Origin of the sequence: Rhodococcus sp. IEGM 1306 (genome assembly GCF_036541985.1) — a bacterium.
Lineage (GTDB): Bacteria > Actinomycetota > Actinomycetes > Mycobacteriales > Mycobacteriaceae > Rhodococcus_F > Rhodococcus_F qingshengii.
This window is the reverse complement of record NZ_JAZHFF010000010.1, coordinates 56,460-114,130: the sequence shown is the minus strand read 5'-3', so window position 1 is coordinate 114,130 and position 57,671 is coordinate 56,460. Positions and strand designations below refer to the sequence as shown.

General features: G+C 62.2%; 52 protein-coding genes, 1 tRNA gene and 1 pseudogene (2 of these 54 cut by a window edge). 33 read left to right on the top strand and 21 right to left on the bottom strand.

Going from position 1 to position 57,671, the window contains the following annotated elements; genetic code table 11:
• The 8 genes and pseudogenes from V3587_RS24820 to V3587_RS24785 all read left to right on the top strand — a co-directional run.
• Positions 1 to 1,100: the 3' portion of a lipid-transfer protein gene (locus V3587_RS24820; protein ID WP_042447777.1), read on the top strand. 82 nt of this gene lie to the left of the window's left edge; 1,100 of the gene's 1,182 nt are visible here — the last part of the coding sequence; the start codon falls outside the window, past its left edge; its stop codon occupies positions 1,098 to 1,100.
• Positions 1,101 to 1,132: 32 nt separating this feature from the next.
• Positions 1,133 to 2,340, top strand: a pseudogene (locus tag V3587_RS24815) (DegT/DnrJ/EryC1/StrS family aminotransferase).
• Position 2,341: 1 nt separating this feature from the next.
• The gene (locus V3587_RS24810; protein ID WP_007731524.1) at positions 2,342 to 3,196 is read left to right on the top strand and encodes an SDR family NAD(P)-dependent oxidoreductase; all 855 of its coding nucleotides are present in this window, start codon (positions 2,342 to 2,344) and stop codon (positions 3,194 to 3,196) included.
• Complete coding sequence (locus tag V3587_RS24805; RefSeq protein ID WP_007731522.1) at positions 3,193 to 4,323, top strand: steroid 3-ketoacyl-CoA thiolase; 1,131 nt, start codon at positions 3,193 to 3,195, stop codon at positions 4,321 to 4,323. Before V3587_RS24810 ends, V3587_RS24805 begins: the two co-directional genes overlap by 4 nt.
• 27 nt (positions 4,324 to 4,350) lie before the next feature.
• A complete protein-coding gene (locus V3587_RS24800) occupies positions 4,351 to 6,561 on the top strand; it encodes an acyl-CoA dehydrogenase (protein WP_283377304.1) in 2,211 nt (736 codons plus the stop codon).
• Between the two features lie 17 nt (positions 6,562 to 6,578).
• Positions 6,579 to 7,784 (top strand): acyl-CoA dehydrogenase family protein, encoded by a 1,206-nt coding sequence (locus tag V3587_RS24795; protein ID WP_047271591.1) that lies wholly within the window; start codon positions 6,579 to 6,581, stop codon positions 7,782 to 7,784.
• Position 7,785: 1 nt separating this feature from the next.
• Positions 7,786 to 8,913 carry an acyl-CoA dehydrogenase family protein gene (locus tag V3587_RS24790; protein ID WP_058227094.1) on the top strand — a complete coding sequence of 376 codons (1,128 nt, stop codon included), beginning with the start codon at positions 7,786 to 7,788 and terminating at the stop codon, positions 8,911 to 8,913.
• Between the two features lie 66 nt (positions 8,914 to 8,979).
• Positions 8,980 to 10,143 (top strand): low temperature requirement protein A, encoded by a 1,164-nt coding sequence (locus tag V3587_RS24785; protein ID WP_047271595.1) that lies wholly within the window; start codon positions 8,980 to 8,982, stop codon positions 10,141 to 10,143.
• Positions 10,144 to 10,149: 6 nt separating this feature from the next.
• Here V3587_RS24785 and V3587_RS24780 read toward each other — a convergent pair whose 3' ends face one another.
• From V3587_RS24780 to V3587_RS24770, 3 genes are read right to left on the bottom strand one after another with little or no spacing between them, the layout of a single operon-like run.
• Positions 10,150 to 10,863, bottom strand: a complete 714-nt coding sequence (locus V3587_RS24780; RefSeq protein WP_007731510.1) for a type 1 glutamine amidotransferase — start codon at positions 10,861 to 10,863, stop codon at positions 10,150 to 10,152.
• Positions 10,856 to 12,109 carry a Mur ligase family protein gene (locus V3587_RS24775; RefSeq protein ID WP_003943457.1) on the bottom strand — a complete coding sequence of 418 codons (1,254 nt, stop codon included), beginning with the start codon at positions 12,107 to 12,109 and terminating at the stop codon, positions 10,856 to 10,858. The genes V3587_RS24780 and V3587_RS24775 overlap by 8 nt, the downstream gene beginning before the upstream one ends.
• Positions 12,110 to 12,134: 25 nt before the next feature.
• The gene (locus V3587_RS24770) at positions 12,135 to 13,076 is read right to left on the bottom strand and encodes an EamA family transporter (RefSeq protein WP_283377303.1); all 942 of its coding nucleotides are present in this window, start codon (positions 13,074 to 13,076) and stop codon (positions 12,135 to 12,137) included.
• Positions 13,077 to 13,165: 89 nt separating this feature from the next.
• Between V3587_RS24770 and V3587_RS24765 the strand changes: the two genes are divergently transcribed.
• Positions 13,166 to 14,059: a LysR family transcriptional regulator gene (locus tag V3587_RS24765; RefSeq protein WP_003943476.1), complete on the top strand. Its 894-nt coding sequence runs from the start codon at positions 13,166 to 13,168 to the stop codon at positions 14,057 to 14,059.
• 162 nt (positions 14,060 to 14,221) lie between these two features.
• Here V3587_RS24765 and V3587_RS24760 read toward each other — a convergent pair whose 3' ends face one another.
• On the bottom strand, positions 14,222 to 14,599 hold the full coding sequence (locus tag V3587_RS24760; protein ID WP_003943489.1) for an SHOCT domain-containing protein: 378 nt from the start codon (positions 14,597 to 14,599) through the stop codon (positions 14,222 to 14,224).
• Between the two features lie 240 nt (positions 14,600 to 14,839).
• On the bottom strand, positions 14,840 to 16,648 hold the full coding sequence (gene leuA / locus V3587_RS24755) for a 2-isopropylmalate synthase (RefSeq protein ID WP_003943488.1): 1,809 nt from the start codon (positions 16,646 to 16,648) through the stop codon (positions 14,840 to 14,842).
• A 270-nt stretch (positions 16,649 to 16,918) separates the two neighbouring features.
• Here leuA and V3587_RS24750 point away from each other — a divergent pair, with 270 nt between their 5' ends.
• From V3587_RS24750 to V3587_RS24735, 4 genes are read left to right on the top strand one after another with little or no spacing between them, the layout of a single operon-like run.
• The gene (locus V3587_RS24750; RefSeq protein ID WP_003943492.1) at positions 16,919 to 17,284 is read left to right on the top strand and encodes a hypothetical protein; all 366 of its coding nucleotides are present in this window, start codon (positions 16,919 to 16,921) and stop codon (positions 17,282 to 17,284) included.
• Positions 17,284 to 18,237 (top strand): hypothetical protein, encoded by a 954-nt coding sequence (locus tag V3587_RS24745; protein WP_283377302.1) that lies wholly within the window; start codon positions 17,284 to 17,286, stop codon positions 18,235 to 18,237. Before V3587_RS24750 ends, V3587_RS24745 begins: the two co-directional genes overlap by 1 nt.
• A 49-nt stretch (positions 18,238 to 18,286) precedes the next feature.
• Positions 18,287 to 19,552: an aspartate kinase gene (locus tag V3587_RS24740; RefSeq protein WP_283377301.1), complete on the top strand. Its 1,266-nt coding sequence runs from the start codon at positions 18,287 to 18,289 to the stop codon at positions 19,550 to 19,552.
• A 6-nt stretch (positions 19,553 to 19,558) separates the two neighbouring features.
• Positions 19,559 to 20,593: an aspartate-semialdehyde dehydrogenase gene (locus V3587_RS24735; protein WP_042447794.1), complete on the top strand. Its 1,035-nt coding sequence runs from the start codon at positions 19,559 to 19,561 to the stop codon at positions 20,591 to 20,593.
• A gap of 62 nt (positions 20,594 to 20,655) precedes the next feature.
• On the opposite strand, the gene V3587_RS24730 is transcribed toward V3587_RS24735, so the two are convergent.
• Positions 20,656 to 20,997 (bottom strand): Imm51 family immunity protein, encoded by a 342-nt coding sequence (locus tag V3587_RS24730; protein ID WP_283377300.1) that lies wholly within the window; start codon positions 20,995 to 20,997, stop codon positions 20,656 to 20,658.
• Positions 20,998 to 21,040: 43 nt separating this feature from the next.
• A complete protein-coding gene (locus tag V3587_RS24725; protein WP_283377321.1) occupies positions 21,041 to 21,691 on the bottom strand; it encodes a TetR/AcrR family transcriptional regulator in 651 nt (216 codons plus the stop codon).
• A gap of 149 nt (positions 21,692 to 21,840) precedes the next feature.
• Between V3587_RS24725 and V3587_RS24720 the strand changes: the two genes are divergently transcribed.
• Entirely contained in the window at positions 21,841 to 23,622 is a 1,782-nt protein-coding gene (locus tag V3587_RS24720; protein WP_283377299.1) for an acyl-CoA dehydrogenase, read from the top strand.
• A gap of 1 nt (position 23,623) precedes the next feature.
• The gene (locus V3587_RS24715) at positions 23,624 to 24,556 is read left to right on the top strand and encodes an oxygenase MpaB family protein (protein WP_080961232.1); all 933 of its coding nucleotides are present in this window, start codon (positions 23,624 to 23,626) and stop codon (positions 24,554 to 24,556) included.
• An 88-nt stretch (positions 24,557 to 24,644) separates the two neighbouring features.
• Here V3587_RS24715 and V3587_RS24710 read toward each other — a convergent pair whose 3' ends face one another.
• A complete protein-coding gene (locus V3587_RS24710) occupies positions 24,645 to 25,940 on the bottom strand; it encodes an HNH endonuclease signature motif containing protein (RefSeq protein ID WP_283377298.1) in 1,296 nt (431 codons plus the stop codon).
• Positions 25,941 to 26,212: 272 nt separating this feature from the next.
• Here V3587_RS24710 and V3587_RS24705 point away from each other — a divergent pair, with 272 nt between their 5' ends.
• From V3587_RS24705 to V3587_RS24695, 3 genes are read left to right on the top strand one after another with little or no spacing between them, the layout of a single operon-like run.
• Entirely contained in the window at positions 26,213 to 27,979 is a 1,767-nt protein-coding gene (locus V3587_RS24705; RefSeq protein ID WP_283377297.1) for a multicopper oxidase family protein, read from the top strand.
• Positions 27,980 to 28,015: 36 nt separating this feature from the next.
• Positions 28,016 to 29,230: a CaiB/BaiF CoA transferase family protein gene (locus V3587_RS24700; protein WP_007732303.1), complete on the top strand. Its 1,215-nt coding sequence runs from the start codon at positions 28,016 to 28,018 to the stop codon at positions 29,228 to 29,230.
• Positions 29,231 to 29,246: 16 nt separating this feature from the next.
• Positions 29,247 to 30,143: a hydroxymethylglutaryl-CoA lyase gene (locus V3587_RS24695; RefSeq protein WP_370852725.1), complete on the top strand. Its 897-nt coding sequence runs from the start codon at positions 29,247 to 29,249 to the stop codon at positions 30,141 to 30,143.
• A 6-nt stretch (positions 30,144 to 30,149) separates the two neighbouring features.
• On the opposite strand, the gene V3587_RS24690 is transcribed toward V3587_RS24695, so the two are convergent.
• From V3587_RS24690 to V3587_RS24670, 5 genes are all read right to left on the bottom strand, one after another.
• A complete protein-coding gene (locus V3587_RS24690) occupies positions 30,150 to 30,455 on the bottom strand; it encodes a hypothetical protein (RefSeq protein ID WP_283377296.1) in 306 nt (101 codons plus the stop codon).
• Positions 30,456 to 31,601 (bottom strand): hypothetical protein, encoded by a 1,146-nt coding sequence (locus V3587_RS24685; RefSeq protein ID WP_260457148.1) that lies wholly within the window; start codon positions 31,599 to 31,601, stop codon positions 30,456 to 30,458.
• Entirely contained in the window at positions 31,598 to 32,659 is a 1,062-nt protein-coding gene (locus V3587_RS24680) for a sensor histidine kinase (protein WP_283377295.1), read from the bottom strand. Before V3587_RS24680 ends, V3587_RS24685 begins: the two co-directional genes overlap by 4 nt.
• 131 nt (positions 32,660 to 32,790) lie before the next feature.
• Positions 32,791 to 33,033: a LuxR C-terminal-related transcriptional regulator gene (locus V3587_RS24675; protein ID WP_003943509.1), complete on the bottom strand. Its 243-nt coding sequence runs from the start codon at positions 33,031 to 33,033 to the stop codon at positions 32,791 to 32,793.
• 167 nt (positions 33,034 to 33,200) lie between these two features.
• Positions 33,201 to 33,911 (bottom strand): response regulator transcription factor, encoded by a 711-nt coding sequence (locus tag V3587_RS24670; protein WP_050656944.1) that lies wholly within the window; start codon positions 33,909 to 33,911, stop codon positions 33,201 to 33,203.
• Positions 33,912 to 34,094: 183 nt separating this feature from the next.
• On the opposite strand from V3587_RS24670, the gene V3587_RS24665 reads away from it, so the two are divergent.
• The 8 genes from V3587_RS24665 to V3587_RS24630 all read left to right on the top strand — a co-directional run bounded on the left by V3587_RS24665 (position 34,095) and on the right by V3587_RS24630 (position 42,718).
• Positions 34,095 to 34,619 carry a TetR/AcrR family transcriptional regulator gene (locus V3587_RS24665; protein ID WP_283377320.1) on the top strand — a complete coding sequence of 175 codons (525 nt, stop codon included), beginning with the start codon at positions 34,095 to 34,097 and terminating at the stop codon, positions 34,617 to 34,619.
• Complete coding sequence (locus V3587_RS24660; protein WP_007732326.1) at positions 34,616 to 36,100, top strand: flavin-containing monooxygenase; 1,485 nt, start codon at positions 34,616 to 34,618, stop codon at positions 36,098 to 36,100. The genes V3587_RS24665 and V3587_RS24660 overlap by 4 nt, the downstream gene beginning before the upstream one ends.
• The gene (locus tag V3587_RS24655) at positions 36,097 to 37,812 is read left to right on the top strand and encodes a GMC oxidoreductase (protein ID WP_283377294.1); all 1,716 of its coding nucleotides are present in this window, start codon (positions 36,097 to 36,099) and stop codon (positions 37,810 to 37,812) included. Before V3587_RS24660 ends, V3587_RS24655 begins: the two co-directional genes overlap by 4 nt.
• Positions 37,796 to 38,443, top strand: coding sequence for a hypothetical protein (locus tag V3587_RS24650; RefSeq protein WP_283377293.1), 648 nt, complete (start codon positions 37,796 to 37,798; stop codon positions 38,441 to 38,443). Before V3587_RS24655 ends, V3587_RS24650 begins: the two co-directional genes overlap by 17 nt.
• Positions 38,444 to 38,728: 285 nt before the next feature.
• Positions 38,729 to 39,283: a Fur family transcriptional regulator gene (locus V3587_RS24645; RefSeq protein ID WP_283377292.1), complete on the top strand. Its 555-nt coding sequence runs from the start codon at positions 38,729 to 38,731 to the stop codon at positions 39,281 to 39,283.
• A 31-nt stretch (positions 39,284 to 39,314) separates the two neighbouring features.
• Positions 39,315 to 40,766, top strand: a complete 1,452-nt coding sequence (locus V3587_RS24640) for a catalase (RefSeq protein WP_003943483.1) — start codon at positions 39,315 to 39,317, stop codon at positions 40,764 to 40,766.
• Positions 40,767 to 41,035: 269 nt separating this feature from the next.
• A complete protein-coding gene (locus V3587_RS24635) occupies positions 41,036 to 41,722 on the top strand; it encodes an HAD family hydrolase (protein WP_283377291.1) in 687 nt (228 codons plus the stop codon).
• A 6-nt stretch (positions 41,723 to 41,728) separates the two neighbouring features.
• Positions 41,729 to 42,718 (top strand): LLM class F420-dependent oxidoreductase, encoded by a 990-nt coding sequence (locus V3587_RS24630; protein ID WP_007732341.1) that lies wholly within the window; start codon positions 41,729 to 41,731, stop codon positions 42,716 to 42,718.
• Here V3587_RS24630 and V3587_RS24625 read toward each other — a convergent pair.
• Together V3587_RS24625 and V3587_RS24620 are read right to left on the bottom strand one after the other, a co-directional pair.
• Entirely contained in the window at positions 42,615 to 43,994 is a 1,380-nt protein-coding gene (locus tag V3587_RS24625; protein WP_042446646.1) for a sensor histidine kinase, read from the bottom strand. The genes V3587_RS24630 and V3587_RS24625 overlap by 104 nt on opposite strands.
• Positions 43,991 to 44,695, bottom strand: a complete 705-nt coding sequence (locus V3587_RS24620; RefSeq protein ID WP_003943475.1) for a response regulator transcription factor — start codon at positions 44,693 to 44,695, stop codon at positions 43,991 to 43,993. Before V3587_RS24620 ends, V3587_RS24625 begins: the two co-directional genes overlap by 4 nt.
• 167 nt (positions 44,696 to 44,862) lie before the next feature.
• Here V3587_RS24620 and V3587_RS24615 point away from each other — a divergent pair, with 167 nt between their 5' ends.
• The 3 genes from V3587_RS24615 to V3587_RS24605 all read left to right on the top strand — a co-directional run bounded on the left by V3587_RS24615 (position 44,863) and on the right by V3587_RS24605 (position 48,215).
• Positions 44,863 to 45,327, top strand: a complete 465-nt coding sequence (locus tag V3587_RS24615) for a hypothetical protein (protein ID WP_003943487.1) — start codon at positions 44,863 to 44,865, stop codon at positions 45,325 to 45,327.
• Positions 45,328 to 45,547: 220 nt separating this feature from the next.
• Complete coding sequence (locus tag V3587_RS24610) at positions 45,548 to 46,351, top strand: metal-dependent hydrolase (protein ID WP_007732353.1); 804 nt, start codon at positions 45,548 to 45,550, stop codon at positions 46,349 to 46,351.
• Between the two features lie 118 nt (positions 46,352 to 46,469).
• Positions 46,470 to 48,215, top strand: a complete 1,746-nt coding sequence (locus tag V3587_RS24605; protein WP_042446738.1) for a cholesterol oxidase substrate-binding domain-containing protein — start codon at positions 46,470 to 46,472, stop codon at positions 48,213 to 48,215.
• Between the two features lie 5 nt (positions 48,216 to 48,220).
• On the opposite strand, the gene V3587_RS24600 is transcribed toward V3587_RS24605, so the two are convergent.
• Positions 48,221 to 48,889: a DUF6891 domain-containing protein gene (locus V3587_RS24600; RefSeq protein ID WP_042446741.1), complete on the bottom strand. Its 669-nt coding sequence runs from the start codon at positions 48,887 to 48,889 to the stop codon at positions 48,221 to 48,223.
• Positions 48,890 to 48,993: 104 nt separating this feature from the next.
• On the bottom strand, positions 48,994 to 50,610 hold the full coding sequence (locus V3587_RS24595; RefSeq protein ID WP_058227113.1) for a DHA2 family efflux MFS transporter permease subunit: 1,617 nt from the start codon (positions 50,608 to 50,610) through the stop codon (positions 48,994 to 48,996).
• A 120-nt stretch (positions 50,611 to 50,730) separates the two neighbouring features.
• Between V3587_RS24595 and V3587_RS24590 the strand changes: the two genes are divergently transcribed.
• A complete protein-coding gene (locus tag V3587_RS24590; RefSeq protein ID WP_283377290.1) occupies positions 50,731 to 51,207 on the top strand; it encodes a MarR family winged helix-turn-helix transcriptional regulator in 477 nt (158 codons plus the stop codon).
• 57 nt (positions 51,208 to 51,264) lie between these two features.
• Here V3587_RS24590 and V3587_RS24585 read toward each other — a convergent pair whose 3' ends face one another.
• The gene (locus V3587_RS24585) at positions 51,265 to 52,296 is read right to left on the bottom strand and encodes an ABC transporter substrate-binding protein (RefSeq protein ID WP_283377289.1); all 1,032 of its coding nucleotides are present in this window, start codon (positions 52,294 to 52,296) and stop codon (positions 51,265 to 51,267) included.
• A 189-nt stretch (positions 52,297 to 52,485) separates the two neighbouring features.
• Between V3587_RS24585 and V3587_RS24580 the strand changes: the two genes are divergently transcribed.
• Both V3587_RS24580 and V3587_RS24575 read left to right on the top strand, forming a co-directional pair.
• Positions 52,486 to 54,042, top strand: a complete 1,557-nt coding sequence (locus V3587_RS24580; protein WP_212633864.1) for an acyl-CoA synthetase — start codon at positions 52,486 to 52,488, stop codon at positions 54,040 to 54,042.
• Between the two features lie 47 nt (positions 54,043 to 54,089).
• A complete protein-coding gene (locus tag V3587_RS24575; RefSeq protein ID WP_212633865.1) occupies positions 54,090 to 55,658 on the top strand; it encodes an SIR2 family protein in 1,569 nt (522 codons plus the stop codon).
• 33 nt (positions 55,659 to 55,691) lie between these two features.
• Here V3587_RS24575 and V3587_RS24570 read toward each other — a convergent pair whose 3' ends face one another.
• From V3587_RS24570 to V3587_RS24560, 3 genes are all read right to left on the bottom strand, one after another.
• Positions 55,692 to 56,015, bottom strand: a complete 324-nt coding sequence (locus tag V3587_RS24570; RefSeq protein ID WP_003943496.1) for a hypothetical protein — start codon at positions 56,013 to 56,015, stop codon at positions 55,692 to 55,694.
• 75 nt (positions 56,016 to 56,090) lie between these two features.
• A tRNA-Pro gene (locus tag V3587_RS24565) sits at positions 56,091 to 56,164 on the bottom strand.
• A gap of 54 nt (positions 56,165 to 56,218) precedes the next feature.
• On the bottom strand, positions 56,219 to 57,187 hold the full coding sequence (locus V3587_RS24560; protein WP_003943461.1) for a metallophosphoesterase: 969 nt from the start codon (positions 57,185 to 57,187) through the stop codon (positions 56,219 to 56,221).
• Positions 57,188 to 57,319: 132 nt separating this feature from the next.
• Between V3587_RS24560 and V3587_RS24555 the strand changes: the two genes are divergently transcribed.
• Positions 57,320 to 57,671: the 5' portion of a GatB/YqeY domain-containing protein gene (locus V3587_RS24555; protein ID WP_003943491.1), read on the top strand. It continues 125 nt past the right edge of the window; the window shows 352 of its 477 coding nt (coding positions 1–352); the start codon lies at positions 57,320 to 57,322; the stop codon falls past the right edge of the window.

The window sequence follows — 57,671 nt, the reverse complement described above, 5'->3', positions numbered from 1 at the left end:
GGCAGTTGGCGTGCGAATCCGTGATCGCCGCACTCGACGACGCTCACATCGAGGCAGAAGAGGTGAACGGATTTGCGCTGTTCACCATGGAGAACAATCCTGAGATTGCGGTCGCACGCGCCCTCGGGATCCCGGAATTGACGTTCTTCAGTCGAATTCCACACGGCGGCGGCGGTGCCTGCGCACCGGTTCAACAAGCAGCGCTTGCCGTCTCCAGCGGAGTTGCCGACGTTGTGGTCGTCTACCGTGCCTTCAACGAAAGATCAGGTCACCGATTCGGCGCCGGCCCGCCACCTTTTGCGTACAACGCGTCGACGGACCAGGAGTATCGGAACTGGATCAACCCGTACGGGCTTCTGACCCCGGCGCAGCAGGAAGCCTTCCTCGCCAAGCTGTACATGCACAAGTACGGGGCAACAAGCGCCGACTTCGGCCAGATCTCGGTCCTCTCACGCAAGCATGCGGCGAACAACCCCAAGGCCTGGTTCTACGAACGCCCGATCACTATCGAGGACCATCAGAACTCACGCATGATCGCCGATCCCATCCGCCTGCTCGACTGCTGCCAGGAAAGTGACGGCGGACAGGCGCTGGTGATCGTCAGTGCGGAGCGCGCCCGCGACCTGCCGCACAAACCTGCGGTCATCAGTGGCGCTGCGCAAGGTGTAGGTCCGCAACAGATTTCGATGAGCAGCTACTACCGAGACGACATCGACAGCATGCCGGAAGTCGAACTCGTGGCGCGCCAACTGTGGGACCAGGCCGGTATCGGGCCGGACGACATCGATGCCGCAATTCTCTACGACGCTTTCACCCCGATGGTTCTGCTTCAACTCGAGGAGTACGGATTCTGCGGTCGGGGCGAGGCAAAAGACTTCATCTCCGACGGCAATCTCGAGCTGGATGGTCGCCTGCCGATCAACACCCACGGCGGTCAACTCGGTGAGGGATACATCCACGGCGTCAACGGTATTGCCGAAGGTGTTCGCCTGATCCGCGGCACCTCCACCAATCAACCGACCAAAACTCTGGACAACGTGCTCGTGACCGGCGGCTCTCCCGTCCCGCACAGTGCGCTCGTCCTCTCGGCAGATCGCTGAATCTGCCGCCTATTCGAGAAAGCAGGAACAAGATGAGCGAGCGGATCACCTACGCCAGGGCCACCCACGGCGAGGAAGAAATACAGGCTGTTGTCGACGTCTTGCGCAGCGGGCATCAAGGATTGCGCATCGGCAAGAACGTCTTCGAGATGGAAGAACGTATCGCGGCCTTGGCCGGCAAGAAGTTCGGCGTCATGTGCAACTCGGGATCCTCGGGTTTGTACTTGGCAGTCGAGCTGCTCGGACTGCCTGCCGGCAGTGAGATCATCACGTCGCCGTTGACGTTCTCCACCGACATCGCACCGATCGTGCGTGCCGGTCTGGTGCCGGTGTTCGTGGACGTGGAACCCAACACGTTCAACGTCGACGTCACCAAGATCGAGGCGATGGTCACCGAGAAGACCGGTGCCATCCTGATGCCGAACCTCGCCGGCAACTGCCCGGACTGGGACGTCATTCGTGATATCGCTGATCGCCATGGACTCAAAGTGATCGAGGATTCGTGTGACGCGATCGGCGCCACGCTCCGCGGTACTCCCACCGGGTCTCGGGCGGACATCGTCGTCACCAGTTTCTCGATGGCACACATCATCACGTGCGCGGGAACCGGTGGAATGGTGTGCGTCGACGACGAAGCCAGCCGTGACAAGGCTTTGCTGCTTCGCCGCTGGGGCCGTCGTAGCGAGCCGAACCTGTTCGGCAGTACCAAGTCCGGCCGAGTCTTCCGTGAAGAACTCGACGGCGTCGACTACGACAACGACTTCATCTTCGAGCTCATGTCGTGGAACTTCGAGCCCTCCGAACTCGGCGCAGCTTACGGCGTCGTGCAGCTCGACAGCTGGAACAGAACTACAAGACGCGTAAGGCAACATTTGCGGCCTTCTCGGCGGCATACGGCGCCCATCCTGAATTCTTCACGACGCCGGTAGAACTCGACGGTCTCGACACGGCGTGGCTGTGTTACCCGGTGATGATCAACGAGAACGCCCCCTTCACGCGCAGCGACCTGCAGGAAGCCATCGAGGCCGACGGCATCGACACCCGAACCGTGTGGAGCGGCAACGTCACTCGTCACCCCATGATGAACAACATCGAATTTCGCCAGCCGGCCGAAGGTTTGCCGGAAGCGGACGCAGTTTTTGCCCGCGGCATGACACTCGGCATGAGCCACGGTTTGCGTGACGACGAAGTTGCTCGGATTGCGGAGAGCATCAATCGCTTCGCCGCGAAGTGGAAGTAGCATGACCGATCGCTTCGAAGGACGCCGAGCGCTTGTCACCGGTTCCAGCCGCGGAATCGGTGCAGGCGTCGCAGAGAGGCTGGCAGCGGAAGGCGCTGACGTCGCTCTCGTGGCCCGGACGCTCGGTGCACACGCAACCCTGCCGGGCAGTCTCGAAGAGACTGCGGCTCGAATTGCCAAGTACGGAAACAAAGTCGAGATAGTTGTCGCAGATCTGACGGACGAGCAGCAGCGCGACACCGTTGTGCCGCTGGCGATCGAGAAGCTTGGCGGGACGATCGACATCCTGGTGAACAACGCGGCAGCGGCGATCTATCAGCCGCTCTCGGATTACCCACTGCGGCGGCGACGGTTGATGTTCGAGGCAAATGTCCATGCACCGCTCGATCTGATGCAAGCCGTGGTGCCGGGGATGGTGGCAAACGGATACGGCTGGATCGTGAACGTGTCCAGTGGCACCGTCAAACCGTGGCATGGCCCGCCGTTCTCGTGGGTCGAACCGGGAACTGCCATGACCGTGTACGGCGCGTCCAAAGCAGCGCTCAACAGGATGAGCAACGGCATGGGCGTGGAACTCTACGGCCAGGGGGTTCGCGTCAACACGGTTCAACCGCGGGCAGCGGTGCTCAGTGAGGGCGCCAGAGTCCTGGTCGGTGAGACTATCCGGCCGGATCAGGTCGAATCTATGGAAGAAATGGTGGAAGCGGTCACAGCGCTGTGTGATTGCGACACCGAGTTCACCGCGCGCTCGAGCGTCAGCTTGGACCTGATCGACGAGTGGTCCCTGACCGTGCGTGGTCTGGACGGCGCAGCATTACCGGAGAACCCAGCATTACGAACCGAGGAGTTGGCATGAAGCCCGTCATCGTGGACGCAGCACGAACGCCGTTCGGCAAGCGTGAGGGTTGGCTGTCCGGAGTCCACGCGGCGGAACTGTTGGGTTATGCGCAGAAAGGCGTGCTGGATCGGGTGGGCGTGGATCCTGGCGCGGTCGACCAGGTCATCGGCGGCTGTGTGACGCCTCTCGGTGAGCAGTTCGGAAACATCGTGCGTACGTCCTGGATGCATGCGGGCCTTCCGTTGGAAGCGGGCTGCACCACGATCGACGCGCAGTGCGGAACCGCGCAGCAATCGGTGCAGTTGATTGCCGGGCAGATTGCCATCGGTGCAGTCGACGTGGGTGTGGCGTGCGGTGTGGAACTGATGTCGCGGGCACCACTCACCTACAAGGTGGGTACCGGCCTCGGAACACCACGTCCGGAGTCGTGGTCACTCGATACCGTCGACCAGTACACCGCAGCGGATCGGATTGCTGTCAAGCGCGGTTTCAGCCGCGAGGATCTCGACTCCTTCGGGCTGCGCTCGCAGCAGCGAGCCGCAGCAGCATGGGAGGCAGGACGCTTCGACTCGCACATCATCGATGTGGTCGCTCCGGGCTCTGACGCTCCGGTTCATCGGGATCAGGGTCTGCGCGAATCGAGTCTCGAAGGACTCGCGAAACTGCGGACCGTTCAAGAGGGCGGATTGCACACCGCTGGAACGTCTTCGCAGGTCTCGGACGGTGCGAGTGCCGCTCTGCTGATGTCCGAGGATCGAGCCAGGATGCTCGGGGTGCGGCCGCGGGCAAAGATATTGGCGCAGTGCGTCATTGGCGGAGACATCGAGTTCATGCTCGACGGTCCCGTGGACGCGGCAAACATCGTGCTCGGCCGCACCGGTCTGACGATCGACGACATCGACCTGTTCGAGGTCAACGAGGCATTTGCTTCGGTACCGATGTCGTTCGCGCAGGTTCACGGCGTCGATCCCGAATTGCTGAACGTCAACGGTGGTGCAATCGCGCTGGGCCACCCGGCCGGTGCAACCGGAATCAGACTGTTGGCCAATGTCATCGACGAACTGGAGCGTCGGGACAAGTCCATCGCACTGATCGCGATCTGCGCGTCCGCCGCAACAACCTGCCTGATTCTCGAACGCATCTGACAAGAACCGAAGATTGAGGAACCTGCCATGGCACTGCCCCTGCTCGAAGATCACCGTGACCTGGCGGAAGCGGTAGCCGCATTCGCGAACCGCTTCGGTGGAATCGCCGATACGCGGAGCAACGTCAAGCGGTACGCCGCCGGTGATCGGCCGGACTCGTGGGATGGATTGGTCCGTCAGGGACTGCACGCAGTGCACCTGCCGGAGCAGTACGGCGGTGACGGGGCAGGGCTTGCCGAACTGGCGGTGGTAGTCGAGCAATTGGGTGATGCGCTTTACCCGGGACCGTACGTTCCGACGGTCATCGCCAGTGGGATCCTCGCGAAAGCTGCCGGCCCGGCTGCGGAATCAATGCTGATCGAATTGGCCACCGGCGCAACCGGAGCAGTCTGCACCGGCGTGGGATTGCGCGCGGCTCGCAGCGATGCAGGGTGGACCGTGAGCGGTTCTGCCGACCCGGCTCTAGGTCTACCCGGAGCCGATGTCGTTCTCGTGCAAGCGAACAGCGACGACGGCGAGTTGTGGTTCCGGCTCGAGCAGTCGTCTTCCGCTGCGGTGGAGGTCGAAGACGGAGTGGATCTGACACGCTCGATCGGGACGCTGACGTTGACCGATCACAAGGTCGACGCTGGGCTGATCGTCGAGGGTCTCGAGGCGCACCGAGTCGAACTGATCGTCAACACGGTGTTGGCTGCGGAGGCGAGCGGTATCGCCGGGTGGGCGCTACGCACCGCGGTCGACTACGTGAAGTCCCGGCAGCAGTTCGGCCGTCCGGTCGGAAGCTTCCAGGCAGTTCAGCACAAGGCGGCCATGATGCTGGTCCGCTCCGAGATTGCCTGTGCCGCAGCGTGGGACGCCGCTCGGTCCGAAGAGCAAGGCGAGGATCAGCACAGACTTGTCTCGGCTCAAGCTGCGTTGGCCGCTTTGCCCGTCGGCATCGAGAACGCCCTCGAATGTGTCACGTTGCTCGGCGGAATCGGATTCACCTGGGAGCATGACGCGCATCTGTACTGGCGCCGGGCAATCAGTATCGCTGCGGTGGCGGGTTCCGAGGTGAAGTGGGCACACACGTTGGGAGACCGGTCTGCCGATTCGGAACGGGATTTCTCCTTTGTCGACCCGGACATGCTGCCTGAACTACGAGAGCAGGTTCGCAGGGTTCTGGACGAGGTTGCGCTGCTGCCCGACGACGGAACCACCAGCGCCAGTTGGGCGCCGGCCAAGGGGAGCACTCGACGCGCCCGATTTGCCGACGCCAAACTGGTTGCCCCGCACTATCGGGCGCCGTACGGGCTGGGAGCAGGACCGAGAGAACAGGCCGTCATCGCACACGAATTCGCGATGCGAGGTTGGGCTCAACCGTCCACGGTGATCGGGGAATGGGTGCTGCCCACGATTCTCGAACACGGCAACGCCGAGCAGCAGGACAGGTTCGTCGAGCCTTCGCTGCGCGCCGACATCATCTGGTGCCAGCTGTTCAGTGAGCCGGGCGCGGGATCAGACCTGGCCGGTCTGAGCACGAAAGCGCGCAAGGTCGACGGTGGCTGGGTCCTGTCGGGTCAGAAAGTGTGGAACTCGGGCGCGCACGAGGCCGATTGGGGAGTATGCCTGGCGCGTTCGGACGCCGACGCTCCGAAACATCGTGGGCTGTCGTACTTCCTGGTCGACATGACCTCGAAAGGCATCGACGTACGTCCGCTGAAACAAGCCACCGGTAAGTCGGAGTTCAACGAGGTATTCCTCGACGACGTCTTCGTCCCGGACGACTGCCTGGTGGCGGAGCCGGGGCAAGGGTGGAAGCTTGCTGCGACAACGCTGTCCAACGAACGCCTGAGTATGGGCAGCACGCTGCACCACGGTTCGAGTCGGCTGTTCCGTCAGGTTATTGCCGACGCGAGCCACGACTGCCCTCGCGAAGACGCAGTGGAGGGCCTCGGCCGCAGTATCTCTCGTGAGTTGGCACTGTCCGCGATGAATCTACGCGGGGTGTCGGCGCGACTGGCGGGTCAGGAACCGGGCTCCGAGATCAGCGTGTCGAAGGTGTACAACGCCCTGGCGCAGCGTGAGGGCTCGCGGGATCTGTTGCGACTGCTCGGACCTCGTGCCGCCGTTGTCGACCCGTCGGCGAATTACGCGATAGACCACATCGGACTTCCCTCGATTCTGTTCGGCGGCGGAACCGTCGAAATTCAACTCAACGTCATCGCGCAGCGCGTACTCGGCCTGCCGCGTTCGTAGATCTTAGGAGTTTCACCATGTACTTGGATTTGTCGGAGGAGTCGAAGACTCTGCGCAAGGAATTGCGGGCGTACTTCGCGGAGATCATCAACGACGAAGACCGCCGTGCTCTCGTGGATCAGACCGAAGGCGGCCCCGTCTTCGATCGCATCCTGCGCCGGATGGGTAAAGACGGTTGGCTGGGCTTGGGGTGGCCGGAGGAATTCGGCGGTCGGGGCGAGAACCCCGAAGCTCTGTACGTGTTCTACGACGAGGTGATTCGCGCCAATGCGCCGCTGTCGCTGGTCACGCTGAACACCGTCGGACCCGCTCTGATCAAGCACGGGACGCAAGCTCAGAAGGACTTCTTCCTGCGTCCGATCCTGGCGGGCGAGTTGATCTTTGCCATTGGCTACACCGAACCCAATGCGGGCACCGACCTCGCGGCACTCGAAACACGCGCCCGCATCGAGGGTGACGAGCTTGTCATCAACGGCAACAAGATCTTCACCAGTGCCGGTGTGTTTGCCGACTGGGTCTGGCTTGCCGTTCGTACTGATCCTGACGCGCCGACGCATCAGGGTATTTCCGTGGTCCTGGTGCCGACCAGCTCGCCGGGTTTCTCGGTCACCGAAATTCACACCGTGGGTGGAATCAGCACTTCGGCCACCTATTACGAAGATGTTCGGGTACCGATCACCAATGTCGTCGGTGAGCTCAATCAAGGGTGGAAGCTCATCACCAACCAGCTCAACCACGAACGTGTTGCCCTGGCCGCACGCGGTGGCATCGCCAACGAACTCTTCGCCGAGGTGGTCGAGTGGGCAAAGACGGAGCCCGCCGGTGACGGCCACGTCTACGACATCGGCTGGGTACGTGAGAAATTGGCGGAAGTCTACGCGCTGCTCAGTGCTGCCGACCTGATGAACCTGCGACTGGTGGCGGACGTCGCCGCCAACACCTTGGGCGGCGGGGATTCGGCCGCGGCCAAGATCTTCGGTACCGAAGCCGTCGTCAGTGCGTACGGCATGCTGCAGGAAGTGCTGGGCGCCAAGGGCTTACTGCGCCCCGGCACACCCGGAGCGGTATTGGAAGGGCGGGTCGAGAACCTGGGTCGACGCGCCCAGAACAACACCTTCGGCGGTGGTACCAACGAAGTGATGCGTGAAATTGTCGCCGCAAAATGTCTGGGCATGGCGCTTGCTGCGCGTCGCCGGCCCGCTGCACAGAACGAAAAGAGCTGACATGGAATTCGAATTCGACGACAACTTGTCCGCCGTGCGGGATCTGAGTGAATCGATCTTCTCGGCGAAGTCCGGAGTGGACCGCCTGCGGGAAGTGGAGGGCGCCGGCGGTTTCGACGCCGAACTGTGGAAGCTCCTCGCCGACTCCGACGTTCTGGGAATTCCTCTGCCAGAGGAAGTCGGGGGAGCGGGACTCGGAATGCTAGGCCTGGCAGCGGTGCTCGAACAACAAGGCCGCCGGGTCGCCCAGGTGCCGCTCTGGTCGGTGATTTCGACGGCAGCGCTGCCGATTGCCGAGTTCGGCAGTACGGAGCAGAAAGCGTCGTGGCTTCCGGGACTGCTCGACGGCTCGGTGATCGTCACCGGCGCCTTCGACACCGGTTACAACGCCGAGACGGCAGTTCGCGCCGAGCCGGCTCCTGACGGCTGGGTTCTGTCGGGCCACGTCGACTCCGTACCGGCCGCCGAGTTCGCTGCCGCACTGGTGGTTCCGGTGACGATGCCGGACGGCAGTGTCACCGTGATGATCGTGCCGACGGACCGGGACGCGCTGGTGCGTACACCGCTTGCGGTGACGAACCGCGAGAGCAACAGCGCTGTGCAGTTCGACGGGGTTGCGGTTACTGCAGCTGACGCACTTCCCGCGGACGGCGCGGTGGTTCGAGACTGGACGTTACGACGTGCGCGGGTCGCTCTGGCGGCCCTGGCTACCGGCGTCTGCGAGGAAGCGCTGGCGATGACGGCGAAATACACCTCCGAGCGAGTGCAATTCGGACGTCCACTCTCGACCAACCAGGCAGTTGCCGTCCGGGCCGCCGACGCGTACCTCGACACCGAGAGCACAAGATTGACCACCCACCGCGCTGCCTGGCTGATGGACAGCGGAGTCGAGAGTGAAGCGGAAGCGGCTGCGCTGGTCGCCAAATGGTGGGCGTCGCGCGGCGGTTTGCGCGTGGTGCACGCGACCCAGCACATGCACGGCGGAATCGGCGCGGATGTCGACTATCCGATTCACCGCTATTTCCTGTGGGGACGGCAGATCGCCTTCACTTTGGGGAGCGCGGGGGCGATAGGCGCCGAACTCGCCGATCAGTTGGAGATCCGAGCCCAGATCGGGGCGTCGGCGTGAATATCTGAGTCCGCAGGTTCCAGTCACGGGCAGCGCGTCGGCAATCATCGCGCTACTCTGCCCTTCGTGAATCGCACCAGTTCGTTCATCAGGCCGTTGGTTCCGCGGGACCCGCACGAGCCGCACCGGGTGGCGACGCCGCTCGAGCTGCTCACCGACCTCTGCTTCGTCGTGGCGGTCGCTCAAGCGGCCACCGGTCTGCACCACGCGATCAGCGAAGGGCATGCGGCTTCGGGCGTCGGGCACTTCGCGATGGCTTTCTTCGCGATCTGGTGGACGTGGCTGAATTTCACGTGGTTCACCTCGGCGTACGACAACGACGACGGAATCGCCCGGCTGCTGACCATCTTCCAGATCCTCGGATCGCTGGTCCTTGCAGCCGGCATCGTCCGCTTCTTCAACGACGACGCCCTGCTGATCATCGTCGGCTACGTCATCATGCGAATAGCCCTGGTCATCCAATGGCTCAGGGTCTCGCGGAACGACCCCGAACATGCGCTCACGGCGCGTCGATACGCTCTCGGAATTGTGTTGGTCCAGATCGGTTGGATCGGTTTCTACTTCGTGCCGTCCGCCGTTTACGTCCCGACGTTCCTGGTGTTGGTTCTGTGCGAATTCGCGGTACCGATCTGGTCGGAGAAGCCGGGCATGACGCCGTGGCACCCGCATCACATCGCGGAGCGGTACTCGTTGTTCTTCATCATCGTTCTGGGCGAGACGATCCTTTCGACCACCATCGCGATTCAGGACGCGGTCGACGGTGAGCATCCGGCAGCGCAGGTCACCTACGTCGTGATCGGCGGCATTCTGATTGTCTTCAGCCTGTGGTGGTTGTACTTCCAACGCAATGCAGGCGAAGTGATCGGCGGTGACAACGTCTCACCCTTCGTCTGGGGGTTCGGTCACTACTTCATCTTCGCCGCCGCTGCCGCCATCGGTGCGGGGTTGGCCTCGCGCGTCGACTTCTGGACTCATCACGGTGACGGCAGCGCGTTGGTGACGGGTGCTGCCGTCACCGTTCCGGTCGCGGTCATCCTTGCCGCCTTGTGGTTCATCCACATTCGACTACACGACTCCTCGGTACGCACCCTCGTGCCGTTCTCGGTCGCGATAGTCGTCGTGCTCGGTGGTACCTACACCGCGGTGCCCGAACTGGTCGCGGGACTGGCCTGCGCCGCGCTGTTGGCCGTGGAACTGATTCTGACCGAGGGCAAATCCGAAACCGTCTGAACCGGGTCAGCGAATCGCGAGTCGCTCCTTGCGGAGCTTGTCGACCTCGGGCAGATGCAGGGGTTCAAGCTCGTTCACACCCAAGGCGCGCATGAGCAGGAGGTCCGCGAGTTCGGGGTTGCGAGCCAAAGCGGGTCCGTGCATGTACGTCCCGATCACCGAACCCTGCACGACGCCTTCGAATCCGTCGCCGACGCCGTTTCCGACACCATGGGTGACACGTGCGAATCCAGAGGCTGAGCTACCCAGAGTTGTTCCGCCGCGGTGATTCTCGAAACCTGAGAGGGGCGCGGTGAGTCCGTCGATCAGCGGCTTCGTGATGACTTCGCCGATGGAACGCTTCTCCTGCGGCGAGGTTGTGACGTCGAGCATCGAGACACCGTCGACGCGTTCGCCGCTGGAGGTTTCGTACCAGTTGCCGAGCACCTGAATGGCAGCGCAGATCGCCAGAACCGGTGCGCCACGCTCGGCGGCACGTTGCAGGCCAGGGTATTTCGCGAGGTGACGCGTGGCGAGGCGCTGAGCGGAATCCTCGGCGCCACCCAACGTGTACACGTCGAGCGAATCGGGGACCGGATCGCTGAGGGTGATGTCCACGATTTCGGCGTCGTAGCCGCGCATCCGTAGACGCTGACGCAGGATCAGGGCATTGCCGCCGTCGCCGTAGGTGCCCATGACGTCGGGGAGTACCAGACCGATGCGAACTGTCGAGTCAGACATTGCGAGACTCCTTCGCGATGGCAGTGTTGAGGTCACGGAAGGCCGTGTAGTTCGCCAGTACCTCCACACGTCCGGGAGGGCAGGAAGCGATGGCGCGCAACGGGTCCGGGTCGAGAGTGTGCTCGACGCCCGCGTACGTGAGGCGAACTGCCAGATCTGTTCCGCGTTCACCGGCGGCCACTACCTTGACACCTTCGAAGTGCTCGAACTTCACGTCCCACAGCCAGGAGAGGTCCTCGCCGTCCGGCACCTGACCGTTCACCGCGATGACCAGACCGTCCACCGTGGGATCGATCATCGACAGCGCTTCCTGCCAGCCGGCGGGATTCTTCGCGAGCAGCATGTGAACGGAGTGCGGTCCGACCTCGACGGTGCTGTATCGACCCGCGACTTCTTGAACCGTCGACGCGGCAGCAACTGCCCCGACCGGATCTGCACCCAAAGCCGCTGCAGCCGCTACGGCCTGAGCTGCGTTGCCGCGGTTGGCTTTTCCGGGGAGGGTCAACGTCATCGGAATCTTCAGGCCGTCGGGGCCGTAGAGATTGTCGTCGTCGAGCCACCAGGTCGGCTCGGGCCGCGCGAAGTCGGAACCGGTACTGCGCCAGTGCTTTCCCTCCCACACGATGGGTTCGCCGGTGCGCGGGCAGCTGACGGAATCGCCGGCCCAACCGCCGCCGGCAGCAACCCACACGACGTTGGTGGCGTCGTATGCCACGGAGGTGACCAGTACGTCGTCGCAGTTGGCGACGATCACCGCATTCGGATGCGCGTTGACGCACGCGCGCAGTTTCCGTTCGATCATGTTGATCTCGCCGACCCGGTCGAGCTGATCGCGGCTGAGATTCAGCAGCACGATCACTTCCGGGTTCACGGCGTCGGCTACGTGGGGGACGTGCAGTTCGTCGACCTCGAGTGCCGCCAGCGTCGCATCGGTACGCGCGGCCAGGGCGGCCACGATCCCGGCATCCATGTTGGCGCCGTCGGCCTGCGTGGCGACGTCACCGAGTGTCGCGAGCGCTGCGGCGGTCATACGCGTGGTCGTCGACTTGCCGTTGGTGCCGGTGACCACGACGGTGCGCTTGCCGCGTCCGAGCTGAGTCATGAGCGTCGGGTCGATCTTGAGGGCGATCAGCCCGCCGATCATCGAACCCTTGCCGCGACCGGCCTTCTGCGATGCCCAAGATGCTGCTGCGGCAGCTCGCATGGCGAGCTTTCCGCGCGCTGTGATCGATAGTCCAGTTCCCACGGCCCGAGTTTGGCACAGGGCGTCGTCAGACGCCGAGTCGCGCCGGTGGTGAGGCTGCAGGTGTGTCCGAGAAAACAGTGTTCGCGGGCTTACGTCTCATCTGTGCGGCGCTCGCTCCGGCGATCACGATGACCGCCCCGACCAGTGACAACGGGCTCGGATCCTCGTGCAGGAACAGCCAGGACGCGCCGATTCCCACGACTGGCACCAGCAAGGAGAGCGGCGCCACCATGCCGGCGGGATAGCGGCCCATGAGCATCGTCCAGAGCCCGGATCCGGCGATGGTGCCGAGCAGAATGATGTAGGCCAGCCCGACCAGCGACGGCCAGGCGTCGGCGCTGAATGCGGTGCCGAGTGCGTGCCAGCCGACTGTGGGGCCTTCGACCACGGCTGACAGAGCGAGCATCGGTAACGGCGGGATGACACACATCCACAACATCAAGCGCATCGGTGCAGGCTCGCCACCGGTGTTCGCCGCAGCCAAGCGGCTGCCGAGATTGCCGAACCCCCAGGACAGGCCGCCGAGGAGCGTGAGGATGACGGGCAGCAGTGCCGCGTGGTGCGAGCGGTCCCAGCCGATCAAGGACATCCCGCCAACGGCGACGGCGATACCGGAGACCTGCCAGACGCTGAGCTTCTCGCGGAGCAGGAACGCGCCGAATAGGACGGTGAACGGTGCTGACGACTGCAGGACCAGTGATGCGAGACCCGTCGGCATCCCCGAATGCATCGCCCAGAAGAGGAAGACGAACTGGCCGAATCCGAAACCGAATCCGTAGAGCAGCAGCCAGCGGAGCGGCACCTGTGGACGCGGCACGAAGATGACCACCGGAATCGCGATGATCAGAAACCGCAGCGCTGCGAAGAAGAACGGCGGGAAATGATCCAGGCCGACGCGAATGGCCAGGAAGTTCAGACCCCACAAGACGATCACGGTCAGGCCGAGGAGACGGTCGCGGGGAGTCATGCGTTAATCGTGAGCCTTACGAAGCATCAGAACAAGCGAATATAGATGCACTATCCATGTAGTTTTGCTACATGGATATTCGTCACCGTATGGATGCCACGCGCTTGCGAATCCTCCGCGAGCTCGCCGACCGAGGAACCGTCGGCGCTACTGCTCTCGCCCTCTCGATGACGCCGTCCGCCGTCTCGCAACAACTCAAGATCCTCGGACGAGAAGCGGGGGTCTCGCTCCTCGAACCGGACGGGCGCACGCTGCGCCTCACCGATGCGGGCAGAGCGCTGGTGCTTCGCGCCGACGACGTGGTGGCGGCGCTAGACCGGGCGGCGGACGAGATGGCGTCGTACCGAGGCTCGCCGCGGGGAAAGGTGCGAGTCGCGTTCTTTCCCTCCGGCGCGGCGCTCCTGCTGCCCGGTGTCCTGACGGCGCTGAAGAACTCGGACGTGGACATCGACGCCTACGACGTCGACAAACCGGCGTCCGCCGTCCCTGGGCTGTTGGCCGATCACGATGTGATCCTCACTCACCGTGACGAACGCGGAGCCGAGACGTCGTTTCCCCGGGTCAGCGTGCAACCGCTGATGCGTGAACCGATCGATCTGGTGCTGCGGCCTGATCATCCACTCGCCGAGCAGGATTCGGTCCGGCTGGAACAATTGGCCGACGAGAACTGGATAAGCGTGCGCGGCGGGTTTCCGGTCGACGACGTTCTGCTGTCGGTTGCGTCGGTAACCGGCGTCCAGCCTCGCGTCGCTCATCGGATAAACGATTTCCGCGTCATCGAAGAACTGGTGGCGGCGGGCCACGGCGTGGCTTTGATGCCGCGATACGCGATCACGCATCCCGGAGTGTCGAGGAAACCGGTGGCGGGAGTGCGCGCTGCACGAGTTTATGAATTGGCAACTCGGTTACACGCCAACCGCAGTCCGGCTATCGGAGTCGTGCTCGACGCCTTTCGTGACGTCGCGCGTGCTGTCGGTGAATGAAGGCTGTCGGTGAATGAAGGGCCGTTGGTGAATGAACGGCTGTCGGTGAATGAGCAGCTGTTGGTGAATGAACACAAAACGGGAGCGACACGATTAGTGTCGCTCCCGTTTCGGTAGTGCAATCCTCACGGTTTAGTGAGGGTCGCTTAGTGAGGGCCGGTATCAGGCGAGAGCCTTGGCCTTCAGTGCTGCGAATTCTTCTTCACTGATGGTGCCGGCGTCGAGAAGTGCCTTTGCATCTGCGATGGATTCGGCCGGGGACTTTCCGGCAACCTCACGAATGTAGCTGTCCTGCGCGTTCTTGACCTGCTGCGCAGCCTCGAGGGACCGCTGTGCCATTCCGTCACTGCGAACGATCAGGTAGACGAGCGAGGTGAGCAGCGGAATGAAGAACAGGAAGACGATCCAGATTGCCTTCACCCAGCCAGAGGTCTTGTGATCGCGGAACAGGTCGGTGATGATCGAGAAGAGCAGGATCAAGTACGCGATGAACGCGAAGCTGATGATGATCAGCCAGAGGAAGTCCCAAAAGGAATCCATTGTCGAGCTCCATTTCACAAGTCGGATTTGTCTGAGCTGACTATCTCACGCGCACGGGGCGTCTGCATCATCCTCGATGGGTGAATTCTTTTTGTTAACTTCGCTAACCGACTCTTTCGGGACCAATGTCATGCCGAATCGAAAACATCGACCGAAAATCTTCAGTGCTCTGAAAACGACCCTGGCCCCACCCGAAAATCGGGTGAGGCCAGGGATTGTTCACGAGTCGGGAGCTGAGTGTCAGCTGGCGCGGTTCACTGCCGAGACCACAGCGCGCAGCGAGGCCGTCGTGATCGACGTGGCGATACCCACACCCCAGACGACGGTGCTCTGACCCTCCGGGCCCGTCACGGCGCACTCGACGTAGGCCGCGGCCTGGGCGTCGTCACCGGCGGACATCGCGTGCTCGGAGTAGTCGAGGACACGAACGTCGAAGTTGATGCTTCCCAGCGCGTCGACGAAGGCAGCGAGCGGGCCGTTGCCGGTACCCGAGATCTCCTGCTCCTTGCCGTTCACCTTGACGATCGCGGTGATCGCATCGGTGCCGCCGTCCTCCTCGGACGCGGTGACCTTCTGCTTCATGCGCTCGAGCGGGGTGATGGGAGCGAGGTACTCCTCGTGGAAGACGTCCCACATTTCCTTCGGCGAGACCTCGCCGCCCTCGCCGTCGGTGATCTTCTGGACCGACTGCGAGAACTCGACCTGCAGGCGACGCGGCAGCACCAGACCGTGATCGGCCTTCATGATGTATGCGACGCCGCCCTTGCCGGACTGCGAGTTCACACGGATGACGGCCTCGTAGCTGCGGCCGACGTCCTTCGGGTCGATCGGCAGGTAGGGGACCTGCCAGAGAATGTCGTCGACGTCGGAGTTCTGGCTGTCGGCGTCGACCTTCATGGCGTCGAGGCCCTTGTTGATCGCGTCCTGGTGGCTGCCGGAGAACGCGGTGTAGACCAGGTCGCCGCCGTACGGATGACGCTCGTGGACGGGCAGCTGGTTGCAGTACTCGACCGTGCGACGGATCTCGTCGATGTTCGAGAAATCGATCTGCGGGTCGACGCCGCGCGTGAACATGTTCAGAGCGAGAGTGACCAGGCAGACGTTGCCGGTGCGCTCACCGTTGCCGAACAGGCAGCCTTCGATGCGGTCCGCGCCGGCCTGGTAGCCCAGCTCGGCTGCAGCGACACCCGTGCCGCGGTCGTTGTGGGGGTGCAGCGACAGGATGACCGAATCGCGGCGGGCCAGGTTGCGGTGCATCCACTCGATGGAGTCGGCATACACGTTGGGTGTAGCCATCTCGACGGTGGCGGGCAGGTTCAGGATGACCGGGTTGGCCGGCGTCGCACCCAGGGTTTCGGTGACGGCGTCACATACTTCCTTGGCGTACTCGAGCTCGGTGCCGGTGTAGGACTCGGGCGAGTATTCCCAGCGCCAGTTCGTGTCCGGGTACTTCTTCGACTCGGCGAGGACCAGTTCGGCGGCGTCGGTGGCGATCTTCTTGATCGTGTCCTTGTCGGCGCGGAACACGACGCGGCGCTGCAGAATCGAGGTGGAGTTGTAGAAGTGCACGATCGCGTTCTCGGCACCTTCACAGGCCTCGAACGTGCGCTTGATCAGCTCGGGACGCGACTGCGTCAGCACCTGGATGGTGACGTCGGACGGGATGGCGCCGTCCTCGATGATCTCGCGAACGAAATCGAAGTCCGTCTGGCTCGCGGACGGGAAGCCGACCTCGATCTCCTTGTAGCCCATACGAACCAGGAGATCGAACATACGACGCTTGCGCGCCGGGCTCATCGGATCGATCAGCGCCTGGTTGCCGTCGCGCAGGTCAACGGCACACCACTGGGGTGCTCGGTCGATGATCTTGTCCGGCCAGGTGCGGTCGGGCAGCGTGACCGTCTCGACCTCTTCGGCGAACGGGCGGTAGCGGAACGTCGGCATCGACGAGTTCTTCTGCGTGTTCCACGCAGGCTGGTCGGACGGTGCCGGCTTCGTGGGCGGGGTGATGGTGCGAGTGCCGGTGGTGAATGCGTCAGCGGGGGACATGGGTGTGATCTCCAGGATTGTGGACCCGGCCTGTTGACCTGTTGGTCAAGACCATGAGTCCGGAAGGCTTGGTCGACCGGCGCACAAAAACCCCGCGGCGGGAGGCCAGTCTGGATCAGACCCCGTCGCGGCAACCAAGAAGGAGTGCGCGCTGCATGCACAGCACTCTACTCCTGGATTTCGCGAGAAATCGGTGGGGTTCGCCCTCATGTCCAATTTGTCGCCGAATTGTGCTGCCGTTTCGGCCCCGAAAATGGTGGACTGTCGTCCATGGATCCCCGAATCGCCGTGGCGAGCACGTACCTCGACGCGCTCCGCAGTCACGATGGCAGTTCCGTACCGCTGGCTCCGGACGCGGTACGCCACGAGGTCGGGCTCAAGACCGGATTTTCGGGGAATCATTTGCGGCGCAGCCTTTCCGGAGGTCCTCAGTATCGCGTGATCCGCGACATTCGTGAGGTGGAGTGGACGGTCGACGGGGACGACCTGACGGCTGACTACCTCCTCGACGCCGGGTTGTTCGGGCGGAACCTGATGACCGTTCGGGTTACCGAGACCTTCCGGATACCCGCTGACGATCACCGCATTCACCACATCACCGCGAAGATTCGACCGGCGCGCGCCAAGCACACGTGATGCGCTCGATCCGCTGGATCGTCTGTTCACTGCTGATCGTTCTCGCTGGTCTCGGTGCTGCCGGCTCGGTGCTCGCGCTGTTCGTCCACACCCAGGTGAACGACACCGACAGTTACGTCGAGACGGTTGCCCCGTTGGCTTCCGAACCTGCTGTCCAAGCGGCTGTCGTTGATCGGCTGACCGAGGAACTGACGCAGCGGTTGGACCGGTTTCCGCAGGTGGTGACGAGACAAGCCGAGAGACTCGTTCGGGAGGCGGCTCAGTCGTTGGTCTCCAGCGACCAGTTCGCGACGCTCTGGACCGCGGCCAACCGTCAGGCGCACGCGCAACTTGCTGCGATGGTGACCGGCAGAGCCACCGACGGCATCGTTCGGTCCGACGACAGCGGAACAGTCACCTTGTCCCTCGAGCCGATCATGACAGAACTGCGGACGAACCTCCGCGATCGCGGATTCACCGTCGTCGATCGTCTTCCGACGTTCGATCCGCAGTTCGAGATCCTGCAATCCGACGAGCTGGTGCGGGCCCAGGACCTCTCGAACACTCTCGACCGGGCAGCGGCCTGGCTGCCGTGGGTGTCGCTGGCCTGTGCGATCGCGGCCGTCGCAGTTGCGCCGAGGAGAATGCGCGCACTGTCCCTGGTCGGGCTGGCGACGGCGGTGGCGATGATCGCCCTGTTGGTGGCGCTGGCCGTCGTGCGGCGGGTCTATTTACAGAATTCAGACATACCGTCATCTGAGGCGGCAGTCGCGGTGTACGACGCGCTGGCAGTTTCGCTGGTCAGCAGTATCCGCGTGCTTCTCGCCTGCGGAGTTGCCGTCACGGTGGTCGGTTACGTTGCCGGTGGCTCGCGTTCTGCGACGTTGATGCGATCGCGGATCTCGCAACTGATCCCGCGCGGATCTGAGGCGAACAGCAGTACGCATCGGGAAGTCCCAGGACCACCTCGGTAAGCTCGACCTCTGGTATCTGTAAACAATTTCGACCTGGAGGTAGAAACGCGTGGCTCTCGTCGTCCAGAAGTACGGCGGATCCTCGGTGGCAACCGCCGAGCGCATCCGACGAGTCGCTGAACGGATCGTCGAGACCAAGAAGGCCGGCAATGATGTCGTCGTCGTGGTGTCAGCGATGGGCGATACCACCGATGAGCTGCTCGATCTGGCTCAGCAGGTGTGCCCTTCCCCGCCGGCCCGTGAAATGGACATGCTGCTGACCTCGGGTGAGCGCATCTCCAACTCCTTGGTAGCGATGGCAATTCACTCCCTCGGCGCCGAAGCTCGTTCGTTCTCGGGCTCACAAGCCGGAGTCATCACGACCGGCAGCCACGGAAACGCCAAGATCATCGACGTCACGCCGGGCCGTGTTCGCACTGCGCTGGACGAAGGCTCGATCGTTCTGGTCGCCGGATTCCAAGGCGTCAGCCAGGACAGCAAGGACATCACGACGCTCGGACGCGGTGGCTCGGACACCACTGCCGTGGCGTTGGCAGCTGCACTCAACGCCGACGTCTGCGAGATCTACACCGACGTCGACGGCGTTTTCTCCGCCGATCCGCGCATCGTCCCCGACGCTCACCGCCTCGAGACGGTTTCCTTCGAGGAAATGCTCGAACTCGCAGCGTGTGGTGCCAAGGTGCTCATGCTCCGGTGCGTCGAGTACGCCCGTCGTTACAACGTGCCTGTGCACGTCCGTTCGTCATACACCACCAAGCCCGGAACAATCGTGTCCGGATCGATGGAGGACATTCCTGTGGAAGAGGCCCTGATCACCGGAGTCGCGCACGATCGCGGCGAAGCCAAGATCACCGTTGTCGGATTGCCGGACACACCGGGACACGCTGCCAAGGTGTTCCGCGCAGTCTCCGATGCCGAGATCAACATCGACATGGTGCTGCAGAACATCTCCAAGGTGGAGACCAACAAGACGGACATCACCTTCACGCTTCCGACGGCCGACGGCCCCCGCGCCGTCGAGATCCTGACCAAGCGTCAGGAAGACATCGGCTTCACGCAGATCTTGTTCGACGACCACATCGGCAAGATTTCCCTGGTCGGCGCCGGAATGCGGAGCCACCCGGGCGTCACCGCCACGTTCTGCGAGGCGCTGGCCAAGGCAGACATCAACATCGACCTCATCTCGACCTCTGAGATCCGCATCTCAGTGCTGGTCAAGGACACCGAATTGGACGACGCTGTACGTGTCATCCACGACGCTTTCGGGCTCGGTGGCGAAGAAGAAGCAGTAGTACACGCTGGAACGGGACGGTAATTTCTCATGACGACTATCGCTGTTGTCGGTGCGACCGGTCAGGTCGGCATCGTCATGCGCACTTTGCTCGAAGAGCGGAACTTCCCCGCGGACAAGGTGCGGTTCTTCGCATCTGCACGCTCCGCCGGTAAGAAGCTGCCCTTCCGCGGCGAAGAGATCATCGTCGAGGATGCGGCCGCCACATCGGATGAGGACCTGAAGGGCATCGACATCGCCCTGTTCTCAGCCGGTGCGACGCTCTCGCGCGCCCAGGCTCCGCGCTTCGCTGCTGCCGGCGCGACCGTTGTCGACAACTCTTCGGCATGGCGCAAGGATCCCGAGGTTCCCCTCGTGGTCAGCGAGGTCAACCCGCAGGACACGAAGAACCTGGTCAAGGGCATTATCGCGAACCCCAACTGCACCACCATGGCAGCGATGCCGGTGCTGAAGGTTCTGCACGACGAAGCGGGTCTGCAGCGTCTGATCGTCTCCAGCTACCAGGCCGTGTCCGGTAGCGGCATCGCCGGCGTCGAGGAACTCCTCGGCCAGGTGCGCGCCGTAGTCGGAGACGCGGAGAAGCTGGTTCACGACGGCAGTGCCGTCGACTTCCCGGCCCCGAACAACTACGTCGCCCCCATCGCGTTCAACGTCCTGCCTCTCGCAGGTTCGCTGGTCGACGACGGAAGCGGCGAGACCGACGAGGATCAAAAGCTCCGCAACGAGAGCCGCAAGATCCTCGGACTTCCCGATCTGTTGGTTTCGGGTACGTGCGTGCGCGTTCCCGTCGTGACCGGGCACTCGCTCGCGATCAACGCAGAGTTCGCCAACCCGCTCTCGGTTGCTCGCGCCAAGGAGATCCTCGCCGACGCTCCGGGCGTCGAGCTGGTCGAGGTTCCGACGCCGCTGGCCGCTGCCGGTGGCAACGCGTCGCTGGTCGGTCGTATCCGTCAGGATCCGGGTGTCCCGGAGGGACGCGGACTCGCGCTCTTCGTTTCGGGCGACAACCTGCGTAAGGGTGCCGCGCTCAACACGATTCAGATTGCCGAGCTGTTGGTCGGCTAGATCTTTCGTTCGGTACCGGCCCCGCACCTAGGTGTGGGGCCGGTGTCGTTTCGACAGGCGCTCTAGTCGAGTTCGGAAATGGCGACCAGGCCACCGAGGTACTCGGCATCCGAATACGCTTTGACGAGTAGCGCTCCGAGCTCACCGAGAGCTCCGTTGTCGCTGCCGTACGCAACAAACATGCCCGCTTCGGGATCGGTGCCGAAGCGGCCCTCCAGATGCGGTGCATCGCGGCCTACCACTGCGTGGGCGACCGACGCCCAGTCGTAACCGGAGCCTTCGAAACCCTCTACCTGCTCGAATATCGATGCCACCTTGCCGAAATGCTGGTCGGTGAGCATCAGTGACCAGTTGCCCGGAGACGTTTCGAAGAGCTGCAGCGGTTCGATCGATGGTGATGTCATGCGTGTATTGAAGCAGATCCGACCGACAGGTTTCAGTCGGCCGCTAACGTCCGACCGATTGTGCGAGAGCCACGGCAAAACTGGAAAGTCGTTCTCGGGTATAGGTTTCGGGGTGACTGACGGCCAGTCGTCCGAGCATTTCGGCGAACGACATCATGGTGTGTGCGAGGAGGACCGGATCAAGGCCTTCGAGCTTCGACTCGAGGGCAATCCCGGCGCGGGCCAGTTCTTCGGCGCGGGCGAAGACAGCTCCGCGAGAGAGCTTCAACAAGCCGTGATACTCGCTGGGGGCGTTCTCGACAGACGTCAGAATCAGGCGCCAGCGCGTCGGGTTCTCCAGTACGGCGTCGACGAAGGCGCCGACGGTCCCGGTGTACGACGCCGCTGGGCCGAGTTCGCTCAGATCTGTCGGCATGGTTTCGAGCACCTGAGCGATGGCTCGCTCGTGCTCGCGGCGCAGCAGTGCAGCGACGAGATCGGTCCTGGTATCGAAAATCGTGTAGAGGACGGGCTTGCCGACACCGGCTTCGGCAGCGACGGATTCCATGCTGAGGTTGTGCAGGCCAACGCGGCCGGTGACCTCGAATGCTGCGTCGAGGAGCTGCTCGCGACGTTGCTCGGGCGCCATGCGAGGGGCGTACTTGCGCCGCGGTGTATCCGTTGCGTCAGCTTGTGACCTGGTCATCGTGTGCATCACCTCCGCTCTCACCCTAATCTGCCTGCCACTTCTTCGTGAATAATACGCAACCGTTGTATTCATCGTCTGCAATTGTTACGGTGGCGTTGTATTCGAATGGTGCTCAGTGAGGCGCCTCTGCCGAGATCTCGAGGAGAACAACCGCTATGACAGCGTCGACCTCTTTAGTGCCGAATGATCTGCTGCTCCATCCCTCCACGTACGATCGGCCGGAGTTCGACGCGACCACGCGGAGACTGCTGGGCGCGACCGTCGACTGGTTCGAGGCGCGTGGAAAGAACCGACTCCTGGCCGACTATCACGACAAGATCTTCTACTCCGATTTCCTCGATTTCGCGGCGAAGGAAGGTCTGTTCGCCACACTTCTGACGCCCGCCCGCGACAGTGGTGGCGACTCTGACAAGCGCTGGGATACCAGTCGTATCGCCGCGCTGTCCGAGATCCTCGGCTTCTACGGACTCAACTACTGGTACCCGTGGCAGGTGACCATCCTCGGTCTCGGGCCGGTGTGGCAGAGCGACAACGAGACGGCAAGGGCGCGAGCAGCTTCCGCTTTGGCTTCCGGAGGCGTTGCGGCATTCGGACTGTCCGAGAAAGAGCATGGCGCGGACGTCTACTCCACGGACATGGTCTTGACGCCCAACGGCAGCGGCGGGTACCTGGCCAGCGGTTCGAAGTACTACATCGGAAATGGCAACTGCGCCAACACGGTCTCTGTCTTCGGCCGTGTCGACGGAGTGGAGGGCACTGATCAGTACGTCTTCTTTTACGCCGACTCGGACCATCCGGCATTCACCGTGGTGAAGAACATCGTTCCGGCCCAGATGTACGTAGCGGAGTTCTCACTCGTCGACTATCCCGTTGCGGCAGAGGATATCCTGCATACCGGCGAGGCAGCATTCAGTGCCGCACTCAACACCGTGAACATCGGAAAATTCAACCTGTGTTTCGGCGGAATCGGTATGTCGACTCATGCCTTGTACGAGACGATTACCCACGCGCACAATCGAATCCTGTTCGGCAATCCCGTCACGGCGTTCCCACACGTACGACGTGAATTCGTCGACGCGTACGCGCGCCTGCTGGCGATGAGGCTCTTCTCGGATCGTGCGGTGGACTACTTCCGCACCGCATCGCCCGAGGACCGCCGCTACCTCTTGTTCAATCCCGTCACCAAGATGAAGGTGACAACCGAGGCACAGAAGGTGATCGGACTGCTCTCCGACATCGCTGCGGCAAAGGGCTTCGAGAAGGACAGCTACCTCGCGGTGGCCAAGATGGATGTCGACGGGCTGCCCAAGCTCGAGGGGACCGTCGCCGTCAATCTCGCCCTGATCGCCAAGTTCATGCCGGCGTACCTCTTTGCCCCCGAGTCATTTCCGGCGATTCCGACGCGTAACGACGCAGCCGACGACGAGTTCCTGTTCCGTCAGGGCCCGGCACGGGGGTTGTCCAAGGTTCGATTCGACGACTGGCGAGCGGTATACGCGAAGTTTGCGGATGTTCCCAACGTTGCACTGTTCGTGGAGCAGGCAGAAGCGCTCGTGACCCTTCTAGCCGAAGCTGCACCGGATGCGGCGCAGCAGGTCGACTTGGACTTCGGCCTTGCGATCACCGAACTCTTCACCCTCGTCGTCTACGGCCAGCTGATCCTCGAACAAGCCGAGATCTTGGGATTGGACGAGGGACAGCGGAGCGGTGGGGTGCTGGATCAGATCTTCGATGTCCTGGTCCGCGACTTCAGTGCTGCAGCGGTGGAGTTGTACGGAAAACCCAGCGCCAGTGAAGATCAGCAACGGTTGGCACTCGCATCTATTCGGCGCCCCACGTTCGCGGCGGAGCGATTCGAGTACGTCTGGCAGCAAGTAGTCGCCTTGTCTGGTGCCTACGAAATGAACGGTGCCGGCTCAACGAACGGGGAGGAATGAAATGTCTGAACTGACGATGAATCGACCGCGTGAGGATTACGGCTTCTTCGGCCCAGGATCACCCAGTTGGAAGATCTGGGCCGCGCCGACAGCGCTGATCGGGTTCCAGCGGTCGGTGGTGCTCGAGCACTTCGACCCCTTCTTGGCTGCCGCAGTGGCAGACATGAGCGGGATTTACAGCGATCCGGCCGGGCGACTCGACCGAACCTTGGCGTACTTCCTGACCGTCGCCACTGCCGACGGGCGGACAGCACTGGCGCTGTCCGACCACCTCATGACAGTTCATGCTCAGGCTACGGGCATCGAACCGATCACCGGAACTCGTTACAGCGCAAACAATCCGGCGTCACAACTCTGGATCCACGTGACGGGTTGGCATTCGGTGCTCAAGTGCTACGAGATGTATGGGCCGGGCCCGCTTTCAGCTGTCGAAGAGCAGCGGTACTGGGAAGAATGCGTGATCGCTGCCGAACTACAGACATGCAAGACCTCCGACGTTCCACGCTCCCGAGACGAGGTACGTGAGTACTTCGCTGAAGTCAGGCCCAGATTGTGTACCTCCGAGCGTGCCAACCGGGCGATGCACTACTTGTTGAGAACACCGAGAGCGCAGGGGAAGACGAAGTTCGCGACATTCAGCCGATTGGTCGCGCCGGCCACTATCGCGACTTTGCCCGGCTGGATGCGAACGATGGGTGGGTTCGATCAGCCAGCGTTGTTGGACAGAGCAATTGCGCCCGCGGTGCGAACGGCAGTCCGGTTGGGTAGTTCACCGAAGAACATGACCACTGCTCTGAAAGTCATTGCGCCGATGACGGGCAAGGTGTTGGAGCGCCACCTGCGTGACGAGCAACCCCTGGACCCGAGAGTTGTCACGCCAGCGGAGATTCGGGAGCGATTCCCGCGAGCCGCCAAGGTTGCGCAGGCCGTCTGACGGGTTCGCCACGGTCTGTTGGCACCGCATCGGGGGGATCCCTTCGATGCGGTGCTCGGCCGTGTTCTGTTGTGCCTGAGGTTCGTTCTCAGGTTTTGAATGTGGTGTTCGCTGGGCGCGGTTGCTGCCCGGGGTCGATCGAGGGCGGCGGGATGAACCAGGGTTTGTTGTCGACTCCTATTCGGATTTCCCATTTCCCGACGAACCCGGATTTGCGGTGCATCAGTCGGTGATGTGAACGGCACAGCAGGACCAGGTTGTTCATCACCGTCGGGCCACCGTTGGCCCAGTGCTTAATGTGGTGCGCATCGGTCCAGGCGGGTACGCATGTGCAGCCGGGGAAGGCGCAGCCCTTGTCTCGGGCGATCAACGCGACGCGTTGTTCGGCGGTGACCAACCTCTTTCCTGGTTGCGCATCGAGCGGTGCGCCGTGATCGTCGAGCAGAACAGTGGAGAGGAAGCAGTCACACCCGAGGAGTCTGGTCTGCGATACGGACAGTGGCCCGAGCCAGGGCATGTGCCCGACATCAAGATCCGACGCAGACTCTTCACCATCAGAAGAGGCGGCGCAGTCCCGATGCTCAGCGAGATCCCGAGCATTGATGTGCACGTTCACATGCGGACGCTGACCACCATCGGTACCGGTCTTGGCGCAATCGAGATAGCGGCGAATCAGTTCGGTGAACCCGTCGGCCGTTCGTTTCGCTGCCGACCGAGAATCCGGGGTTCCATCGGGTGCCGGGGTGGGCATCGTCAGATTCGACAACGCCGACAACAGCATTTCGCCGGTGAGGGCGTCGAAATCCCCGCGCACCACCACTCGACCGTTCAATGTCGAGGCGATCCGCAACTCATTGAGATCGACATCTTCGGCGGGCGGGATCTCATCGGATTCGAACAACCGCTCCAAGGTCGCGATCACGTTCCGCACTTTCGTCGTCGTCGCTTCCACACCCGACGCAGCAGCCAACAACAAATCGATGCACTTCGGTAATGCCTCCTCCGGCATGCCTTTCGGTGGTGACTCGCAGAACGCCACGATCAACACCGCATGCTCGAACGAGCAATCCCCGCAATCGAACCGAGCCGCCACAGCCGGAAACGGCCGCAAAGCCGCACCCAACGCGGCGATCTTCTTCCCGTCCCGAACCTGCAGCATCGTGTTAGCCGCCAACCACGCACCCACACCGCGACTGGCAATCACCTGATCATCCGGGCGCAACGACAACTCGTCCACCACCGCCACAAGCACAGCTTCGAGACGAAGAATCTCCGCACTCGCTTCGACAGCAGCAGCGCGCAACTCGGCAGCAGACAACCGCCACAGACGTCCGCGTAACCCCACCGCAGAACCAGACACCACATCCGACAACAAGACACTCATTGAATCCCCCGATCCCCTCCCCAAAGGATACTCGAACATGCGTTCGAGTCAAGGGTATATTCGAATCTTCGGCTTCTCGCAAAGCTGCAAGAGTGCATCCGTTGTCCGCAAACGTGTTTCGTCGTGACGGAGGAGGTCGTCGAGTATGGCGACCGGTGGGGTGGGGTAAGGTCGCCGATTCTCGAGCTTTGGTTGGAGAAGGTGGTCGGTGTTTGACCGTGCGAGCACGCGGGTAACCCGCTCCGGATGCCGTCAGCGTGAGGGGGCCGTGAGTGGACGAGTCACACAAGATCCGTCGCCGATCGTTTGTTCAAGGGCTTGGCCTGCTGGCCGGTCTGAGCGCGTTGTCCGCTGGATCAGCGACGGCTCGACCACCTGATGTCGATCCATTGCGCCCGTTCCAACTTCCGTCACCCCGGCTGGAACCGTTTCGGGAGACCCTTCCTGTCCTGCCGGGCATTTCGGGTGGCAACCTGGAGCTTCGTGCGGCATCGTCGATGCACCGATTCCATCCGGACCTACCGTCGTCGCCGTCGCTGGGTTACGGCGGAATGGATTATCTGGGCCCCACCATCGAAGCTCACGTCGATCAGCTCGTCACAGTCCGATATGCCAATGACATTTCTGCGTATCCGCTTGCCGCGGATGTCGATCCGGGTCTGCACGGCGTCAGCGACCTCGACCGCACACAGGTCCCCACCTCGCTTCACCTGCACGGAGGAGTTACTGCACCGCAGTTCGACGGGCATCCGGAGCTGATTCAGCGTCCGGGCGAAGGTTTGGTTCACGAGTACACGCATGGTCGTGCCGCCGGCAATCTTTGGTATCACGATCACGCCATGGGAATGACGCGCCTCAACGTCTACGCCGGGCTGGTCGGGATGTATTTTCTCCGTGACGACGCAGATACAGGCACCACCGGGAATTCTCTCGGCTTGCCGTCCGGCGAATTCGAGCTTCCGATGATTCTGCAGGACAAGGTCTTCACCTCCGACGGTCAACAGAGTGTCCGTTCCACGTGGCTCACTCCGCAAGGTTCATGGGATCCGGCGACCCCCGGTGACGTTGGCGTGGTGAACGGCGTCGTGTGGCCGAAAGTGGAGGTTGCCCGCGGCCTGTATCGATTGCGACTGCTCAACGCCGCAACCTATTCGGTGTGGAATCTGCATTTCGCAAATCGTATGCGGTTCTGGGTGATCGGGTCCGAAGGCGGTTTACTGGCCGCCCCGGCGCCGACGGATCACGTTCGGTTGAGTCCGGGTGAGCGCGCTGATCTGCTTGTCGACTTCAGTATGCTCGAGCCGGGCACGACGGTGGAATTGCGCAACGACGAACCGGTACCCCTTGCGGTGGCGCAACGCGGCACGCAGGTGATGCCGGTCTTCTGTCGGTTCGACGTGGGCAACGCAAAGGGATTCACCGGCTCGATCCCGCAGCAGCTGAATTCCGTTGCTGCCGAACCGGCGTCCCCGGATGTGGTGCGAAATCTCACGATCATGCAGCTGTCGCGTCCCTCGGATTACCCGTCGATCACCATGTCGCTCAACAATTTGAGGTTCACCGATTCGGATATCGAACTGCCACGTCAGGGAGCCGTCGAGCAATGGAATCTGATCAACATCACCACAGAACCGCATCCGATTCATCTGCATCTGGTGGCGTTCCGCGTTGTGGGGCGCCAGAACATCGACACTGCAGCGCTCATGCAGCGGTATCCGGTACCTGACCTGGGAGTCCGGTGGACGCCGTCGGCCGAGGAATTCGTGACCCCCCCGCTGCGGCCTCCCGAAGTGTGGGAAACGGGGGAGAAGGACACTGTCATCGTGGATGCCAACTCGATTACCCGCGTGATCGTGCGCTTTCCGACGGCCGACGAGTTGGGCTTCGATCCGGATGCAACTTTCGCGAGAGGTTCCATGGCAGATCACTCGGCACACGGAGAAGTCGGCATGGGGGACCTTCAGGGGTACGTCTGGCACTGCCACATGCTCGATCACGAAGACCACGACATGATGTTGCGATATCGGGTGGTGACGTAGCCTTCAAGGGGAGAAAAGTTCCCAGAGGAGGCAGCTGTGTCGGAAGGTGCGCCCACCGGGCCCCTGGACGGTTATCGGGTGATTGAACTCGGAACCTTGATCGCCGGGCCCTTCGCCGGGAAACTGCTCGGCGACATGGGCGCCGACGTGATCAAGATCGAATCGCCGGACCGCCCGGACCCGCTTCGTACCTGGGGTCAGGCCGAGCAGGACGGTCATCGATTCTTCTGGACGGTTCACGCCCGCAACAAGCGGTGTGTGACGTTGGACCTTCGCGTCGACGCGGGACGAGACCTGTTTCTGAATCTGATCGAACATGCCGATGTGGTGGTCGAGAACTTCCGGCCGGGCACCCTCGAGAAGTGGGGCCTGGGATTCGACGTTCTCAGTGCGCGCAATCCGAAGTTGGTGTTGGCCAGGGTATCCGGTTACGGGCAGAGCGGACCGCAAGCCAAGAGCGCCGGCTACGCCTCGGTTGCCGAAGCGGTCAGCGGATTTCGGCATCTGAACGGTTATCCAGGGCAGGCGCCTCCGCGTATTGCCCTTTCGCTCGGAGATTCTCTCGGCGGGATGTTCGCCGTTCAGGGAGTGCTGGCGGCGTTGCTCTCACGAGAGCGGACCGGCCGTGGTCAGGTGGTCGACGTTGCCCTCACGGAATCCTGTCTGGCGGTGCAGGAATCCACGATCCCGGATTACGATCGGGGCGGGATCATCCGGCAGCCCTCGGGAACGAGATTGGAGGGTATTGCGCCGTCCAACATCTATCAGACCTCTGAAGGAAACTGGGTGGTGATCGCAGCCAATCAGGATACGCTCTTCGTGCGTCTGTGCACCATCATGGGGCGACCGGAACTAGCGCATGACGACCGCTTCTCCAATCATGTTGCCCGTGGCAAACATCAGGACGAGCTCGACGAACTGATCAGCGCCTGGGTCGCGCTCCAAGATCCCACCAGCCTGGTGGAACGCCTCACCGAAGTGGGAGTTGTTGCCGGGCCGATCAATACGGTTGAAGATGTCGTCAAGGATCCGCAGCTGATCGAGCGGGGGATGCTCGTCGACCACTACGACGAGCGGATCGGTGAAAACGTCCTCGGCTTGGGCGTCGTGCCTACCTTCAGTGAGACACCCGGATCCGTGCGCAACGCGGGAGCGTCGGCGCCGGGTCACGACAACTCCTCGGTGTGGGGCGGGCTCCTCGGACTCTCGGACGACGAGCAGGCAGAACTGAAGATGAAGGGCGTGATCTGACATGTCGGTACCTGGCGTGGGTATTCCAGCAGTCAGTATTCGTGAAGTCGGACCACGGGACGGGTTGCAGATCGAAGACCCGGTGTCGCTGGCGGAGAAACTTCGTCTTGTCGACGCTCTGGCTGCGACGGGTGTTTCGCGTATCGAGGCGACGTCGTTCGTCTCACCGCGCGCTGTGCCGGCGTTGGCCGACGCGGAATTGTTGGCCGCAGAACTGCACCAGTGGCCCGGCATCGAGTTCTCGGCATTGGTCGCCGGAATCGGTGGAGCGAAACGGGCCGTCGCCGCAGGAATGAAAACCGTCGAATATGTTGTGTCGGCATCGAATGGCCACAGCGAGGCCAACACTCGGTCGACGACGGAGCAAGCGACCGAACGTATCGGAGAGGTCGTCAGGATCGTCCACGACGCCGGAGGACGGGTGGAGGTCATCGTGGCCACAGCCTGGGACTGTCCGTTCGACGGTCCAACCGACCCGGATCGTGTTCTGCGGATTGCGGAGCAGGCCAAGGAGTTCGGTGCTGATCAGTTCTCGATCGCAGATACCATCGGTACTGCCACGCCGGGACGTGTCGGACGATTGATCGACGCTGTGGGCGAAAGAGTAGGTGACTTCGGCTTGGGTGCGCACTTCCACAACACGCGTGGCGCTGGTCTTGCTTGCGCGTTTGCGGCTGTGCAGCACGGTGTTCGAAACCTCGACGCGTCCACCGGAGGTCTCGGCGGTTGTCCGTTCGCTCCCGGTGCCAGTGGCAACATCGCGACGGAGGAACTGGTCTACATGCTCGAAGACATGGGCATTGCGACGGGTATCGACCTGGATGCGAGCATTCGTGCCGCTGCCGTTGCAGAGGAGATAGTGGGCCATACGGTTCCCAGTAATCTTCTCCGCGCCGGCGATCGGAAGCGGTAGGGACCTTTACTCTTCTCGGTTGGGTGATGCCAGCTGCAGTCTGACCAGCTGCTCGTGCGCCGCCGGCGGCCAACCGATGCGCTGCTTCTCCAGATACCAGGCACCGGCGGCAAATGCGATCGCGAGGACGATCCAGATCACGACGCTTCCGATCTGAGAGCCCAGGTCGCTCGACGAGGACACTTCGCCTGTGCTGTAGTCGTATTCCGTTGTCGTGGTGATTCCCTCTACTGCGAAGGTCCACAGAATCGGAAGGGCACACAGTGCGGCGAGGACACGTGCGACATGCGCTGGACGCAGTTCGAAGATCATTCATTTCTCCTGGTGATCGACCCGGTGAATCTCACTCTCCTCGAAAGCTATTCGGGTTCGACGGGCGCTGTCTGTAGTCGAATCGGCGGACATGGACGAGGTGCCGAGCTCTCCCCGGTCCCCCTGCCGTAGCAGCTGCATTCCGTTGTGATCGAACTCGATTCGTCGAACGTCTTCAGTGTCGACCAGCATCGTGGCCATAGCGGTACGCCGAGGTGGAAGGATCCGTATGGTCACTTTTCCTCGCGTGATCGCGGTGAGTTCCCGGACGATGCTCGAGTGGATTCGGTCGCGCACGTCGGGGTTCGCGCCATCCATTCCGTGGTCGTCGAGCAGGACCACTTCGACGCCGCGGTTTCGAGCGGCACGCACAGCATCGATGACATCTGTTTGTTGTAAGCCTGTCGCCCTCAGTGAATCTCGGAGTTGCGCCTCGAGGAGTTCGCATTCTTGCCGCTCGGTGGTTGTCAGTGGAACCCCGGAAGCGACCCGTTCGAGGAGCGGGCGTGCAAGGACATCGAGCCTGTCGAGTTGCGCGTCGCGTTCCTCGAGAATCGCAGCACTGGCGGATGCGGAGGCAATTCGTTGGGTGGACTGCTCACGAAGTTCGTAGATAACCCTGGCTTGAGGACGGATGGTGTATGCGAAGAAGGTCGACATCAGAACAGGGCCCGCGTTGATGACCGTCAACGACACTCCGTACATGGCCCCCTGGCCGGTGGTGGAGGACCAGATGGCGGTCACCAACACCATGAGTCCAAGCCCGAGCCACGCGAGTGCTGTACGCCCACGAACGCACATGAAGGTGAAGACTGCCGTCGACATCCCGAACATCCAGAGTTGAGTCATGTCGTTGACGGGGACGGGAACCACTGACAACACCAGGCCGCTCGTGACGGCGCCGGTCAGAGACACCAGAACGCTCTGCCCCAGCGGCATCGGGTCGCCTCTGCTCAGTACGAGTGTGAAAGCCGCAGTCGAGCACACGATAATTGCCAAGATCATCGGCCAGACTGCGCGGACGTCGGAGGATGTGTAGGCGACCGAGATCACGCAGGTGAGCGCGAAGCATGCAGCCATGAATCGAGCAGCACGGCTGTGCATGCCGAGAAGATCGCGGACATCTCGTCCGTCCGGCCTGGTCATGTCATCACCGCTACGGGCAAGCTCAACGTCAGAGTCACCGAAGTGCCGCGGCCGGGTGACGATCGAATGGTTGCCGATCCGCCGTCGAGTTGACGCATTCTGCCGCGGATGCTGACAGTGATTCCGAGGCGATGCGTCTCGACGGAGCTCGGATCGAAGCCGACGCCGTCGTCGGTGACGACTACTTCGAGGTGGGTGGCGGTTGCCGTGACCGTGACCGAACGCCGTGCACTGCTTCCGGCGTGTTTGACGCTGTTGCGCAGTGCCTCGGCCATCGCACCGGCCATCGCACGAATCGAGTCGGGTGCGTATCCGCTCGGATCAGACCCGTCGGAGAGGGCGGTCTCGAACGTGATGTTTTCGTCCACTTCCGAAGCGGCTGAACGCAACTGAGCGAGGATTCCGTCGAAGTCGAAACTCGTCTCGTGGTCGGTTCCGGAGCGCAGTTCGTCGAGTCTTGCCACCGTCCTTCGCGCCTGAGCGACGACCGAGGGATCGGCGTCGTTTCTCGAAGCAGCGAGCAGAGTCGACATCACGGTGTCGTGGATGAGTGCGTCGAATCTCTCGCGTTCGACGGATTTGGCCTCGGCCGCGGCGGCGCCGGCGGCAGCGGCATGAGTGGTGGCGATGGTCGCATCCAGTACTCGTCCGGTTCGCAAGGCCATGACGGCCGCTGCTACGAAAACCGCGCAGAATGTCCAGGCGAAGGCGAGGTCGGGAACCAACAGGTGCGTCGTGGGACTCGTCCGGATTATGTGATTGGTCAACTGTGCGAGTGTTGCCACTACGAAAAGGTGCACGACGGCAGCGGCCGGTCGCCAAGCTGCAGCGGCAGCAAGGCTGGCGACGCCGGGGGAAATCCACAAGGTGAAATCTGTGACGTGGTCACCATTCCACGCCGGCCACCACAGGAGGATGACCACGACGTAGAGAACCGCATTTGCGCTCGCAGTTCGTTTCACCCATCGGGTGTCGGCGTGGAACGTCGATGCTCCCAGCGCCAGCCCACTACCGAAAGTCGCGACCACCGCCAGTGGAGTCCACCACGACGCAGACATCGTGGTGGCTTCTGCAATCGCAGGGGCAAGCAATATCAGATAGCAGACATAGCCGGCGCCGATGAAACGGCCGAAGAGCCTCAGAATTTCGTCAGAAGCACTGGCTGTTTTGTCGAAAGCAACTCTGTCGATCAGAGTTCGTCGATCGTCACTATCTGATCTTGTATCGCTCGCACGAGTAATTCGCATTTCGTCGGTGCGTTCCTTCCAACGTCGGCATACTTCTCGCGAATCCGCGACAGGTGGGTCCCCACCGTTCCCACGCTGATGTAGAGGTTTTGAGCAACGCGTGACTTCGAATCACTCAGTAGCCATTCCCTGAGAACCTCGATTTCGCGCTCCGAAAGGTGCGGTCCGACGGGATCCTGTGCCATGCAGTTTTCCACAGTGACTGTCATGAGTTTCGTCCTTACTTCTCTGTAGCGGAATGACAGACCCCCGACAGTGCCGTCTTCTTGTCAGATGAATGTAATTCGAAGAGGGAAATTTTTCCCAGACATCAATTCCTCTGCCCATATTTTCAGGGGCAGCGCTGTGAGAGTTATTGTTGCCGAACCTCATTGTTAGTCAAAGTCAGCTTTTTTCCGGAAGTAGGCCGTTCAGGAATTGGTAACACCCCGTCTTCGACCGCGCGTTTGTACAAATCCGTTTTTGTCGGTGCGGGTCGTCCGACAGCCGCATATTTCTGCCTGATGCGCTGGAGGTAGTCGTTAACCGTCTGCGGCGCCAAACCGGTGAGTCGCGCAACTCGATCCGCCTTCTCTCCGGATGCGTAAAGTTCGAGGACCTCGAGTTGTCGAGGGCTCAGACCCACTTCGTCGAGACCTGGATCCCCGTCGATTGCGGCAGCCCACTCTGTCGTCACCACCTGCCTTCCCGACGCGGCGGCGCGTATCGCATCAACCACGACGGCAGTCGGTTCGGACTTGCGTACAACACCCAGTACGCCGGCACGGGCGGCCGAGCGAACGAGGTACGGGTTTTCCGCCCCGGTGAAGATCAATGTCTCGAGCCCGGCGGACCGCAGTTGCTCGACATTGCTCTTGGGCGATGACCCGTCGGCCAGTCGGAGGTCGAGGATTGCCAGATCCAAGGCGACGTTCTGAGCGAGCATCTCGGACACAGTGGTCGCGATGCACACCAATTCGAGGTCCGGCTCGTCCTCGAGCATCACGGACACGCCGATTGCTACCGACTCGTGGTCTTCCACCAACCCGACACGGCGGTGTGGAAATGCTGTTTGCTCTGGCATAGCGATTGTTTCCCTCCGCTCGATGCGAGGACGTTATCAGGCAGAGCTGACTGACCGGTATGTTACGTGTCAAGATTTGAAGTCAGCCTGGACTGTTTTACGTTTCGGCTCTACAGTTGTCTTGTGACCGAGACCACTTCCGATGCGAAAGTAAGCCGTACCCAGGCCGAACGTACAGCGGCGATGCGTGGGCGCCTCCTCGACGCCGCCGTCGAATCGTTGGTCGAGCTGGGCTACGCACGGACCAGCACGCAAGAGATCGCCCGCCGCGCAGGCGTCTCGCGGGGTACGCAACTGCATCATTTTCCGACCAAGGAATCGCTGGTCGTCGCGGCCGTCGAGTATCTGGTCGACAAGCGGCTGGAAGAAATCCTCACCGCTGAAGTGGATCGTGGTCGAGGCCTCGAGGTCCTGTCGGACGCGTTCTCCGGGCCGCTGTTCTATGCCGCCCTCGAATTGTGGGTCGCGGCGCGGACCGATCCCGTTCTGCATGCGGCGACGGTGCCCCTCGAACGCAAGGTGAGTGAGGCGCTCGCGTTCGGCAGCGCCGAGTTGTTCGGTGATCGGTTCGACTCCGAGTCGGTCGAACTCACCATCGAACTCGTTCGTGGGCTTGCCGTCTCAGCCCTGTTTCGTACATCCGAAGCCGACGACGCGCTCAGAGCGCGACTGTTGCCGGCCTGGCAATCCCGAGTGGAGAAGAAGTGAAGCTTCCCGAACATGTCGAAACGCTGATCGTCGGTGCCGGATTTGCCGGTATGGGCTTGGCCGCCAGAATGCTTCGCGACAATCGCGCTGCAGACGTCGTGTTGATCGAGCGTGGAGCTGACATCGGCGGCACTTGGCGCGACAACACCTATCCAGGCTGTGCCTGTGACGTGCCGACGGCGTTGTACTCGTATTCTTTTGCACCGAGCGCCGATTGGAGTCATACCTTTGCTCGTCAACCCGAGATCTACAACTATCTGAAGAAGGTGGCCGCAGACACCGGCATCGTGGAACGCGTAGTCCTGAACTGCGAACTCGAAGCTGCTGTGTGGGACGAGGATGCGGCGCTGTGGCGTATTCGGACATCTCGAGGGTCGTTGACGGCCAAAGCTCTGGTCGCCGCGACCGGAGCGTTGTCGACGCCCAAGATCCCGGATTTTCCCGGTCTCGACCAATTCTCCGGGACCACTTTCCATTCGGCGACGTGGAACCACGAACACGAACTGCGCGGTGAGCGCGTAGCCGTGATCGGAACGGGAGCGTCGGCGGTTCAGTTCGTTCCCGAAATTGCCGACCCTGCTGCCCATGTCACCGTGTTCCAGCGAACTCCGGCCTGGGTGATTCCGCGGATGGATCGCACCCTGCCTGCCGCACAGAAGGCCGTGTACTCGCGGATTCCCGTTACACAGAAGGTGATTCGAGGGTGGGTTTACGGCTTCCGCGAGCTACTCGGTGCCGCGATGTCGCACGCGACGTGGGTGCTGCCTGCCTTCGAGGCGGCCGCGCGCCTTCATCTGCGCAGACAGGTGAAAGATCCGGAGTTGCGCCGGAAACTGACTCCCGATTTCACGATCGGTTGCAAGCGGATGCTTCTGTCCAACGACTGGTTGCGCACCCTTGACCGCGCGGACGTGAGTCTGGTCGACAGTGGGCTCGTCTCGGTCACCGAAAACGGAGTGGTCGACGGACGCGGAGTCGAGCACAAGGTCGACACCATCATCTTCGCCACGGGGTTCACGCCGACGGAACCGCCTGTTGCGCATCTGATCACCGGAAAACGTGGCGAGACGCTGGCCGCACATTGGAACGGTAGTCCCAACGCGTACAAGGGTACTGCGGTCAGCGGGTTCCCGAATCTGTTCCTCATGTACGGTCCGAACACCAACCTCGGACACAGTTCGATCGTGTACATGCTCGAGTCCCAGGCCGAGTACGTCAACGACGCCTTGAACACCATGAAGCGAGAGCGGATCGATGCCCTCGACGTGAACGAGACGGTGCAGGTGCACTACAACAAGGGAATTCAGCACGAGTTGCAGCACACGGTGTGGAACAAGGGCGGATGCTCGAGTTGGTACATCGATCCGGAGGGGCGCAACTCGGTGCAGTGGCCGACGTTCACTTTCAAATTCCGTTCGCTGCTGGAGCATTTCGATCGGGAGAACTACTCCGCTCGCAAGATCGAAAGCGTCGAGGCATGACCGCGACGCACTACGACGTGGTGGTTATCGGTTCGGGATTCGGTGGCAGTGTCGCCGCTCTTCGCCTGACGGAGAAGGGCTACCGCGTCGGGGTGCTCGAAGCCGGTCGACGGTTTGCCGACGACGAGTTGCCTGAAACCAGTTGGAGACTTCGAAAGTACCTGTGGGCGCCGTGGATCGGATGTTATGGGGTTCAGCGCATCCATCTTCTTCCGGATGTGCTCGTGATGGCGGGGGCCGGCGTCGGAGGTGGGTCGTTGAACTACGCCAACACGTTGTATCAGCCACCCAATCGGTTCTTCGAAGACCGTCAGTGGGCGCACATCACTGACTGGCACGACGAACTGGCGCCGTACTACGACCAGGCCAAACGGATGTTGGGTGTTCGCACCAATCCGTCCTTCACTCCTGCCGATGCGGTGATGAAGGACGTAGCCGAAGAGATGGGCGTGGGGGAGACCTTCACGTCCACCCCCGTCGGGGTTTTCTTCGGGGAGGCAGGAGTTTCCGTGCCGGACCCGTTCTTCGGCGGAAAAGGGCCCGAACGCACAGGTTGCACGGAATGCGGGGGATGTATGACCGGGTGCCGAGTCGGTGCGAAGAACACGCTGGTCAAGAACTACCTCCATCTCGCCGAGCAAGCGGGCGCCAGGGTTCATCCGCTCACGACCGTCACCGACCTTCGGCCGGCGGCAAGCGGTGGTTACCGCCTGCTCGCGAGGCGAACGGACGGCGTCCGCCGGCGAGAAGTTCGGTTCACCGCCGATCAGGTGGTGGTTGCCGCCGGAACGTACGGAACGGCGAGACTGCTGCTCGGTATGAAGGAATCCGGTGCCCTGCCGGGCCTGTCGGATACTCTCGGCATCGTCGTACGTACCAATTCCGAAGCCGTACTGGCCGCAACGTCGAAGTCGCGTCGACGGAACTTCACGCAGGGCGTAGCCATCACGTCGTCCTTTCACCCGGATGATCACACGCACATCGAGCCGGTGCGATACGGCAAGGGCAGCAATGCAATAGGACTTCTGCAGACCGTCCTGAGTGACGGCGGTGGGCGAACTCCCCGGGTGCTGAAGACTCTGGCAGTCGCGGCCCGGCACCCAGGAGCGTTCTTGCGATCGTTGTCGGTACGGAACTGGTCCGAGCGAACCGTCATCGCGCTGGTGATGCAGACCGACGACAACTCCCTCGAACTTTCCAAGAACACCAAACGATTCGGGCGCTCCCTCACCAGTAGACCGGGACCGGGCGATCCACCTCCTCAGTGGATTCCGCAGGGTCATACAGCCATTCGCAAGGTCGCCGAGAAGATCGACGGCGACCCGGGTGGTTCCATCGCCGAGATCGTGAACATCCCGATGACGGCACACTTTCTGGGTGGCTGCGCTATCGGTGACAGCGCGTCGAGTGGCGTCGTCGATCCGTATCTGCGTGCATACGGTCATGAGGGACTGCACGTCATGGACGGTTCGGTGGTGAGCGCAAATCTCGGAGTGAATCCTTCCCTGACCATCACTGCGCAGGCGGAACGAGCGTGCGCGATGTGGCCGAACAAGGGTGGCGCGGACGCCCGCCCGAAGACCGGCGAGCCATACGTACGTATCGATCCGACTTTGCCGTCCGATCCGGTGGTGCCGACGCATGCACCAGGCGCTTTGCGGCTTCCCCTGACCATTCGAGCTGAGAAGGTGTCCGATGTGGAGCGTGCCTGAATCGACAAGTGACCGCGTCGATTGGCCGGTGAGTGATCCGCCGCCGTGGCCGGCTCGCGTTCGCGCGACACTGTGGTGGCACCGCAGTACGTCGGCGGCACGCGAGCTCGGCCCGGATGGTCGAACGATTCCGATGACGGTGGCCATGATGGTGGACTACCTCGATTCGCCGGTTGGCCCGTATCGCGAGATCCTCGCCAGTCCGGTCTTGCATGCGCCAGGGAAACGGATCGGGCCTATGCCGCGGATGGCGGTCCCTTTCATCGCGGTGGATTCGGAACCGTCGGTGCACGGTGGGCGAGTCCACTGGCAACTACCCAAGGTGCTGGCCGAGTTCGACGGAGACGTGCAGCAGAAATTCACTGCAACCGGCGACGGATGGCGGGTGCGTTCGGATGCGCGGATGCTCGGGCCGCGTCTGCCGATTGCCGGGGCGTTGGGATTTGCGCAGCCGGAGTCCGGTGGAGGTCTGGCGATCGCGTCGGCAAGGCTGACGGGATCGTTCCGATACGCGCGCGTGAGCGTCGAGGCAGAGGGGCGGACTCTGCCGGACTGGTTGGCTGCGGGCACCCATCACGGCGTCGTGATTCTGGGCGGAAAAATGACTACGGGAGCGGCCAGGCGTCGGTAACGGGGGTTTGACCTGCGAAAAGCGACCAAGGCCGCCCGTCAGTGACCGGGCGGCCTTGGTCGTGTGGTGTGAAAGTCAGGTGTCGACGTCCCACAGGCGCCTCTCGGCGGGTGGTCGCTCGCAGCGACAAAAGGGGTGGGGCCCGGGGCTTGTTCGGACGCCGACAGGGTGTTCAACGGCGGTCTCCCCGGATTTGTTCCCGTCCTTGATATGTGACACCGGTCTCGATTCAACTTAGGCAATCCTTTTCTTGACTAATTCCAGAAAAGCGGCATACTGGGAAACATGCGAGACGGAGAGCATGACTTCGACCCCCGAGCGCAATTGCGCGTCGTCGGGTTGAGGGTCACTGCTCCGCGCCTCGCCGTGCTGGATGCGGTTACAGCCCAACCGCATTCAGACGCCGATTCTGTTGCAGCACTCGTGCGGCAGCAGCTCGGATCGGTATCCACACAGGCCGTTTACGACGTGCTGAAGGCATGCGTGAACGCAGGATTGCTGCGACGCATCGAGCCGGCGGGTTCGCCCGCACGGTTCGAGACGAGGACTGGTGACAACCACCATCACCTCGTCTGTCGCGGCTGCGGCAAGGTCGTCGACGTCGATTGTGTTGTCGGCCAAGCTCCCTGCCTCGAACCTTCCGATAATCACGGCTTCGAAATCGACGAAGCCGAGGTCGTGTTCTGGGGCCGTTGCGAAGATTGCCTGAAGAATTCTGCCGAATCCGACACCGAGTCGGACGCGGTCTCGCAGAATCGAATTGATGCGTCCAGAACCTCCGAGTCAGCCACCTCGCATGCAGCCCATGCGTTCGACTCGGATGCAGCCCCGCTCCTCTGACGCCCAGCCCACAACGCTAGGAGGCTTCGCCATGACCAAGCCCACCACCAACAATTTCGGTATCGCGGTCGCAAGTGATGACGAATCGCTGACCGCGGGTATTCAGGGGCCGGTGCTCCTTCACGACCACTACCTGATCGAGAAGCTCGCGCAGTTCAACCGCGAGCGTGTCCCGGAGCGCATCGTCCACGCCAAGGGCGGCGGCGCTTTCGGTGAACTCGTCATCACACACGACGTCAGCAAGTACACCAAGGCCGCGTTCCTGCAGCCGGGTAAGAAGACCGAGTCCCTCGTCCGCTTCTCCACCGTCGCCGGTGAGCAGGGCAGCCCGGACACCTGGCGCGATCCGCGCGGTTTTGCGATGAAGTTCTACACCGAAGAGGGAAACTACGACCTCGTCGGCAACAACACCCCGGTGTTCTTCATCAAGGACGCCATCAAGTTCCCCGACTTCATTCGTTCGCAGAAGCGACTGCCCGGCTCCGGTCTTCGTGACCACGACATGCAGTGGGACTTCTGGACTCTGCGTCCCGAGACCGCTCACCAGGTGACCTGGCTGATGGGTGACCGCGGTATCCCGAAGACCTGGCGCAACATGGACGGCTTCGGATCGCACACCTACCAGTGGGTCAACGCTGCGGGTGAACGCTTCTGGGTGAAGTACCACTTCAAGACCGATCAGGGCATCGAGTTCCTGACGCAGGCCGAAGCAGACAGCCTCGCCGGTAGCGATCCCGACTACCACCGCGCGGATCTGTACAACGCCATCGAGGCCGGTAATTTCCCGAGCTGGACACTCAAGGTTCAGATCATGCCGGTCGACGAGGCCGAAGGCTACCGCTTCAACCCGTTCGACCTCACCAAGGTCTGGTCCCAGAAGGACTACCCACTGATCGAGGTCGGCAAGTGGACGCTGAACCGCAATCCGGAGAACTTCTTCGCGCAGATCGAGCAGGCTTCGTTCGAGCCGTCGAACGTGGTGCCCGGCATCGGATTCAGCCCGGACAAGATGCTTCTCGGCCGCGTCTTCTCCTACGCCGACGCACATCGTTACCGCATCGGCACCAACTACGCCGACCTGCCGGTCAATGCCCCGAAGAACGAGGTGAACTCCTACTCCAAGGAGGGCGCCATGCGTTACAGCTTCAATTCCCCGTCGACGCCGGTGTACGCACCGAACTCGTACGGCGGACCGCATGCCGATCCGTCGGTTGCCGGTGACGAAGGACTGTGGGCATTCGACGGCAAGGCAGTGCGCGCCGGATACATCGAGCACGCCGAGGACGGCGACTTCACGCAGGCCGGAACGCTGGTCCGTGAAGTTCTCGACGACGCAGCTCGTGAGCGCCTGGTGAGCAACATCGTCGGCCACGCCCTTGCCGGCGTCAGCGAAGAAGTTCTGCTGCGTGTCTTCGAGTACTGGAAGAACGTCGACGCAGATTTGGGCAAGCGCGTCGAAGAAGGTGTACGCGCAGGTCAGTGACCCGCTGACATGAGCACCGCCTAGGTCTACCGAATGCGGACCGCTGCAAGGGAAATCACTTCCCGGCAGCGGTCCGTTTCCGTCTACTCAACTACAGAAGCGCAAACCAATAGACGAAGCATGCGAGAAGGAATACAACGACTGACTCCATGACGACACCCCTGTTCGACGTGCACTTCTGCTGTTCGCACTCTCCATGATCCGCTTCTCGAGCTGAGAATGCTCGGGGCACAAGTTTCGCGAACCGAGGTGTTGGGCAGTCAATTCCCATGGCAATAGGTGCGGTTCTCTTCGACATCGACGGAACGCTCGTCGATTCCAACTATCTGCACGTAGAAGCGTGGTCGCGAGCTTTCTTCGAGGTAGGTCGCCCGGTCGACGCGTGGCGGGTACACCGCAGCATCGGCATGGACGGAGACCAACTACTGGAGTCCTTGCTCGGCGAAGACATCGAAGGGTGCGGACCGCGAGCCAAAGAACTTCACACCACGTACTACCGGCAGTCGGCCGACCGTCTCCGAGTACTGCCGGGAGCGCGCGAGTTGATCCGCCGAGTTCACTCGCTCGGACTGCACGTGGTGCTCGCTACCTCGGCGCCGGACGACGAACTGAAGTTGCTACGCCGGACGCTCGACATCGACGAAATGATCTACGCCGCCACCTCTTCGGAATCCGTCGACGAAGCCAAACCTGATCCGGACCTGATCGAGGTCGCGCTCGCGAAGGCAGGTGTCGACGCGGGCAATGCGGTCATGGTCGGGGATGCCGTCTGGGACATGAAGGCGGCGACATGGGCGGGCGTTGTGGCTGTGGGAGTGCGCAGCGGCGGCATGTCGACCGACGAACTCGAAGGTGCGGGTGCGGCTGCCGTGTACGACGACGCCCGCGACCTTCTCGACCACCTCGACGGCAGTGTGATTTCCGAACTCGTTTCAGGCCTAGATACCGGGAGTTGATCAGTGATGGCACGATTCGGCTACACCTTGATGACGGAGCAGGCAGGTCCGAAAGAACTGGTTCGCCATGCAGTTCGGGCCGAAGAAGTCGGCTTCGACTTCGAAGTGATGAGTGATCACTACTCGCCGTGGCTGACCGAGCAGGGGCATGCACCCTACGCCTGGTCGGTGCTGGGGGCAGTCGCCCACGCCACCGAGCGAGTCGGTTTGATGACGTACGTGACTTGTCCGACCGTGAGGTACCACCCCGCCGTCGTCGCTCAGAAAGCTGCGACGATCCAGATCCTCGCGGACGGACGCTTCACCCTGGGATTGGGAAGTGGCGAGAGCCTGAACGAGCATGTGGTCGGCGAGGGTTGGCCGTCCATCGACACCCGCCAGGACATGCTGCAGGAGGCGGTGAGCATCATTCGCGCACTGCTCGCCGGAGATCTGGTGAGCTGGAAGGGGGAGTACTTCGACGTCCAGTCCGCCAGGATCTGGGATCTCCCCGAGAACCCGGTTCCGCTGGCGCTGGCCATGTCCGGAGACAAGTCCGTCGAGCGTTTCGGTCCGATGGCCGACGATCTGATTGCCGTGCAACCGGATTCGGAGCTAGTGCACTTGTGGAAGCACGTGCACGGCCGAGCATACGGATTGGCTCCCGCAGGCCGGACCATCGGTCAGATTCCGATCTCGTGGGACCCTGATCGCGACACGGCAATTGCACGAGCTCATCAGCAGTTCCGGTGGTTCGGCGGAGGGTGGTCCGTGAACTCCGAACTGCCGACGCCGGCGAGCTTCTCGGGTGCGACTCAGTTCGTGCGCAAAGAGGATGTAGCTGAAAGCATTCCGTGTGGTCCCGATCTCGATGTGATCGTCGAAGCGGTCAAGGCATACACGGACGCCGGATTCACCGATGTGGCACTGGTACAGATCGGTGGAGATACCCAAGACCGATTCTTCGACGAGGCGGCCAAGCCGCTGCTCGAGGCTCTGCACGTCGAATTGGGTTGATCGAGAAGATCAATCGAGTTCCGCCGAGTGGGCTCTTGTCGAGTCGCGCGCTACCGCCGTGCAGCCTCGCCTGCTGCGCGACGAGGGCCAGTCCCAAACCGCTTCCGGCGTCGCCCGCACCGGTACCACGAACGAATCTCTCGAACATAGCTTCGCGTTCCGAAGGCGCGATCACGGTGCCGTTGTCGTCGACGAAAACCGTCGCCGAACCCGTCGCAGCCCCTGATCGGACGGTGATCTCGACTTCGTCGGCATTGCCGTGCCGAACGGAATTGGTGACGGCGTTGGTCAGCACCAGACGGATACCCGCGGGAAAGGCCTGAACCGAAAGTTCTTCCGGTGCTTTCAAACGAACGTCGACCTGCGGGTGGAGACGGCCGGCGTCAGCGACGGCGCGATCGGCAACCTCGACGAGATCGACGTCGGCACAATCCTCGGGATCGGCCACGTCACCCAGGGCTAGAGTCTCGAGGTCGGTCAGGGTGCGCTCGATCTGGCGCTGCGCTTCCAACAATTCGCCGGACAGTTCGCGCCGTTGGCTTTCCGTGAGATCGAGTGTTGCGAGAACTTCGAGATCGGTACGCATCGACGTGAGAGGTGTGCGCAGTTCGTGGGCGGAGACGCGAGCGAAATCGCGTGCCGACTCCAACGCCTCCTCGGTGCGGCTTCGATCGCTTTCGATGCGACTGAGCATGCTGTGGATTGCCTCCGACAGTTCTTCGGCTTCTCGCGTTCCACGTACCGACGGTGCCCGGCGCGAGAGTCCGTCGACGTCGAGGTTGTTGCCGATCGAACTGGTGGTCTCGGTCAATTGCTGTAGTGGCCGGACGGCTCGGCCGGTGAGGAACCAACCGAGCCCGGCCGCGGCAAGGATGGCGACCACTGCTGCAGCGGCCACTTGGAACTGCTGCTCACGGATTGCCTGGGTCAGTGGGTCTTCGGGGATGCTGACGGCCAGTGCGGCGCCGCTGTCGCCGGGCACCAGAACATCACGACTGCGAACATCGGTGGTAGCCAAGGCGCTGACGGTCGCGGCGTTGAATCCGGGGCTGACCACGGATGGTTCTGTTGTTGCAGTTGGTGTTTCGATGAATAGCGGGCTCGGCGCACTCGCCGCGACGCCCAGGGTGACGGAATCGAGAGTGCGTTCGAGTTGTTCGGATCCGTTGACACGCAGAAAGACCGCGAACGCAATTCCGATCGCGGCAATCACGATTCCGGCGGCCAGGCCCGAGGCGATGGCTACGCGAGTCTGAAGTGACAGCGGCCGCTTCATCGTTCGGCCCTCAGGACGAAGCCCACCCCACGCACTGTGTGGATCACGCGGGGCGCTCCGTCGACTTCGAGTTTCTTGCGTAGGTAGGTGACAAAGACGTCGACGACATTGGTGTCGGCGGCGAAGTCGTAACCCCAGACGAGTCGCAGGAGTTGTGCGCGACTGAGTACGACACCGGCGTGCTCGGCGAGTACCGACAACAGGTCGAATTCTCTTTTGGTGAGTTCGATTCGTCTACCGTCGATGTGCGCTCGATGGCCACGGAGATCGACCGTCAGCGGTCCCACCGTGATCGGATGGTCGACCGACGGGGTGGCTCGCGTCGTGCGTCGAAGCAATGCGCGGAGTCTGGCGACGAGCTCGGCCAACTCGAAGGGCTTGGTGAGGTAGTCGTCGGCGCCCGCCTCCAGCCCCGCGATGCGATCACCCACGGAACTTCGGGCGCTGAGCACGCAGATCGGAACCTCGTTGCCGATCGCGCGCAGGGCGGTCACCACCCCGACGCCGTCGAGGCCGGGCATGTTGACGTCGAGAACGAGCGCGGCCGGGCATTGCTTGTTCACCGATGACAAGGCCGATCGTCCGTCGACGGCAGTTGCCGTGTCGAAGCCCGACAATCGGAGTCCACGTTCGAGCGAATTCAGAACCTTCGCGTCGTCGTCAACGATCAGGATGCGCTCGCGTGTACTCACCCCAGCCATGGTGCCATCGGATCAAGGCCTGGGGCCTCGCTCGGAGCGAGGGCCGTCGCATTCTCATCAACTCCTAAGAAACCGACAACAGATCTGCAGTGTTGGCTTCATAACCTCGGGTTTCTCGGATGCGACCGCGCCGAGAACTCGAGAACGTTCGATCAAGGAGAACAACGATGACGCGATTGAAAGTGAACGGCAAGCGGGCCCGCCGGACCGGTGTGGTGGTGGCGTCCGTGGCGGTCCTCGGTATGGCAGTGGCGCCGGGAATCGCCTGGGCTTCCAACCCGATTTCCGACGGGTCACCGGTGGCGGTGCGGTCGATCGCGACCGCTCCAGCCGAGTTGGGTGTGGCTCCCGAAGTAGCGTGTGGTGTCGCGGCGCCGATTTCCGACGAGGAGCTGCAGAAGCTCATCGACGAGGGGAAGGTCGTGCGCGCGGAGGAGGCCGGTACGGCCGCAGTCACTATCGAAGTGCCGAGCGAAGCTGCGACATTCGTTGCGCGTGAAGGGGTGCCGGCGTTGCCGACCGTCGAATGGGCTCCGACGACCGAAGGTGTTCCGGCAGAGGTGCTCGACATGGCCGGTGTCGCTCCGCTGGAGGAAGGCGTTGCCCTGTCATGCACGGTTGCCGCGGGCTGACGAGCGAAAAAAGCTCCGCATGAACCGCTTTGACCTGGAACGGTACGGCCGTACTCAACTGGGTCTGGAGGTTGGTCAAGCCTGTCGGTAGCACTTGCTACGTTCGGGGCGGTCTCGGCGAGCATGCCGGGGCCGTCGCCGACGGCGTCATGTGTGTGGTGTCTTGCAGAGGGTGCGGTACGGCCTGATGCGGGGCGCGTTTCGAAAGGTGTTGTGTTTCATGGTCATGGGCCCCACCCACGCGATGTCCGGTGCTGCTGTGGGGTTGGTGGTTGCGGAGTTGTTGCCTCTCGACTGGGGAGGGCCCACATCCACTGCGGAAACTTTGACCTTTGCCGGAGTGTGTGCCGGAGCCGCCTTGCTTCCCGACCTCGATACCGGTCAGTCGACGGTTTCGCGATCATTCGGTCCGCTCAGCAAGGCTCTGGCCAAAGGCATCGACGCAATTTCGGTGACCTTCTACCGCATCACCAAAGGCAAGAAGGACGGCAAGCGTCGTGGTGGGCATCGGACGCTCACGCACACCGCGCTGTTCGCCGCCGGGTTGGGTGCCGGGGTCTCGGCGCTGGTTGTTCAGTTCGGGAAGCCAGCCATCATCATCACCCTGTTCTTCTGCCTCGGGTTGGCCATCCGTGGATTGGCGGGTGAATTGGCCAAGGAGAAGGGTTGGCTCGCGGTCTCCGCCGTTGCGTTGGTGCTCTCTGCCCTCACCTGGCAGTGGTATCCGAGTGAGGCTGGATCCACGGGGCTAGGTGTTGCGGTGGCACTGGGTTGCGCCACGCACTGTCTCGGCGATGCGATCACCAAGGAAGGGGTGCCGTTTCTCGCGCCCCTGATTCCGCTCGGCGGCAAACGATGGTGGGAACAACGGCTGCCGTCATTCCTGTCCATCCGTGCAGGTGGGAACCTCGAGAAGATCCTGATCGGGCCGGCGTTGACGGTTCTGACTGCCTGGTTGATCATCAGTGCGTTCGACGGTGCCCCGGAAGCGATCTACGCGGTCTTCGCTCCGATGGTGCAGTGAGCTTCGGAAAACTTTTATTACGGAACCACTGGCATCGTAATCATATTTGTTCTACGTTCGTCCCTGACATGAACCGAGTCGGCTGACGGAGTGAGCAGTGGTGCATCAAGCAGAGCGCATGGCAGAGCACAGCTCGAGCGAAGACGGTGTGAGCCGGCGCGGATTTCTCGCAGCGAGTGCCGGCGCAGCTGCTCTCGCGGGCATTTCCTGGGCGCCGGCTGGAGCAGTTCCCTGGGGTTCGGCATCGACCATCGCGCCACCGCCCGGATTTCCGTCGGACATTCCGTTGTCACAGCAGGCGTACGCGAACTGGTCGCGAGAAATCATGCTCGACAGCGTGTGGACGGCCACGGCACGTCACAGCGATGACGTCGTCACCCTCGCCAACTGGGCGTTCGACAACGGGTACACAGTGCGTGCGAAGGGAACGATGCACGGGTGGAGTCCGTTGACGGTGGTGCCCGGCGCGCCTTCGGATCGAGTTCTGCTGGTCGATACGATGGCCAAACTGAATTCGGTTGTGGTGCAGCACGGCACGCCCGCAACGGTCACGGCGGGCGCCGGCGCCAGTATCGAAGCGATTCTGACAGCGCTCGAGCGAGAAGGGCTCGGCTGGGCCAACTCTCCGGCGATCGGTGAGCTGTCCATCGCCGGCGCGCTGGCGATCGGTGCTCACGGGGCAACCTATCCGGCTGTGGGGGAGACGATCACCCCTGGTCAATCGTATGGTTCGCTGAGCAACCTGATCACCGAGATCACGGTGGTGGCGTGGGACGAAGGCATCAATCGGTACGCACTGAAGACATTTCACCGATCGGACGTCGAGAGCACCGCCTTCCTGACCCATCTGGGTCGAACCTTCGTCACCTCCGTGACGCTGCAAGCCGGGGAGAATTATCGGCTGCGGTGCCAGAGTTTCACCGACATTCCGTGGCAAGAACTCTTTGCTGCTCCCGGTTCGCCAGGGCGTACCTACGAGAGTTTCGTCGAGAAATCCGGACGGGTGGAAGCAATCTGGTTCCCGTTCACGCAAACACCGTGGCTCAAGGTCTGGACACCGACCCCGGTCAAACCGCCGGAGTCCCGAGAGGTGAGCGGGCCGTACAACTACTTCTTCTCCGACGCGATTCCCGAAGAGGTCACCACCCCGTTGGGGATGGTGGCACAGGGTCTCCAAGCTGCGACACCGCTGTTCGGCGCCTCTCAGTTCGGCGCTGTAGCAGCAGGATTGGTGCTGACCGACACCGACGATCTCTGGGGCTGGTCGAAAGACGTTCTGTTCTACCTCCGGCACACGACCTTGCGCGTCGTAGCCGGGGGCGGAGCCGTGATCACCAAGCGGTCCAACATCGGCCGAGTCGTCCACGAGATGACGAGTTGGCTGAACGAACGAATGACGCACTACGCGTCGCTGGGGCAGTATCCCGTCAACATGCCGTTCGAAGTGCGTCTCTGCGGTGTCGACGATGACGGCGAGGTGTTGGTCGACAGCGCCGGAGTGCCGGACCTGTCAGCGGTGCGGCCGCGGGCGGATCGTCAGGACTGGGACACAGCGATCTGGATGAACGTGGTCTCGATTCCCGGCACCGCGGGATTGCCTGCCTTCCTTCGCGAAATGGAACGGTGGATGGTCGCGAACTACTCCGGCGATTACGCGACCTTCCGTCCGGAGTGGTCCAAGGGGTGGGCATTCACCGATCAGGCGGCGTACCAGGACGACGAATTCCTCACCAGCACAGTGCCTGCCACCTTCCGTGCCGGTGGCGACGGGAATTGGGACTTCGCTCTCGCCACTCTCGACGAACACGACCCGCACCGCGTCTTCAGCAATACGTTCCTCGACCGCGTATTGCCACCCAGCTGAATCTCCTACTGCGGAAGCGGTTTGCGCCAACATACGTCGGTGACACGGATACGCTGATTGTTGTCACCGTTCCAATCGACGCTCAGCCCCTGAGTTCGGAGTGCGTCGGCTACCTGGCGCCCGACGGTCTGATCGGTGTGCGCGATCATGTGTGCCTTGGCGGTTTCGTCGCCGCCGAAGGCAGCGGCGACCAGTGCGGGATCGAGATCGTGGGCCGGACGAAACGCACTGTAGGACAAGTAGAGATCGGACGGCTCGTCGCCGAGACGCTCCGCATCTTGCATGTGGAAGAACGTGTACGCCCACTGAGCAAAGGGATACCCGTTCTCGTCGGGTTCGGACGGCGTGCGTTCGTCGTCGATTTCAGTAGTGCCGCACTGCATGCAGCAGGTGAAGTTCATCCGGGCTACGATGCCGTTGCGCTCGAGATCAGCGAAGGCTGCGGAGAGGCGCTCGAAGTCGCCGGGAGCCGTCCACTGGGTCTGCTCCCCGAGTCTGTGGTCCCAGACCTCACGCACTACTGCGTCGATCTGTCTGCCGAGTTCGTCGTTCTCGAAGCCGCCCTCGACACAGTCTCGGGCGGCTTCGCAGATTTCGTCGAACGTCGCGAAACCTGGGAGTACCAGTTCGCGTGCTTGCTCACCTACGGCGACGATGTCGGCCTCACTGAGCACCGGTGCTGACCGTGACTGTGCTGACCGTGACTGTGCTGACCGTGACTGTGATGACCGTGACCAGGGCAATCGCATACCGGCACCGTACTGCACCGATCCGACCGTCAGGCGACGTCGGCTGCTGCTTTCGTTTCCTCCTCGTTTGACGGGGCCGGCTTGTTCGGGATGAGCGCCGTGGCGATCAGGCCCACCACGACAAATCCGGCCGCAAGGTATCCGCCGAGTGTGATGCCGTGAGTCATCGCAGATTGGGCAGCGTCGGCGACGAAGGCAGTGTTCGGTGAACCGGCCAGCGAGTCGATGGCGGCGCCTGCGCTGTCGGTGACTGCCCGCGTCAACTGATCAGCCTGAGCTTGGTCGACACCGGATCCGGTGAGGTCGTTGTTCAGCGTCGAATTGAGAGTGCTGAAGAAGACCGTGGTGAGGACAGCGATGCCCAGTGCGGATCCGAGTTGGCGGAACGCGCTCTGAATGCCGGAGCCTTGACCGGCGCTCTGCTCGGGAATCTCCTCGAGCACCACGTTGGTCACCTGGGCAGTCGCAAAACCGACGCCGATTCCGTAGAAGAACAGCACTGCGGCGATAGTCCACCAGGGGCTGTCTGTCGCAGCGATGAATCCGAGGCCGGCGAGACCGAGCGCTTCGAGAGCCAGGCCGATACGGACCAAGCCCAACGGCGAGACCTTCGATGCCAGCCCGAAGCTCGCACCACTGGCGACAAAGCTGCCGATGGCAATGGGAACCAGCGCGAGCCCTGCCTGGAGGGCGCTGTATCCGAGCGTGAACTGGAGCCAGAGAGGAAGCACCGCAACGATTCCGAACTCGCCGAGTCCGATGATCAGCGTCGCGATGTTGCCGTTGCGGAACGACGAGATGGAGAACAACCGTACGTCCATCAGTGCCCGCGACGGATCGGCGCTGCGGGTGAGCATGGTTTGACGGTAGGCGAACGCACCGAGCGACAGAACGGCGAGAACCAGCGCCACCAGAACCGGCGACGGTCCGCTGGACCATGAAAGACCGAACAGATCGAAGGGTTCCTTCGTCGTCAGCCACCCGTACGTTCGTCCCTCGACGAGGCCGAAGGCCAGCAGGCCGAGCCCGGCGATGGACAGTGCTGCTCCGGTGGCGTCGATGCGCCCAGCGGTGCGGGGTGAGGGCGCGATGAACAGCACTGCGCCGATCAGAATGAGCGCAGCAAGCGGAATGTTGATCCCGAATGCCCAACGCCATGAGGCATGTTCGGCAAGCCAGCCGCCGAGCAATGGGCCGAGGGCGGATGCAGCGCCGATGGTGGAGCCCCAGACCGCGAAGGCCTGGCCGCGCGCCTTTCCGGTGAACATCGCGTTCAGAAGCGACAGTGACGTGGGCAGGATCATGGCCGCGCCGGCGCCCTGCAGGAAGCGCGCCAGGATGAGCAGACCGCCGTTCGGCGCCAGTCCGGCCAGCAGGCTCGTCGCGCCGAACACGATGACACCGGCAATGAAGATGCGACGAGCGCCGACCAGATCGGCAACTCTGCCGACCAATAGCAGAAGTGCCGCGAACACGATTGCGTAGGACTCTTGGATCCATTGAGCCTGAACGGAATTGATCCCGAGATCTTCGATGATCGAGGGAACTATGACGTTGACGATCGTGGTGTCGACGACGATCAGTGCCACGCCGAGTGCAATGGCGATCAGGCCCAACCACTTGCGGGTGGTGGGTGAGATGTTCACGAATAAACCTCCATTGTGAAGTAACTTTACAATGAAGGTATATTTGAGGCGGTAAGTTGTCAACGTGCGCGCTGGGCTCGACCGGCCGCCGTCTGGCACAGGAAAGGTGGGATCACTGAGGTGGAGGCACCGCGCGACATCTCCGTGGAGCGGGAGCGGCTGATGGACGAATTCCGCGCGTACGGTGGCACGTTCACCGAATTCAGCCATCGATTCGCGTCGTGGCTCGGCCTGCATTCCACCGACGCGACTGCCTTGATGGAAATCACCGCTGCCGAGGAGAAGGGGACGCCGCTCTCACCCGCCCGCCTCGGAGAGCGGATCTCGCTGACGTCGGGTGCAACCACCGCGTTGCTCAACCGCCTGGAGAAGGCGGGACATATCGTCCGGACCCGAGAGAATGCCGACCGGCGAGTGGTCACGCTGCACAGCAGTGCGCATGTGCAGGACCTGGCGGACGAGTTCTTCGGGCCCCTTGCCGTGCGACTCGACGCCATGATGGCGAAGTACCCGCCCGAACTGCTCAGTCGATTCGAGGAATTTCTCGTCGACCTTCACTTGACGATGAACGAACACCTCGAGCAGGACAACCGCTGAACAAAAAACGCCGCTCGACTCCGGAGAGTCGGGCGGCGTTCTTTGTGCCGGTGACGGCTACTTGCCGAGCTTGGCCTGCAGGTCGTCGAGAACCAGGCCGGCACCTGTCGGGCCGAGGCCCAGGAACCAGGTCTCGTCGCTCACCTCGGTGGCGCGGCCTTCCTTGACTGCGTCCATGCTTGCCCACAGCGGGCCGGCAACAACGGTGGTCTGGCCCGTGTCGGCGGGATTTCCGTAGCTGGAGTAGAAGATTCGGTCACCCTCCGCCTCGGTGATCGTTTCGGGGCTGACCTCGACGGCCAGTTCGTCGATGTCCTGGATCGCCGGGCGGGGCAGGCCGACGTCCTTCAAGATGACGCCGATGAACGACAGATTGCCGTACAGGCGCAGCTTCCCGGACATGAAACGAACCAGTGAAACGGTCGGGGAGCCGTCGATCGACTCACGTACCTTGTCGGCGTGCTCTTGGTAGTCGTTGAGAACCTGCTCAGCCTTGGTCTCCTCGCCGAGTGCGTCACCGGCAAGGAGGAAGTTCTCCTTCCACGGAAAGCCGGGGCGGATGCTGAAGACCGTCGGAGCGATTGCCGCGAGTTGCGGGTAAAGCTTGTCCTGGCGCAGCTTGCTGCCGAGGATCAGATCAGGCTGCAGTGCGGTGATCGCCTCGAGGTTGAGGTTGTTGGTCGTGCCGACATCGGGGACACCGACCAACTTGTCCGCCAGGTACGACGGCTGACCGGCGGCGCTTTCCGGGCTGGCGATGCCGACCGGGGTGATCCCGAGCGAGAGAACCTCGTCGAGTTCACCGCTGTCGAGGACGACGACGCGGGTCGGCTTGGCCTCGAGGGTGGTCTCGCCCAGGGCATGGGTGATGGTGCGAGGGAACTCGCCTGGCGCGGCATCGCTGCCGAGCTTCGCGGTTTCCGTGTCGGCGGTGCTGAACAGCTTGCCGCCGGTCGCGACATCGGTGTTGCCGTTCGCGTTGCCGCCGGCGTCGGAAGAGCCGCAGGCCGTAGCGGCAAAAACAGTCGCCAAGGCAACCATGGCGACCCGGACCGCCGTGCGGCTCCGGAGAGTGGTGCGTGAGTGCATTAGGCTACCCTACCTTTCGGCTATCGGGCTTGGTCAGGGAGGTATCCGCACCGTTGACGCCAGGTGAGCGGCGCGTCAGGTCTCGCTCAGCGGGACCGCTACGCAATTCGGACTACAGGGTGCGACCAACGTGTTAGCTTCGCGAAAGACCTGTACTGGTAAGCGAAGACGCGTGTAGTGAGGATTTCGATGACCCTGAACATTGCCGATCTGTTCGAGGCCGTTGCCGATGCGATCCCCGATCGAGTTCCCTTGATTCTGGAAGACGTGCGATTGAGCTACGCCGAACTCGAACTGCGATCGAACCGACTCGCTCATCACCTGCAGTCGGTGGGCGTCGAGCCTGGGCAGCACGTCGGTATTCACATGCGTAACTGCGTCGAGTACGTCGAAGCGCTCCTGGCTTGCTTGAAGATCAGAGCGGTACCGATCAACGTCAACTTCCGCTATACCGATGCAGAACTCCTGTACATCTACACCAACTCTCAAATGGTGGCACTGCTGGTCGAAGAGGAATTCGCGCCGACGGCATTGGCCGTGGTTCCGCAGTGTCCGGAGATCACCCACGTGTTGATCGTCGGCGAAGACTACGAGAACGCCCTTGCCGCGCAGACTGATACCCGCGACTTCGGCCCTCGCAGCAACGACGACCATTTCATCATCTACACCGGCGGCACAACCGGAATGCCCAAGGGTGTGGTGTGGCGGCACGAGGACTTCTTCTTTGCCGCCCTGTCCGGAGCGAACCTCAGCGGGCCGCCGCGTCGTAGCCTCGAAGAGGTTGTGGATGCAGCTGTAGCGAACACCAATCCAACTGTGCTGCTACTCATCCCGCCGCTCATGCATGGAGCCGCAATCTATTCACTGCTCACGGCATTCCTCATGGGAGCGCCCCGAGTGCTGACCCGCAGCTTCGATCCGATGGAAGTGTTGCGACTGGTCGAGGCCGAGAAGATCACCGGAATCACCGTCGTCGGCGACGCAATTGCTCGGCCGATCGCCGACGCCATCACCGCAAGCGAAGGGCGCTACGACCTTTCGACTCTCCAACTGATCGGGTCGGGTGGCGCGTTGTTCTCCCCGAACCTGAAAGCAGAACTGACAACCCGACTACCGGGGTTGGTGATCAAGGATGCATTCGGTGCTTCGGAATCCGGCAACGACGGCGTCGTCGAATTCGGTGAGGACGGTTCCAAGCGAATTCGATCCAACCCCAACATGATTCTTGTGGACGACGAATTCCGTCGCATCGAACCAGGCTCGGACACAGTCGGTTTCATCGCCCGGGCCGGCCATGTTCCTGTTGCCTACTTCGGCGACCCGGCCAAGACTGCTGCAACTTTTCCCGTCGTCGACGGGGTTCGTCTGGCGGTACTCGGGGACATGGGCACGATGGAAGCCGACGGAACCATCGTGCTGCTCGGGCGCGGTTCGATGTGCATCAACTCCGGCGGCGAGAAGGTCTACCCCGAAGAAGTGGAGCAGGCACTCAAAACTCACCCGGCAGTTTTCGACGCTTTGGTGGCGGGTGCGCCCGACACTCGATTCGGTGAGAAGGTCGCCGCGGTGGTGCAGGTTCGACCGGGATTCGAAGATGTTGCGACGGAATCATTGTCGGAGCATTGCCGCACCCACGTCGCCGGGTACAAGATCCCCCGCTCGATCGTGCTCGTACCAAGCATCCTCCGCTCGCCCAGCGGTAAGGCCGACTACCGTTGGGCTCGCGAAACCGTAGCGGGAGTGTGAGCAGGTAGTGGTTCCGAAGCCTGTATTGGTACTAGTGGGGAGTACGCGTGACTGGGAATGATGCAGGTTCTGGGCATGTTTTCGTCGTCCGAGGACGTCTCGAATCAGTGGACTGGGATGCGGCTGTCGTATCGACGAGCGGCAGCTTCGTGCCGCGTGAGCATTGGTGGCCGGTGCTCGGCCTAACGAGTCCAGTGGAAAGTGCACCGGCCGGGGGCAACCGGGTGCGCTCTTTCCCGAAGGAGGGGCGGCCGGCGTGGCTGTTGAACGTCGCTTCTCGGATATCAGTGTCCTGGCTGGTGGACGGCGTGTACGAGGTCCTCGACGCGATTGCATCTGCCGATATTCAGCCTGGAGGCCGTCGAGTCAAACCACTCATCGCTTTGCCGACCTTCGGAGTCGGTCTAGGTGGGCAGGGGATGGTTCGTGGCCACGTCATCAAGGCGTTGATCGAGGCTGCGGTGGAATGTGCCGACAAATACGACTTCGACATCGCATTCGTAGTTGCCAATGCTGCCGATTACGCCGCGTATCAATCGATTCGGCGGGGACATTTATCGAGCGCTGGTATCCCTCCACAGGTCCAGCAATTGGCAGATAGGCTGCAAGCTGGTGAAGCCTCCTTGTTGTTGGGTGCGGGAGTCAGCATCCCCGCCGGATTGCCGTCGTGGGACAGTCTTCTCGAGGCAATACGGCAGAAGGAACTTCCGGGTGTGAGCAGCGCGGAATTCGCTGAGCTCAATGTCCTCGACCGTGCACAACTTCTGTCGAAGGAGTTGCAAACGGAGGACGACGGATCGAACGAACTCGGCGAACGTGTTGTTCAGCTGACTGGCTCCGATATCAAACCAACGCTGTCGCATTGTCTTCTGGCGTCTCTGCGAGTCACGAAAGTTGTTACGACCAACTATGATTCGTTGTACGAACGCGCATTTGAATCAGCGCACGGCGAAAACTCGGTCGCTGTATTGCCGAGAGAAGAAGCTCGCGCGGGGGTTCCATGGGTACTGAAACTGCACGGAGATGTGGCTGACTCGGCCAGCATCGTCTTGAGTCGCCGGGATTTCGTCAGATACGACGCAGAACGACGTCCGTTGGGCTCGATCGTTCAGTCTCTCATGGCAACCGGACATCTCATCGTTGTCGGAGCATCTATGACAGATGACAATGTGCTTCGTCTTGCGCATGAAGTATTGGCGCTCGATGCACGGAACAAGCGCCCACGAATTTTGGGTACCGTCATCACGCTGCAGCGAGACGAGATTCGAACTGCTCTGTGGAAGAACGACTTCGATTACGTTGCTGTTTCAGATTCTTTCGATCAGCGTGTGGCTGCACGCGACCTGGAGATATTCCTGGACAAGCTCGCGACCTTGACCAGTGTCGACGCTCCATATTTGTTGGATACAAGATACAAGGGGTTGCTCGAAGGGGGAGAAATCGATTTGGCAGAAAATTTGCGGGCGGCCGCCGACGCCATCAGATCTTTGCCGCACGAGCACCGAGAGCGATGGAGCAGCCTGGAAGCAGTTTTCGACGAACTAGGTGCTACTCCGTGGTCGCCATCTACAGAGGGAGATCAGAGGGTTTCCCGATCGCGGTCTCAACGACGTTGAATTCGGCTGTCACAGCTGCGCTCAATTCGGCTGTCACAGCCAGGGCTCGATCGGCTTCTTCACCCACATGATCTTCTCGTCCGGATGCTCACGCCGAGCTTCGGGACGGTCTGGGTTGGCTGCTGCCCACACGGCTTTCTCGTCGAGCAGTCCGGCCGCGATCGTCCAGGTCTCCCGCGTGCTCGGCGGATTGGCGCCCGCCGCCCGCGCAAGCTTGCGCAGCCGATCGTCGGGCATGTCGAGCAACTCTGCACTACTGATATCGCGATCCCAGGCGAACTTGGCAAGACCGACAGCTTTCTCACGTCGGCTACGGCTCGCCATGTCGTTGTGCGCGAAGTCTGGTTCGGATGCCACGGCTTCACCTTATCGTCAACGAAATCGAGGCCCTCCCGCGTAAAGCGGAAGGGCCTCGATTTCTGTTCTTCACTGTCGGGGTGGCGGGATTTGAACCCACGACCTCTTCGTCCCGAACGAAGCGCGCTACCAAGCTGCGCCACACCCCGTGTCGAACCTCGGTTAGCTTACATTACCGAGTCGACTGACATTAAATCCGCAGGTCAGTTGCGTAGAACCGACGCTGGAGACTCTGCGGAACTGTGTGCGGAGACATGCTCCGGTTCGCGCCTGGTCGCCGGAACCAAAGTCAGCAGAGTTGCCTCGGGGCGGCAGCAGAAGCGTGCCGGAGCCCACGGCGAAGTGCCGATGCCCGCTGAGACGTGCAGCTGGGTGTGCGCGCCCCACTTCGACGGTCCCTTGACCCGGGATCGGTCGATCTGGCAGTTGGTGACCAGCGCGCCGTAGAACGGAAGGCACAGCTGACCACCGTGCGTGTGGCCGGCGAGCACCAGGTCGTAGCCGTCGTCGGCGAACCGGTCGAGAACTCGAGGTTCGGGCGAGTGCGTCAGGCCGAGCTTGAGCTGGGCGACGGGATTCGGTGTTCCGGCGACGGTGTCGTAGCGATCGCGCTTCAGGTGCGGATCATCGACGCCGGCGGCAGCAATGCGAATACCGGCCACTTCGAGTTCGCGGCGCACGTGGGTCATGTCCAGCCATCCACGTTCGGTGAACGCGGCCCGCAGATCGCCCCAGGGGAGGGGATCCCCGGTGATGCGCTTGTCCTTGTTGAAGATGTAGCTCAGTGGATTCTTCGGTTTCGGAGCGAAGTAGTCGTTGCTGCCGAAGACGAACAGACCCGGCCGAGCCAACAGATCGCCGAGCGCCTGGACCACTGCCGGGACGCTGCGCTGATGCGACAAGTTGTCTCCGGTGTTGACCACGAGGTCGGGGTCGAGGCCTTCGAGCTCACGCAACCAATTCTGTTTCAACCGTTGGTTCGGCATCATGTGCAGGTCGCTGAGATGGAGGACCCGCAGCGACGACGAACCGGGCGCCAGGACTGGCATCGTCACCTCACGCAGTGCAAATGCATTGCGTTCGATGCCGGATGCGTACCCGATCCCTAGTGCAGCGGCGCCCGCGGCACCAAGTGCGGTGCGGGTCAGATTGGTGCGGAACTGGGAAGACACCTCTCAAGGATACGGGTGTGGCGTTCTTCTGCGTCGCTCTCGCCGCCTTTTACAGCTATTCCACAGAGAATTGTGTCCGGGCGGAGGTAACTATCGGCACGCTCGAAACGCCGAGCGCGTAGCGTTTCCACCATGTCCGACACGACACCATCGCTCAAAGCCACCCTCCGAACCGACATGGTTGCATCCATGAAGGCGAAGGATCCGCTACGTACAGCCACCCTTCGGATGCTCATGGCAGCCATCCAGACCGAAGAGGTTGCCGGTAAGGAAGCACGGGTCCTCACCGACGAAGAAATCATCAAAGTCCTTGCAAAGGAATCGAAGAAGCGCGGCGAATCGGCCGAGATCTACACCGAGAACGGCCGCGGTGAACTTGCCGCGAAAGAGCGCGCCGAAGCTCAGATCATCGACGAGTACCTGCCGACGCCGTTGACCGACGCCGAACTCGTCGACGTCGTCGACACCGCCCTCGCTCAGGTGT

Coding starts and splice junctions, on each gene's coding strand:
- V3587_RS24810 (WP_007731524.1), top strand. CDS start 2,342: ATGACCGATCGCTTCGAAGGACGCCGAGCGCTTGTCACCGGTTCCAGC.
- V3587_RS24805 (WP_007731522.1), top strand. CDS start 3,193: ATGAAGCCCGTCATCGTGGACGCAGCACGAACGCCGTTCGGCAAGCGT.
- V3587_RS24800 (WP_283377304.1), top strand. CDS start 4,351: ATGGCACTGCCCCTGCTCGAAGATCACCGTGACCTGGCGGAAGCGGTA.
- V3587_RS24795 (WP_047271591.1), top strand. CDS start 6,579: ATGTACTTGGATTTGTCGGAGGAGTCGAAGACTCTGCGCAAGGAATTG.
- V3587_RS24790 (WP_058227094.1), top strand. CDS start 7,786: ATGGAATTCGAATTCGACGACAACTTGTCCGCCGTGCGGGATCTGAGT.
- V3587_RS24780 (WP_007731510.1), bottom strand. CDS start 10,863: ATGTCTGACTCGACAGTTCGCATCGGTCTGGTACTCCCCGACGTCATG.
- V3587_RS24770 (WP_283377303.1), bottom strand. CDS start 13,076: ATGACTCCCCGCGACCGTCTCCTCGGCCTGACCGTGATCGTCTTGTGG.
- V3587_RS24765 (WP_003943476.1), top strand. CDS start 13,166: ATGGATGCCACGCGCTTGCGAATCCTCCGCGAGCTCGCCGACCGAGGA.
- V3587_RS24760 (WP_003943489.1), bottom strand. CDS start 14,599: ATGGATTCCTTTTGGGACTTCCTCTGGCTGATCATCATCAGCTTCGCG.
- leuA (WP_003943488.1), bottom strand. CDS start 16,648: ATGTCCCCCGCTGACGCATTCACCACCGGCACTCGCACCATCACCCCG.
- V3587_RS24750 (WP_003943492.1), top strand. CDS start 16,919: ATGGATCCCCGAATCGCCGTGGCGAGCACGTACCTCGACGCGCTCCGC.
- V3587_RS24745 (WP_283377302.1), top strand. CDS start 17,284: ATGCGCTCGATCCGCTGGATCGTCTGTTCACTGCTGATCGTTCTCGCT.
- V3587_RS24735 (WP_042447794.1), top strand. CDS start 19,559: ATGACGACTATCGCTGTTGTCGGTGCGACCGGTCAGGTCGGCATCGTC.
- V3587_RS24730 (WP_283377300.1), bottom strand. CDS start 20,997: ATGACATCACCATCGATCGAACCGCTGCAGCTCTTCGAAACGTCTCCG.
- V3587_RS24725 (WP_283377321.1), bottom strand. CDS start 21,691: ATGCACACGATGACCAGGTCACAAGCTGACGCAACGGATACACCGCGG.
- V3587_RS24720 (WP_283377299.1), top strand. CDS start 21,841: ATGACAGCGTCGACCTCTTTAGTGCCGAATGATCTGCTGCTCCATCCC.
- V3587_RS24715 (WP_080961232.1), top strand. CDS start 23,624: ATGTCTGAACTGACGATGAATCGACCGCGTGAGGATTACGGCTTCTTC.
- V3587_RS24710 (WP_283377298.1), bottom strand. CDS start 25,940: ATGAGTGTCTTGTTGTCGGATGTGGTGTCTGGTTCTGCGGTGGGGTTA.
- V3587_RS24690 (WP_283377296.1), bottom strand. CDS start 30,455: ATGATCTTCGAACTGCGTCCAGCGCATGTCGCACGTGTCCTCGCCGCA.
- V3587_RS24685 (WP_260457148.1), bottom strand. CDS start 31,601: ATGACCAGGCCGGACGGACGAGATGTCCGCGATCTTCTCGGCATGCAC.
- V3587_RS24680 (WP_283377295.1), bottom strand. CDS start 32,659: ATGTCTGCGTCGTGGTGGACTCCACTGGCGGTGGTCGCGACTTTCGGT.
- V3587_RS24675 (WP_003943509.1), bottom strand. CDS start 33,033: ATGGCACAGGATCCCGTCGGACCGCACCTTTCGGAGCGCGAAATCGAG.
- V3587_RS24670 (WP_050656944.1), bottom strand. CDS start 33,911: ATGCCAGAGCAAACAGCATTTCCACACCGCCGTGTCGGGTTGGTGGAA.
- V3587_RS24665 (WP_283377320.1), top strand. CDS start 34,095: ATGCGTGGGCGCCTCCTCGACGCCGCCGTCGAATCGTTGGTCGAGCTG.
- V3587_RS24655 (WP_283377294.1), top strand. CDS start 36,097: ATGACCGCGACGCACTACGACGTGGTGGTTATCGGTTCGGGATTCGGT.
- V3587_RS24650 (WP_283377293.1), top strand. CDS start 37,796: ATGTGGAGCGTGCCTGAATCGACAAGTGACCGCGTCGATTGGCCGGTG.
- V3587_RS24645 (WP_283377292.1), top strand. CDS start 38,729: ATGCGAGACGGAGAGCATGACTTCGACCCCCGAGCGCAATTGCGCGTC.
- V3587_RS24640 (WP_003943483.1), top strand. CDS start 39,315: ATGACCAAGCCCACCACCAACAATTTCGGTATCGCGGTCGCAAGTGAT.
- V3587_RS24635 (WP_283377291.1), top strand. CDS start 41,036: ATGGCAATAGGTGCGGTTCTCTTCGACATCGACGGAACGCTCGTCGAT.
- V3587_RS24630 (WP_007732341.1), top strand. CDS start 41,729: ATGGCACGATTCGGCTACACCTTGATGACGGAGCAGGCAGGTCCGAAA.
- V3587_RS24625 (WP_042446646.1), bottom strand. CDS start 43,994: ATGAAGCGGCCGCTGTCACTTCAGACTCGCGTAGCCATCGCCTCGGGC.
- V3587_RS24620 (WP_003943475.1), bottom strand. CDS start 44,695: ATGGCTGGGGTGAGTACACGCGAGCGCATCCTGATCGTTGACGACGAC.
- V3587_RS24615 (WP_003943487.1), top strand. CDS start 44,863: ATGACGCGATTGAAAGTGAACGGCAAGCGGGCCCGCCGGACCGGTGTG.
- V3587_RS24610 (WP_007732353.1), top strand. CDS start 45,548: ATGGTCATGGGCCCCACCCACGCGATGTCCGGTGCTGCTGTGGGGTTG.
- V3587_RS24605 (WP_042446738.1), top strand. CDS start 46,470: ATGGCAGAGCACAGCTCGAGCGAAGACGGTGTGAGCCGGCGCGGATTT.
- V3587_RS24585 (WP_283377289.1), bottom strand. CDS start 52,296: ATGCACTCACGCACCACTCTCCGGAGCCGCACGGCGGTCCGGGTCGCC.
- V3587_RS24580 (WP_212633864.1), top strand. CDS start 52,486: ATGACCCTGAACATTGCCGATCTGTTCGAGGCCGTTGCCGATGCGATC.